47 protein-coding genes and 2 pseudogenes (1 of these 49 running past the window's edge) are annotated in these 57,671 nt (G+C 58.8%); 26 read left to right on the top strand and 23 right to left on the bottom strand.

Annotated features, from left to right (window positions below):
* The 3 genes from J3361_RS18435 to J3361_RS18425 all read right to left on the bottom strand — a co-directional run.
* Positions 1-121, bottom strand: partial view of a hypothetical protein gene (locus J3361_RS18435; protein WP_207965779.1) — the 5' portion only. 542 nt of this gene lie to the left of the window's left edge; 121 of the gene's 663 nt are visible here — the first part of the coding sequence; its start codon is at positions 119-121; its stop codon lies off the left edge, out of view.
* Between the two features lie 192 nt (positions 122-313).
* Entirely contained in the window at positions 314-760 is a 447-nt protein-coding gene (locus tag J3361_RS18430; RefSeq protein WP_207965778.1) for a GNAT family N-acetyltransferase, read from the bottom strand.
* Positions 761-1,105: 345 nt separating this feature from the next.
* Positions 1,106-2,965: an ABC transporter ATP-binding protein gene (locus tag J3361_RS18425; protein WP_207965777.1), complete on the bottom strand. Its 1,860-nt coding sequence runs from the start codon at positions 2,963-2,965 to the stop codon at positions 1,106-1,108.
* Between the two features lie 170 nt (positions 2,966-3,135).
* Between J3361_RS18425 and J3361_RS18420 the strand changes: the two genes are divergently transcribed.
* From J3361_RS18420 to J3361_RS18410, 3 genes are all read left to right on the top strand, one after another.
* Positions 3,136-3,438 (top strand): metalloregulator ArsR/SmtB family transcription factor, encoded by a 303-nt coding sequence (locus tag J3361_RS18420; RefSeq protein ID WP_122565734.1) that lies wholly within the window; start codon positions 3,136-3,138, stop codon positions 3,436-3,438.
* A 63-nt stretch (positions 3,439-3,501) separates the two neighbouring features.
* Positions 3,502-4,476: a zinc-dependent alcohol dehydrogenase family protein gene (locus tag J3361_RS18415; RefSeq protein ID WP_207965776.1), complete on the top strand. Its 975-nt coding sequence runs from the start codon at positions 3,502-3,504 to the stop codon at positions 4,474-4,476.
* 41 nt (positions 4,477-4,517) lie between these two features.
* A complete protein-coding gene (locus J3361_RS18410; RefSeq protein ID WP_207965775.1) occupies positions 4,518-4,844 on the top strand; it encodes an antibiotic biosynthesis monooxygenase in 327 nt (108 codons plus the stop codon).
* 6 nt (positions 4,845-4,850) lie between these two features.
* Here the strand turns inward: J3361_RS18410 and J3361_RS18405 are convergent, their stop codons facing one another.
* Both J3361_RS18405 and J3361_RS18400 read right to left on the bottom strand, forming a co-directional pair.
* Complete coding sequence (locus J3361_RS18405; protein ID WP_207965816.1) at positions 4,851-5,810, bottom strand: hypothetical protein; 960 nt, start codon at positions 5,808-5,810, stop codon at positions 4,851-4,853.
* Between the two features lie 115 nt (positions 5,811-5,925).
* Positions 5,926-6,810, bottom strand: a complete 885-nt coding sequence (locus tag J3361_RS18400; RefSeq protein WP_207965774.1) for a LysR family transcriptional regulator — start codon at positions 6,808-6,810, stop codon at positions 5,926-5,928.
* 114 nt (positions 6,811-6,924) lie between these two features.
* On the opposite strand from J3361_RS18400, the gene argC reads away from it, so the two are divergent.
* A complete protein-coding gene (argC, locus tag J3361_RS18395) occupies positions 6,925-7,854 on the top strand; it encodes an N-acetyl-gamma-glutamyl-phosphate reductase (protein ID WP_207965773.1) in 930 nt (309 codons plus the stop codon).
* An 18-nt stretch (positions 7,855-7,872) separates the two neighbouring features.
* On the opposite strand, the gene J3361_RS18390 is transcribed toward argC, so the two are convergent.
* A complete protein-coding gene (locus J3361_RS18390; RefSeq protein WP_207965772.1) occupies positions 7,873-8,664 on the bottom strand; it encodes a helix-turn-helix transcriptional regulator in 792 nt (263 codons plus the stop codon).
* Positions 8,665-8,801: 137 nt separating this feature from the next.
* Here J3361_RS18390 and J3361_RS18385 point away from each other — a divergent pair, with 137 nt between their 5' ends.
* Together J3361_RS18385 and tssI are read left to right on the top strand one after the other, a co-directional pair.
* The gene (locus tag J3361_RS18385; protein ID WP_207965771.1) at positions 8,802-9,905 is read left to right on the top strand and encodes a polyamine ABC transporter substrate-binding protein; all 1,104 of its coding nucleotides are present in this window, start codon (positions 8,802-8,804) and stop codon (positions 9,903-9,905) included.
* A gap of 87 nt (positions 9,906-9,992) precedes the next feature.
* Positions 9,993-11,303, top strand: coding sequence for a type VI secretion system tip protein TssI/VgrG (gene tssI, locus J3361_RS18380; protein ID WP_207965770.1), 1,311 nt, complete (start codon positions 9,993-9,995; stop codon positions 11,301-11,303).
* A gap of 77 nt (positions 11,304-11,380) precedes the next feature.
* On the opposite strand, the gene J3361_RS18375 is transcribed toward tssI, so the two are convergent.
* Positions 11,381-11,965, bottom strand: a complete 585-nt coding sequence (locus J3361_RS18375; protein ID WP_207965769.1) for a hypothetical protein — start codon at positions 11,963-11,965, stop codon at positions 11,381-11,383.
* A gap of 484 nt (positions 11,966-12,449) precedes the next feature.
* Here J3361_RS18375 and J3361_RS18370 point away from each other — a divergent pair, with 484 nt between their 5' ends.
* From J3361_RS18370 to J3361_RS18355, 5 genes and pseudogenes are all read left to right on the top strand, one after another.
* The gene (locus J3361_RS18370) at positions 12,450-12,965 is read left to right on the top strand and encodes a sigma-70 family RNA polymerase sigma factor (RefSeq protein WP_207965815.1); all 516 of its coding nucleotides are present in this window, start codon (positions 12,450-12,452) and stop codon (positions 12,963-12,965) included.
* Positions 12,952-13,932, top strand: coding sequence for a FecR domain-containing protein (locus J3361_RS18365; protein ID WP_207965768.1), 981 nt, complete (start codon positions 12,952-12,954; stop codon positions 13,930-13,932). Before J3361_RS18370 ends, J3361_RS18365 begins: the two co-directional genes overlap by 14 nt.
* Positions 13,933-14,050: 118 nt before the next feature.
* A complete protein-coding gene (locus tag J3361_RS18360; RefSeq protein WP_207965767.1) occupies positions 14,051-16,441 on the top strand; it encodes a TonB-dependent siderophore receptor in 2,391 nt (796 codons plus the stop codon).
* Positions 16,442-16,696: 255 nt separating this feature from the next.
* Positions 16,697-16,867 (top strand): annotated as a pseudogene (locus tag J3361_RS29545) (dihydrofolate reductase); the annotation flags it as partial.
* Between the two features lie 73 nt (positions 16,868-16,940).
* Positions 16,941-17,654, top strand: a complete 714-nt coding sequence (locus J3361_RS18355; RefSeq protein ID WP_207965766.1) for a class I SAM-dependent methyltransferase — start codon at positions 16,941-16,943, stop codon at positions 17,652-17,654.
* A gap of 15 nt (positions 17,655-17,669) precedes the next feature.
* Here the strand turns inward: J3361_RS18355 and J3361_RS18350 are convergent, their stop codons facing one another.
* On the bottom strand, positions 17,670-19,436 hold the full coding sequence (locus J3361_RS18350) for a S8/S53 family peptidase (protein ID WP_207965765.1): 1,767 nt from the start codon (positions 19,434-19,436) through the stop codon (positions 17,670-17,672).
* Between the two features lie 177 nt (positions 19,437-19,613).
* Between J3361_RS18350 and J3361_RS29810 the strand changes: the two are divergent.
* Positions 19,614-19,691 (top strand): annotated as a pseudogene (locus J3361_RS29810) (NIPSNAP family protein); the annotation flags it as partial.
* Between the two features lie 35 nt (positions 19,692-19,726).
* A complete protein-coding gene (locus tag J3361_RS18345) occupies positions 19,727-20,374 on the top strand; it encodes a DUF998 domain-containing protein (protein WP_207965764.1) in 648 nt (215 codons plus the stop codon).
* A gap of 18 nt (positions 20,375-20,392) precedes the next feature.
* Here the strand turns inward: J3361_RS18345 and J3361_RS18340 are convergent, their stop codons facing one another.
* From J3361_RS18340 to J3361_RS18315, 6 genes are all read right to left on the bottom strand, one after another.
* The gene (locus J3361_RS18340; protein ID WP_207965763.1) at positions 20,393-21,208 is read right to left on the bottom strand and encodes a hypothetical protein; all 816 of its coding nucleotides are present in this window, start codon (positions 21,206-21,208) and stop codon (positions 20,393-20,395) included.
* 76 nt (positions 21,209-21,284) lie between these two features.
* On the bottom strand, positions 21,285-21,446 hold the full coding sequence (locus J3361_RS18335; RefSeq protein WP_186704800.1) for a DUF2986 domain-containing protein: 162 nt from the start codon (positions 21,444-21,446) through the stop codon (positions 21,285-21,287).
* A 170-nt stretch (positions 21,447-21,616) separates the two neighbouring features.
* Positions 21,617-22,252 carry a YopT-type cysteine protease domain-containing protein gene (locus tag J3361_RS18330; protein WP_186704801.1) on the bottom strand — a complete coding sequence of 212 codons (636 nt, stop codon included), beginning with the start codon at positions 22,250-22,252 and terminating at the stop codon, positions 21,617-21,619.
* Between the two features lie 226 nt (positions 22,253-22,478).
* Positions 22,479-22,646: a hypothetical protein gene (locus J3361_RS18325; RefSeq protein ID WP_225917589.1), complete on the bottom strand. Its 168-nt coding sequence runs from the start codon at positions 22,644-22,646 to the stop codon at positions 22,479-22,481.
* A 23-nt stretch (positions 22,647-22,669) separates the two neighbouring features.
* The gene (locus tag J3361_RS18320) at positions 22,670-23,698 is read right to left on the bottom strand and encodes an alpha/beta hydrolase (protein WP_207965762.1); all 1,029 of its coding nucleotides are present in this window, start codon (positions 23,696-23,698) and stop codon (positions 22,670-22,672) included.
* Positions 23,699-23,723: 25 nt separating this feature from the next.
* The gene (locus J3361_RS18315) at positions 23,724-24,170 is read right to left on the bottom strand and encodes a cyclophilin-like fold protein (RefSeq protein WP_207965761.1); all 447 of its coding nucleotides are present in this window, start codon (positions 24,168-24,170) and stop codon (positions 23,724-23,726) included.
* 125 nt (positions 24,171-24,295) lie between these two features.
* Between J3361_RS18315 and J3361_RS18310 the strand changes: the two genes are divergently transcribed.
* The 5 genes from J3361_RS18310 (at position 24,296) to J3361_RS18290 (ending at position 30,624) form a co-directional block, all read left to right on the top strand.
* Complete coding sequence (locus J3361_RS18310) at positions 24,296-25,189, top strand: LysR family transcriptional regulator (protein WP_207965760.1); 894 nt, start codon at positions 24,296-24,298, stop codon at positions 25,187-25,189.
* Between the two features lie 308 nt (positions 25,190-25,497).
* Complete coding sequence (locus J3361_RS18305) at positions 25,498-25,980, top strand: formate dehydrogenase subunit gamma (protein WP_207965759.1); 483 nt, start codon at positions 25,498-25,500, stop codon at positions 25,978-25,980.
* Entirely contained in the window at positions 25,974-27,533 is a 1,560-nt protein-coding gene (locus J3361_RS18300; protein WP_207965758.1) for an NADH-quinone oxidoreductase subunit NuoF, read from the top strand. Before J3361_RS18305 ends, J3361_RS18300 begins: the two co-directional genes overlap by 7 nt.
* Entirely contained in the window at positions 27,530-30,406 is a 2,877-nt protein-coding gene (gene fdhF / locus J3361_RS18295) for a formate dehydrogenase subunit alpha (RefSeq protein WP_207965757.1), read from the top strand. The genes J3361_RS18300 and fdhF overlap by 4 nt, the downstream gene beginning before the upstream one ends.
* Complete coding sequence (locus tag J3361_RS18290; RefSeq protein WP_207965756.1) at positions 30,403-30,624, top strand: formate dehydrogenase subunit delta; 222 nt, start codon at positions 30,403-30,405, stop codon at positions 30,622-30,624. The genes fdhF and J3361_RS18290 overlap by 4 nt, the downstream gene beginning before the upstream one ends.
* A gap of 87 nt (positions 30,625-30,711) precedes the next feature.
* Here J3361_RS18290 and J3361_RS18285 read toward each other — a convergent pair whose 3' ends face one another.
* Positions 30,712-31,242 (bottom strand): AidA/PixA family protein, encoded by a 531-nt coding sequence (locus tag J3361_RS18285; protein ID WP_207965755.1) that lies wholly within the window; start codon positions 31,240-31,242, stop codon positions 30,712-30,714.
* A gap of 517 nt (positions 31,243-31,759) precedes the next feature.
* Here J3361_RS18285 and J3361_RS18280 point away from each other — a divergent pair.
* The 5 genes from J3361_RS18280 to J3361_RS18260 all read left to right on the top strand — a co-directional run bounded on the left by J3361_RS18280 (position 31,760) and on the right by J3361_RS18260 (position 42,594).
* On the top strand, positions 31,760-32,074 hold the full coding sequence (locus J3361_RS18280) for a metalloregulator ArsR/SmtB family transcription factor (RefSeq protein ID WP_207965754.1): 315 nt from the start codon (positions 31,760-31,762) through the stop codon (positions 32,072-32,074).
* Positions 32,075-32,095: 21 nt separating this feature from the next.
* Positions 32,096-32,956 (top strand): EamA family transporter, encoded by an 861-nt coding sequence (locus J3361_RS18275; protein WP_207965753.1) that lies wholly within the window; start codon positions 32,096-32,098, stop codon positions 32,954-32,956.
* Between the two features lie 142 nt (positions 32,957-33,098).
* Entirely contained in the window at positions 33,099-36,134 is a 3,036-nt protein-coding gene (locus tag J3361_RS18270; RefSeq protein ID WP_207965752.1) for an AMP-binding protein, read from the top strand.
* A 42-nt stretch (positions 36,135-36,176) separates the two neighbouring features.
* Positions 36,177-41,552, top strand: a complete 5,376-nt coding sequence (locus J3361_RS18265; protein WP_207965751.1) for a type I polyketide synthase — start codon at positions 36,177-36,179, stop codon at positions 41,550-41,552.
* A 10-nt stretch (positions 41,553-41,562) separates the two neighbouring features.
* Complete coding sequence (locus tag J3361_RS18260) at positions 41,563-42,594, top strand: glycine betaine ABC transporter substrate-binding protein (RefSeq protein ID WP_207965750.1); 1,032 nt, start codon at positions 41,563-41,565, stop codon at positions 42,592-42,594.
* Between the two features lie 111 nt (positions 42,595-42,705).
* Here the strand turns inward: J3361_RS18260 and J3361_RS18255 are convergent, their stop codons facing one another.
* Both J3361_RS18255 and J3361_RS18250 read right to left on the bottom strand, forming a co-directional pair.
* Positions 42,706-43,026, bottom strand: a complete 321-nt coding sequence (locus tag J3361_RS18255; RefSeq protein WP_207965749.1) for an isochorismate lyase — start codon at positions 43,024-43,026, stop codon at positions 42,706-42,708.
* 61 nt (positions 43,027-43,087) lie between these two features.
* Complete coding sequence (locus J3361_RS18250) at positions 43,088-43,606, bottom strand: cysteine hydrolase family protein (RefSeq protein WP_207965748.1); 519 nt, start codon at positions 43,604-43,606, stop codon at positions 43,088-43,090.
* Positions 43,607-44,001: 395 nt separating this feature from the next.
* On the opposite strand from J3361_RS18250, the gene treA reads away from it, so the two are divergent.
* Positions 44,002-45,630 (top strand): alpha,alpha-trehalase TreA, encoded by a 1,629-nt coding sequence (gene treA / locus J3361_RS18245; protein ID WP_207965747.1) that lies wholly within the window; start codon positions 44,002-44,004, stop codon positions 45,628-45,630.
* A gap of 345 nt (positions 45,631-45,975) precedes the next feature.
* Here treA and J3361_RS18240 read toward each other — a convergent pair whose 3' ends face one another.
* Both J3361_RS18240 and J3361_RS18235 read right to left on the bottom strand, forming a co-directional pair.
* The gene (locus tag J3361_RS18240; RefSeq protein WP_207965746.1) at positions 45,976-46,929 is read right to left on the bottom strand and encodes a sensor domain-containing diguanylate cyclase; all 954 of its coding nucleotides are present in this window, start codon (positions 46,927-46,929) and stop codon (positions 45,976-45,978) included.
* Between the two features lie 3 nt (positions 46,930-46,932).
* Positions 46,933-47,943, bottom strand: a complete 1,011-nt coding sequence (locus tag J3361_RS18235) for a response regulator (RefSeq protein WP_207965745.1) — start codon at positions 47,941-47,943, stop codon at positions 46,933-46,935.
* A gap of 299 nt (positions 47,944-48,242) precedes the next feature.
* Between J3361_RS18235 and J3361_RS18230 the strand changes: the two genes are divergently transcribed.
* Positions 48,243-50,615, top strand: coding sequence for an EAL domain-containing protein (locus tag J3361_RS18230; protein ID WP_207965744.1), 2,373 nt, complete (start codon positions 48,243-48,245; stop codon positions 50,613-50,615).
* A 182-nt stretch (positions 50,616-50,797) separates the two neighbouring features.
* Here the strand turns inward: J3361_RS18230 and J3361_RS18225 are convergent, their stop codons facing one another.
* The 4 genes from J3361_RS18225 to J3361_RS18210 all read right to left on the bottom strand — a co-directional run bounded on the left by J3361_RS18225 (position 50,798) and on the right by J3361_RS18210 (position 56,555).
* Positions 50,798-51,247, bottom strand: coding sequence for a phosphate ABC transporter substrate-binding protein (locus tag J3361_RS18225; protein WP_243458929.1), 450 nt, complete (start codon positions 51,245-51,247; stop codon positions 50,798-50,800).
* Positions 51,247-52,479: a porin gene (locus J3361_RS18220; RefSeq protein WP_207965743.1), complete on the bottom strand. Its 1,233-nt coding sequence runs from the start codon at positions 52,477-52,479 to the stop codon at positions 51,247-51,249. The genes J3361_RS18225 and J3361_RS18220 overlap by 1 nt, the downstream gene beginning before the upstream one ends.
* 83 nt (positions 52,480-52,562) lie before the next feature.
* Complete coding sequence (locus J3361_RS18215; RefSeq protein ID WP_207965742.1) at positions 52,563-54,425, bottom strand: ATP-binding protein; 1,863 nt, start codon at positions 54,423-54,425, stop codon at positions 52,563-52,565.
* A gap of 426 nt (positions 54,426-54,851) precedes the next feature.
* Positions 54,852-56,555 (bottom strand): ABC transporter ATP-binding protein/permease, encoded by a 1,704-nt coding sequence (locus tag J3361_RS18210; RefSeq protein ID WP_207965741.1) that lies wholly within the window; start codon positions 56,553-56,555, stop codon positions 54,852-54,854.
* A 200-nt stretch (positions 56,556-56,755) separates the two neighbouring features.
* Between J3361_RS18210 and fhuF the strand changes: the two genes are divergently transcribed.
* On the top strand, positions 56,756-57,439 hold the full coding sequence (gene fhuF, locus J3361_RS18205) for a siderophore-iron reductase FhuF (RefSeq protein WP_207965740.1): 684 nt from the start codon (positions 56,756-56,758) through the stop codon (positions 57,437-57,439).
* Positions 57,440-57,671 lie beyond the last annotated feature (232 nt).

Here is a 57,671-nt window from a genome sequence, read left to right as displayed (position 1 = left end):
TTGAAGGGGGTGCATGCGCTATTCCCATGAGTGCTGCGAGGCGTTCTGGAAATTCAATGTCAATTCTGTGTGCAAGATCTTGAAAGGCTTCGACGACTGCAACAGCTTGTCCATAATTCAAAGTAGGAGAATCTCCATATCTGATAGCAGCGCAATCGAAGTCTGGATTTTAAAGCAACGCCCTCGATTTCCAGCCTTGACCTGCTGTTCATGTGAACCGCTATTGTCGGGCGCTCACAGGATCCTACAAAGCTACAACTAGGGGCGCAAGCACCTTAAATCCACTGACCGCTTTTGGCCGAAAGCTCCCGGATCAGGGGTTGACCAGCTCCATGACGTGGGTGGCATGGGCGTCTTCTGTTCGCATGAAGCCGCAGCGCAGGTAAAACGCATCGCCTGCAGAAGTATCGGTAGAAAGACGCACCTTCTGAAAGTGAAGAGCGGCGTGTGCAACCAACGCCTTTACCAGCCCGTGACCGACATGTTGATTTCTTGCCGCAGGCGCCACGTACACTCGCCGTAGCCTTGCGGTATTGGTCTGATTAAAAGGATCAACTGATAGCCCTCCGATTCCTATCAATTGCTGGTTCGAATACGCTGCCATGAGACATTCACCGGGCGCGTTGAAGCGATTCTTTCCTGAATGCCATTCCGAAATCAGGCGCGTCAGAAATCTGAACCCTTCCGCAATTGCCTCTTTCTCCAAAGTAAGAACTTCCGCCGGCAGATGAGTGATGTGTTGAATTTCGATTGGTTTCATTCATCGTCCCTGATTAGGTGTGAATCCTTTTTGGCTGATCGAGGGCGCGTTGGGCGCGTGCTGTGAGCGATGCGAGTGGCAGATACAGACCGATTCTGGTGAAAAAGTCGGGTTGCCCAAAACGCTCGAATATTGATGGGGGAAAACACCTCTTTTGCACGCTGCTACGTGAAATCCGAGTCCTGAACCTTCTGCGCAAAACACAGATTTCAATCTCAGGCGCGTACTTTTCCGCCGAAAAACTGAAGCCGACTTTTTCAGCAGAATCGGCCGAAAGCTGCCCGTTGTGAAGGACAGCTGACGACCCAAAGCACCCACTTGCAGATCACCCCAGGCCATTCACCCTCATACCTGATCCATCGCCTCGCTCACCCACCGATCCTCACCCAGAAACCCACCACTCTGATGGTGCCACAGCCGCGCATAAATACCGTTCTTGGCGAGCAATTCAGCGTGGGTGCCCTGTTCGATGATGCGCCCATCATCCATGACAATCAGTCGATCCATCGCCGCAATCGTCGACAGCCGATGAGCAATGGCGATGACCGTTTTACCCTGCATCATTTCATCGAGGCTTTCCTGGATGGCCACTTCGACTTCCGAATCCAGCGCGCTGGTCGCCTCGTCAAGGAGCAGGATCGGCGCGTTCTTGAGCATCACTCGGGCAATCGCGATGCGCTGGCGCTGGCCGCCCGACAGCTTGATGCCGCGCTCGCCCACCAAGGTGTCGTAGCCGGAGTGACCTTGGCGGTCGCTCAGTTGGCTGATGAACTCATCGGCCTGGGCATTGGCCGCGGCACGGCGGATTTGTGCGTCAGTTGCATCGGGTCGGCCGTAGGCGATGTTGTCGCGAATGGAGCGGTGCAGCAGGGAGGTATCCTGAGTGACCATGCCGATGGCGCTGCGTAGGCTGTCTTGCGTCACGCGGGATATGTCTTGCCCGTCGATACGGATCTGCCCGCTGTCGACATCATAAAAGCGCAGCAGCAAGTTGATGAGCGTGGATTTGCCGGCGCCGGAGCGGCCCACCAGGCCGATTTTCTCGCCCGGGCGGATGTCCAGGCTCAGGCCATCGAGCACCTGGCGTTCACCGTTGTAGTTGAAGCTCACGTTGTCGAAGGTGACCGCGCCGCCGGAGGTCACCAGTACCCCCGCGTCCGGCGCGTCCTGCACCTTGGGGCCGCGGGTCAGGGTTGCCATGCCATCCTGCACGGTGCCGATGCTCTCGAACAGCGAGGTCATTTGCCACATGATCCAGTGCGACATGCCATTGATGCGCAATGCCATGGCGGTGATCGCCGCCACCGCACCGGCGCCGACGTCGCCCTGGTGCCACAGCCAAAGCGCATAGCCGCCTGCGGCCATGATCAAGCCCACCACCAATGCTTGGTTGACGATTTCGAACTGGCTGACCAGGCGCATCTGGCGAAAGCCGGTCTGTTTGAAATCCTCCATGGCCGCGCGCGCAAAATGCGCTTCGCGATTGGAATGGGAGAACAGTTTCACGGTGGTGATGTTGGTGTAGGCGTCCGAGATCCGTCCGGTCATCGACGAGCGGGCATTGGCCTGTTCCTGTCCGACTTTGCCCAGGCGGGGCACGAAGTAGAGCATGGCCAGCCCGAACAGCACGATCCAGGCCACGAAGGGCAGCATCAGTTTCAGGGCGAAGCCGCCGGCCAAGGCGATAATCGCGATGAAATATACGCCGATTCCCGGGGCGATTTCGATCAGGGTGAACAGCACGTCGCGCACGGCCAGGGCCGTTTGCATCACCTTGGTGGTGACCCGGCCGGAAAACTCATCGGAAAAAAACGAAAGGCTTTGCCGCAGCATCAGGCGGTGGAAGTCCCAACGCAGCCGCAACGGCAGATTGATCGCCAATATCTGGTGCTGCACCATCGTACGCAGCGCCACCAGCCCGACGCTGGCCACCATGACGATACCCATGCCCCACAGCACGCGACTTTCCTGTGCCGCCGCGTCACCCCCGGCTTGCCAGGTCGAGAGCAGGTCCACGACTTGGCCGAGGAACGAAAACAGCCAGGCTTCGTAGATCGACACGCCGGCGCTGAGCAGCGCAAACGCCAGGATGTAACCGCGGGCGCCCCGGGTGCAGGCCCAAAGGAACCGAGCCAGGCCGTTGGGCGGCGGGGGGACTTCGTCGGGCGGGAAGGGGTCGAGTCTTTGTTCAAATACGCGAAGCATGGTGGTCTCCGAAACGATCAATGACGGAGATTCTGCCATTTAAAGACTGCTTTGAGGGTTATGTGAAGTGGTGGGTATGGCTCTATTGGCGTGTCGCCCAGGATGTTGGGGGCAGGGAGGGGGCTAAACAGCGTATTGACATATCGGAAAATCTCGATATTCTCGGGGGCATGGAATTGATCGAAATATTCAAAGCGCTCTCGAACCCTACACGCCTGGAAATCTTGAAAGGCTTGAAGGATCCCGCAAAGAACTTCCCTCCGCAGGATGAAGGTGATGTTCTCACGGTGGGCGTCTGCGTCAGCAGTATTCAAGAAGGTATCGGACTGTCGCAGTCAACGGTGTCTGGTTACCTTGCAACGCTGCAACGAGTGGGCTTGGTCGAAGTCCGGCGTATCGGTCAGTGGACCTACTACAAGCGCAATGAAGCAACCATCAGCGCGCTTGCCGAGGTCATAGGGAAAGAATTGTAGTTTTTTTTACCGTAACATATCGAGATATCTCGATATTCCTTTTTATAGATGTGAGGAATTACGATGAAAGCAATGGTACTTAAATCATTCGGCGGCTCGGGATCGTTCGAACTGCGCGAGGTGCCCAAGCCTGTACCGCACGCCGGACAAGTCTTGGTCCGAGTGCACGCAACCTCCATCAATCCGTTGGATTACCAGGTTCGTCGCGGCGACTATCCCGACTTGGTGCAACTGCCGGCCATTACCGGACACGATGTATCGGGCGTTGTCGAAGAGGTTGGGCCGGGTGTGACAACCTTCGCTCCAGGCGACGAAGTCTGGTACACCCCGCAAATATTTGACGGGCCGGGCAGTTATGCCGAGTACCACGTTGCCGCCGAAAGCATCATCGGGAAGAAACCACCCTCGCTGAGCCATCTTGAGGCGGCAAGCCTGAGTCTGGTTGGCGGGACGGTGTGGGAAGCATTGATCGTGCGTGCGGCGCTCAGGGTGGGGGAAAGCATTCTGATCCACGGCGGCGCGGGGGGTGTCGGGCATGTGGCGATCCAGGTGGCAAAAGCCATGGGGGCAAGGGTGTTCACGACCGTGCGTGAGGCAAACGCCGGGTTCGTGCGAAGCCTGGGAGCCGATGTGGTCATCGACTATGAAAAGGAGGAATACGTCGACGCCATCATGGGGCAAACGGGTGGTCGCGGAGTGGATGTGGTGTTCGACACCATCGGCGGCAATACCTTGTCGCGCAGCCCCGACGCGCTGGCACAGCTTGGCCGCGTTGTCTCGATCGTGGACATTGCGCAGCCACAAAATCTTGTCCAGGCCTGGGGCAAGAATGCGAGTTACCACTTCGTGTTCACCAGGCAGAACCGCGGCAAGCTCGATGACTTGAGCGCATTGGTCGCGCGAGGTCAGCTGCGGCCACACGTTGGCGCCGTCTATTCGCTTGCCGACATTGGGCTGGCCCATGCACGGCTGGAGAGCCCCAACAACGGTGTTCAAGGAAAAATCGCGATAGCGGTCGAGCCTTCGCTGATCCCGTAATTGCGTACGTTTAACCGTTCAAGCCATTTTCGAGGAATACCATGATTTATGAGATCGCTCTGCTCCCTGTTCACAAAGAACGTATTGAAACGTTCAGGCGTGCATTTGCCGAGGTCGCTCCTTTGCTCACCCGGGCAAAGGGTTACGGCGGTCACTTGCTGGCGCAAGGGATCGAGACCCCCGAGCAATTCAACCTGATCGTGCGATGGCAGTCACTTGAGGATCACACGCCGGGTTTCGAAGCGAGTGAAGACCATCGGATGTTCATGATGGGCTTAGAGGAATATCTTTCGGAGGAGCCGAGGGTCTACCACATCGAGGGGGCCGCTTCCTGTTCACCGTTTCTGACCGGGCAGTGGCCGAATTGACCACCCTCAGGGATTGGAACTCATCCGGCCCTGGATCGCCGTGCGCAGACAACCCCAGGCGATGAATCCGAGGATCAACACCTCGGCCATGCCCACCAGCATGTGGAATGAAAAGGTCAGCGGTTGTTCGGCCCAGTAGAAGGTTGTCATGCCCGTTCGACCGCCGCCGACGCGCAGCCGCCCGCTAAATAGCGCAGGGACCAAGGTGATGACGTGATTCAGCTCCAGGACTGCCAGGAAAACACCCATTAGCAGTAGCAGGGCGCGTGCGGGTGTGCCGAGTTTTTCAATGGGCTCATGGGACGGCGTGAGTTCCTTGGTTCTGCGCTGCCTGGCTTCCCTCACTGCCTTGCCGCTGGTTGGGGCTGGAGCAGGTCTGTAGGCTGGCTTCACAGCCGCCGTCGAACCCACGATCACTTCAGTAGGCACTGCCACGTTCAGATAGTCGGCCAGCTCACGCAGCCACACATCGGTGGGGTTGGTGCCCGGCACTACCGGAACGTTATCGGTAGTCAGGCGGTGCTCGGTACCATCGCGCATCACCAGCCACAATTGGGTGTAGGCGGGCTCGGCCTCTTGGCGGCGGCGAAGTTCGAGGCATTTTGGGGTGTCGATTCTAAAGACCGAATGCACGCGCTCGCGGCGTCCAAAGAAGTTTCGGGTGCGGCGCTTGCCTTCACCCTCGCGTCGCGATAGCAGCAAGGTCTCGCGAATGCCGGTGTACACCATCAAGAGGAGGCCGAGGGCAGGGATCAGCAGCAGTCCCAGCACAATCAGCAGCGAGAACAGTGGGTCGACGTCGGTCAGATGGGGCCCTCCGTCAGCGATCACGAACACGGCGAACGCCACCGGTGCAATGAAGGCAAGCGCGCCTGCCAGCAGCACGAAGGCACTCTGTATGAGGTTATGGGAGTGGATATGCAGATCATCCTGGGTGGTGCGCTCGAACCGATGTCCAAACAATATGCAGACCTCCTGGTGCGCCGCCTTTAGCTCGATCAAGTGGGCGTGACAAGCGATGGCACGCAGCAGGCCTGGATCGTGTTTTACGCTGCGCAGGATACCTCATGCCCAGACATAATCACTCCGCGCTCAATTCCCACAACACATCGAGCACATGTTGTGTAGGCCGTTCGATGTCCTGACTGCGATGGGCAATCCCCAGTTGACGCCACAATAAGGGCTTCAATGGCCGCATGACGATCCGGGTATCGGGCAATGGCGTGGAGGCTTCATGGGGCAACAACGTCGCACCATATCCTGCCGCCACCAGGCTCTTGATCGCATCGTTGTAGTTCAGTTGAATGCGCGGCGCAGGCTGCCGTCCATCACTGGCGAACCACTCCGACGTCAAGCGCGACAGGCGAGTGGTGGTGTCGTTCAAGATCAACGGTTGCGCGGACAGCCAGTCGGGAGTCACAACCTCCGGGCATTCCCAGCGAGCCGGCAAGAAGGCCATGACCGGGTCCCGTCGCCACGGCTCGATCCGCAAGCCCTTCACGGGTGGCTGCGGCAGCGCGACCAGACCAATCTCCAAGGAGCCCTCGGCAAGCCTCTTCAAGGTTTCCTGGGAAGTGAGCACTGCCACCTGCACGTCGATCGCGGGGTGACGTTGGCTCAACGTCTCCAAAGCGTTCGGCAGCAACTGTGCGATGGCCCCGGTGGAGGCCCCTAGCCGCACACGCCCGGCCAATCCCTGTACCTGACGCTCCACGTCCTCAAGCGCTTGTTCGGCATCCGCCAACAGGCGGCGTGCGCGTTCCACCAGGGTGTTCCCTATCGCCGATGGCTGAACGCGCCCCCGGGTGCGCGACAACAGCTTGCCGCCCACCCGCGCCTCAAGGTCGGCGATATGCAGGCTGACAGTGGGGGGCGCCAAGTGCAGCGCACGGGCCGCTTCGGCGAACGACCCCAGGTCGGCAATCGCCACCAGCGTGCGCAGGCGGTCCAGGCTGATTTCTCGCATAAGAGGCATCCTTGTTCAGAAAAGCTGAATTTCATCGTTTATAAATTCAACTTTTCCTATCTTAGCGCCTGGCTGAACATTGGAGCTCCTGATTTCAATGTTCGAGAGCATGCCATGGCAAGTCCCCTTGTATTCATTGACGGCGACCAAGGCACCACCGGGTTGCAGATCCATCAACGTCTGCGTGACCGGAGCGATCTGCGGCTGCTCACGCTGAGCGCCGAGCATCGCAAGGATCCGCAACGTCGCGCCGAGGCCATCAACCACTGCGACATCGCGATTCTGTGCTTGCCCGACCCAGCCGCGCGCGACGCTGTAGCGTCCATCGAAAATTCCGCTGTTCGGGTGATCGATGCAAGTTCGGCGCACCGTACCCATCCAGACTGGACCTATGGTTTCGCGGAAATGAGCCGGCAGCAGGCCCAACGCATCACCGCCGCCCGGCGGGTCAGTAATCCCGGCTGCTATCCAACGGGAGCAATCGGGTTGCTGCTGCCGTTGCTGCAGGCTGGATTGATACCCAGGGATTACCCGATGAACATTCATGCCGTGTCGGGTTATTCCGGAAAAGGACGGGCCGGCGTGGAGGAGCATGAGGGCGCGGACGCAGCCCAGGCATCGGCGTTTCAGGTCTATGGGCTGGGGCTGGCACACAAGCATATTCCAGAGATTCAGCAGCAAAGCGGTCTGACGGAACGGCCGATGTTCGTGCCGGCTTATGGCGCTTTTCGGCAGGGAATCGTGCTGACCATCCCTGTGCAAACCCGGTTGTTGGCGCCAGGCGTGAGCGCGGTGCAGTTGCATGCGTGCCTGATGCAGCACTACGCCGATGCGCGCCATGTGCATGTGATGTCGATGCAGCAAGCCAAAGCGCTGACGACCCTTGATCCGCAGGCGCTTAACGGGACCGATGATGTACGGCTGTCGGTGTTCGAAAATGATGAAACCGGACAGGTTTTGCTGGCTGCGGTGTTCGACAACCTGGGGAAGGGCGCCGCTGGCGCGGCGGTGCAGAATCTGGATTTGATGCTTGCCGGCGCATGATCAGCGTGACGCCTAACTTCAATGCGTAGCAGGAACGTTCTGTCTGGGCATGAAAAATCGAGCAAACAGCTCGGATTGGGACTTGATGTTCAGTTTTGCGTAGATGTTGCGGCGGTGAACCTTAATGGTTTCCGCCGAGAGCGAGAGCTTTCCGGCTATTTCTTTGTTGGAGAAGCCGCTGAGTAATAAACGGAGGACATCACTTTCGCGTGCTGTTATTTGCGTGCCCAGCTGGTTGACCGTTTCTGGCCACAGGGGCGGCTCAGCCAGGGTTTTCTCTACGTCAATTTCAAACCCCATGCGCTGATGCATCAGTGCAGTCACCCACGGTTTGATAATGTCGAGCAGGGTTATTTGTTCTTGGCTGAAACGGGCTTTGCTGCCAATAGAAATACACAGTGTTCTTTCGGGGTCGAGCTGGACATTGTACTGTGCTTCGTCCATGGAAATGTATTGGGCAAAATACTTGTGGTAATACTCGGTTTCAAGAAAGTATTCCGGTGCAATATCCAATAAGTGGAAGAACCCGCTCTGTGGGTTTTCCCGATTGGCTATATAAAATGGATCCAGCAAATAAAGGCCTTTCACGTAGCGATGAATGAATGCGTCAACTTCTTCCGCATCGGCCACTTCGGGAAGACTGACGACCTGGACCTGTTGGTTACTGAAAATCAACACAACCCAATTATCGATCTGCACGTATTCATTTAATGTGCGAACCAGTGAACTCCAGAACTCTGGACGGTTCAGCTGCATGATCAGCTTCCCGATCGATCGATGCCAGGCCAGGCTGTGAAGGTCAAACGGCATTTTCTACCCCTTTAGGGTTAGGCAGTCGCAGGTCAAAGGTAAGTATTCGTAGGTATTTACTATTCGGTGACAGCCGGTATATTCGCTGCCAGGTTTACGATAGCCATGACGGCATGTCGTCTTGACAAGGATGTTGCATGAGAAAGTCACATTTGCGAACCCTTTTTTCGGCCTCGCTTCTCTGTGTCGGGATAAGCACATCCGTGGCGGCTGTAGAGCCCGGGATGTATCTCTATAACTGGTTCGGGTTGCTGGCGCCGGAGACGCCAAAGGAGTTTGAACAGGAAACCGGCACGCGAATGCACATGGATGCGTTCGACAGCGCTGAAATCATGCAGAGCAAGGTCATGGCCGGCCGCACCGGGTATGACGTGGTGGTGGCGACCTCCAATGTGTTGCCAAGCCTGATCCAGGCGGGCGTCCTTCAGCCTTTGGATCGTAGCCAGCTGAGTAACTTCTCACATATCGATCCAGACATCCTCTCCCAACTCGCAGTCAATGATCCAGGTAACCGCTACGCCGTGCCTTATTTGTGGGGCACTACCGGCATTGGTTATGACGTGGACAAAGTCAAAGCGGCATTGGGTGATAACGCTCCGGTGGATAGCTGGGATCTGATCTTCAAAGAAGAAAACATCAGTAAGCTCCAATCGTGTGGTGTGGCAATGCTTGATTCTCCCAGTGAGATCATCTCGATTGCCTTGAATTACCTTGGACTCCCTAGCAACAGCAAGAACCCGGATGATTACCAGAAAGCCCAAGCCTTGCTGTTGAAAATCCGCCCCTACGTCCTTTATTTCGATTCGTCCAGAATCGACGCCGACCTGGCAGACGGCAATATCTGTGCTGTTGTGGGGTGGGCCAATGGTGCCCTGGCGGCACAGGCCATCAACGAAAAGGCCAACACCGGACGCAAGATTTCCTACAGTCTTCCTCGCGAAGGCGCGCTGTCCTGGTCGGAGAATCTGGTGCTGCTGAAAGATGCGCCCCATCCCAAGGAAGGCATGGCGTTCATCAATTATATGTTGCGACCAGAAATTATCGCCAAGACCTCAAATCACACGCTGTACCCTAACGCAAACAAAGATGCCGCTGAGTTCGTCGAGCAGAAGTTGCGAGACAATCCTTGGATCTATCCCGACAAAAAGACGGTCGCGACACTTATCCCTCTTGAACCACTGCCATTGAAACTGGAGCGAATCCGCACGCGGATATGGACCAAAGTGAAGAGTGGTGTGTGACCTGACTTGATTGTCGCCTGTTGCTCGTTGCATGCCTTGTTTATAGCGGGCGTGGGATGAGCAGCGGGTTTAAAAAGAGAACAGCGGATGTTCAATCGAGCCATTCAAACGCACTTCAGTTTGACCATCGACGGTTTTGCCCACGACTTTCAAGTGCTCGCCTTCACGGGAGAAGAGGCGATCAGCAGGCCTTACCTGTTCAGTGTGGATTTTGTTAGCGAGCGGTCTGATCTGGCGCTTGAAAGCCTCTTCGATCGAGAGGCTTTCCTGACCTTGGACGCGAAGGGCAACGGTATTCATGGACGGGTCTATCACATCGTTCAAAGCGCTCATGGTCAGCACTTGATGCGCTACAGCCTGGCCCTCGTCCCGCAGTTGTCCTACTTGCGTCACCGCATCAACCGAAGGATCTATCAACAGTTCTCGGTACCGAAAATCGTGGCCTTGATATTGGAAGAACACGGTGTCGTGGGCGACGCTTTTCGGTTTCATCTGGGGGCGACCTACCCAGAGCGTGAATACTGTACTCAGTACAACGAAACGGACTTGCACTTTGTTCAGCGCTTGTGTGAAGAAGAGGGTATTCACTTTCACTTCCAACACAGTGCTCAAGGCCATGTGCTGGTCTTTGGTGACGATCAGGCGGTTTTCCCCAGGATTGGACAGCCCACTGCTTATGGGCAAGCGCGCGACAGGGTGGCCAACGAGCCACTGATCAAGCGCATCAACCTGCGCCTGGGACAGCTTACCCGTCGGATCTCGCAGCAACCGCTGGACATTGAAACAGAGGACGGGTTGGAGCGTTTTACCGGTCATGAGCACGGCAAGCAAATACGTCTTCGGACCATGGAACGCCGCCACGCGGCTTATCGACAAGCCGAAGGGCAGAGTGACCAGACTCGGTTAGTCAGCGGTCAAGTACTGGACATCTCAGGCCATCCGCGCCAGGAGTGGAACACCCCATGGCTAGTGACCCAGGTCGTCCACGAAGGGCGGCAACCGCAGGTCATGAGTGAGCACGTCGCCAGTGGCGACACGGGGAGCGAAGATGACTTCCATCAGGGGTACCGCAACCGCTTTATCGTGCTGCCATGGAATGTGTCCTATCGTCCGCCGTTGGCGCACAAGAAACCGCAGGTACTACGCAGCCAGACCGCTGTAGTCATCGCCCTGGAGGACGAAGAAATCCAGGGTGACCGGCGCTTCGCAAGGATCAAGGTCGAGTTCCCCTGGGATCGTGAAGATCGATTTGACGACAAGAGTCGGTGTTGGCTGAAGAGGGTGTCCGATTGGCGTTGTGAGATGGGGCCGCCCCGGACGGGCATGGAAGTCGTGGTTACCTTTCTTGAAAACGATCCTGATCAGCCGGTGATCAGTGGTTGTTTGTGTTGTCGTTAAGTGCGTCCGGTGGGCTACGGGTTACTCAATCCGACAGGCTTGGTGTCAGCTTTCGACCCTTAGCGCCAGCCCCATCCTTAGAAGTTCTCAAGACTGACCTGGATTCCAGCTCGTCCAGCCAACTCAGTAATCGCTCCCAGCCGATCAGCGTCAACAATGACACCGTCGTAATTCTCACCTCCGGAGTCCAGGTGAAGATAACGTTTACCGAACCGAGCCAGCCATTGATCGAAGTTGTGAAGCACCTCTGGTATTGAGGAAGCGCCTTCCCGCACATACACGTAGGGTTCTTTCAAGCCACTGGCGCTGACCAGGTAGGGCGCTTGATATTCAAATACGTCGTAACCCTTCCAATCCAGGCTAAGGAGAACGAGGTGTTCAAGCTTTTGTCCCTTTGAGTCATTCAGGAATCCCTCCGTGAGGGCACTGGGTGCGTCGTCCCCCATTGCGTATCTACGCATGACACGCCTGACCAGTCTGGCGCCTTCTTTTTCCGGGGTGAACGCTACCAGTGCCTGGGCGAAGGCCTCTAGTGCTTTTTTTTGACCGGGATCGCTTCGCTCGGGGCGCAGCTCCTTCATGATTGCTGAAGCGCTAAGGTTGGTCTCCTCGGGTGGTGGCATGGTAAAGCGTCCACCAAAAAGCCGATCTAAAATGCCCATGTCAGTCCCTGTATGACGGTGAGGAAAACCATCTGATTTAGATAGCCTCGAGTGGAGCGAGGTATCGGTTAAGTCCGGTGCAACCGAATGCAGGCAATCAAAGCCTTATTGGGAAAGCGGGTCAACCATGGAAACAACACAGGCGGCATTTTTTTAGTACGAAGCGCCGCCGCGTGCCTGAATGGTTGCATGACTACCGCAGTGGCAAACACTCTCAGCAGCGAAACGAGCTTCACATCAGGTCAGGGATGATACGAAACGATTTGAGATTCAACAGATTGCATACCTTCCAAGCGCATTTTATGCCCGCTGTGGTTTCACGCGCACAGATGATGCCCACGCGACCCATGTGATGCTGCCTAGGGGTGCTTGAGTCAGGCAGTTATCGGCCCAAAAGCGGACACTCAGCGCCACGTATTTGCCTAAGGCCTATCGTCTGAGTAGAATGCGATTAATTATCAATCATGTACTTGCCGGGATTCCGATGAGCAGCGATGAAACACTAGGTACTGCCGATCTAGGGCTGCTCTATCGAACCCATCACTCGTGGTTACAAGGCTGGCTAATCCGACGCATTGGGTGTCGCGATAACGCCGCAGATTTGGCGCAGGACACCTTCGTACGTCTGCTCAAGTCCCGCCAGTCCAGCCCCTTGCGCGAACCGCGCGCCTATTTGAGCAGTATCGCCCGCGGACTGATGATTGATCAGTATCGTCGTCGCGAACTCGAACGTGCCTACTTGGAAAGTGTCGCGTTGCTGCCACAACACGAGGTTCCCTCGGAAGAAAGCCGGCTGATGATTCTTGATGCGCTCGAGCGCATAGACCGCATGCTCGGTATGCTTAAACCGAGAGTTCGCCAGGCATTTTTATTTGCCCGACTCGACGGTCTAACGTGCGCGCAAATAGCCGAAAAGCAGGGTGTTTCCCGCGCGACGGTGGAACGCGACCTGGCCACGGCCCTGCAACACTGCTATCGCTTGCGTTATGTCGAGTCGTGAGCCGCAGACGCTGGATCCGGCCATTGTCGAGCAGGCGATCCAATGGCTGGTGCGCCTTCGCTTCAATCAAGCCGATGAACAAACACAGCGCACTTTTGAGCACTGGCTCCAGCAGCGCCCGGAGCATGTGTTGGCGTGGCAGCGTGTGGAAACGCTTGGGGATGAATTCGCAGGCGTGCCTGCTCAACTGGCGCGACACACCCTTAATGGCACCCATCATGGAATGCGGCGGCGCGAAAGCCTGAAGCTACTGGGCCTATTGGCGACTGTCAGCACGGCAGCCTGGCTCGGCCGGGACTACACACCCGTACCCGCCATGCTTGCGCAACAACGCAGCAGCACCGGCGAGCAACGACGCTTCCAACTTGATGATGGCAGCCTTATTCAGCTCAATAGCGATAGCGCCGTCGACAGCGATTTCGACGCCCAGCGACGCCTGATCATCCTGCGACGGGGTGAAATCATCGTGAATGTCGGTGCGGATCAACACTCGCCTCGAGCGCGACCGTTCTGGGTGCAATCCCGTGACGGGATCATGCGCGCCCAGAGCTCCCGTTTTCTGGCACGCGAGCTGGATGACGGCACTCTGGTCGCGGCTCAGGAAGGATCAGTCACGGTTTTCCCCGGCGCCAGTCAAACGCCTGCGAGCCGTAGCGTCCAGGCAGGCAATCAGCTGCTGTTCACATCAAGTGGCGTCCGAACGTTCAAAGGCAATGGCCTTGATCTATGGAGCTGGGGGGACGGGGTGATCAGTGCGCGCAATATGCGCCTCAATGATTTCATCGTGGAGTTGTCGCGTTATCGCCCCGGGGTACTGCGCTGCGCCGAAGAAGTCGCTGATCGTCGCGTTTCCGGCACCTTCCAGCTCGCCGACAACGATCAGGTCCTGGCATTGATCGCGCAGTCACTGCGCTTGCACATTGATTACCGGACCCGTTATTGGGTGACCGTGACCGCGGCCACCTGAGCCCATCGGAACTTTGTGCTGCGCGAAAAAGAATGAGGTGGTTTCTCATTCTCGTTCGACCTCTAAGGAAGGCCGGAATACAGGCCAGTCTGCCGATGTCCTTTCTTGGAGCGAGAAAATGAGTTCGTCCCCGGTTTCACAGCGCCATCCATTAAATCGTGCCTTGCACGGTGCGATTTTGGGTTTGATCGTAAGCAGCTACGCATTGCCATCGCTGGCGCAAACCTCGAGCGCTGACCACAGCAATCAAGTCAAGCAGTGGAACATCGCTGCCGGCCCACTGGCGCCGGCGCTTGACCGTTTTGCGCGGGAGGCTGGCATCAGTCTTTCCTTCGACGCATCGAGTGTAGTGAACCGCACCACTGCTGGCGTGAATGGCACGCTCGATACATCGACAGCGCTGTCATCGTTGCTGCAGGGGAGCGAATTGCAAATCGAACAGCAAGGCCCGAATGCCTACCTGCTGGTCCCTCAAGCAAAGCCCGCCGGCCCGCTGGAGCTCGGCGCAACGGACGTCGAGGACTTCCGCCTTGCACCCCTCATCATCAATGCCAAGGTCAGGGTCAGTGCCGACGACGACGCCAACTCGGTGGTCGCCCAGGAGCTCTGGGTTGGCGGCAAGGTGGCAACCAGCATTCTTAATACACCGGCATCGGTGTCGGTGGTTACCAACAAGGAAATGGAGCAGCGCAGCGTCAGCACCACGGAAGAGGCGCTGCAATACACGCCGGGGGTGGTCAGTGACTTCTATGGTACGGATGACCGCAACGACTATTTTCAGATCCGGGGCTTCCAGGCCACCACCTACCGTGACGGCTTGACCCTGAGTTCGATGCGCGGCGTACGCGAAGATCCATTCGCTTATGAGCGCATCGAGATTCTGCGTGGCGCCAACTCCACGCTGTTTGGCCCAGCGGACCCGGGCGGTTCGGTGAATTTCGTGACCAAACAGCCGCGCTTCGAGCAGTTTGGCCAAGGCTATGTGACCTACGGTTCGTTTGACCATGTCGAGACAGGCATCGATGTGGGGGATGCGCTGAACGACGAGAAAACCTTGGCTGGCCGCTTTACTGCCAAAGGCCAAAACAGCGACCGCGAGTACGATCACTCACAAGACGACAACCGGTTGGTGATGGGTGGCCTCACTTGGGCGCCCACGGACTACACGTCAGCCACCATGATTCTGGACTATCTGAAAACTGACAGTTCGCCCAACAGTGGCGGCTATCCGCTGGACAAGGAATACGACCGCAGCAAGTTTTATGGTGAGCCCAGTTACAACTTTCACGATGTCGAGCGCACCAGCCTCAGCGGTAACGTCACCCATGACTTCGACAATGGTTTTGTACTGCGCAGCAATCTGCGTTACAGCAAATTGACCGATGATTTTGGCTACGTTTACCTCAGCGACAGCGCCACCCGTGTCGGTACTACCGTAGACCGCTATCTGTTTGGAACGGACACCGAGGCCGACCAGTTCAACGGCAATCTGATGCTGCAATACGATGCCCGCTTCGAGAACATCGACAGCAGCAGCCTGGTGGGCGTGGAGTACCTCGATTCGACCACCAAGGAAAGCTCGGTCTACGCCCTGACCACTCCGATTGACATTGCAAATCCCGTGTTTACTGGCGTTCCACGCTCAATCACGCCGTATGCCGTCAACAAGCGAGACGCGACCACCAAGGCCGTGTTCCTTCAGCAGAACCTATCGTTCTACGAGCGTTTCATCGTCACCGCGGGTATGCGCAACGACTCGATGGACCTTACCAGCAAAGGCTTGATATCCACGGAGAAAGACAACTTCTCCGAAACCTCCTACCGAGGTGCGTTGACCTATATCGTCAACGATGAGGTGTCCACCTATGTGAGCATGGTGGAATCCGTCTCGCCGCCTCAGGTTGGCGTAACACCGCAGACGGGCACGCAGTACGAAGTGGGCGTGAAGTATGCGCCGATGGGGATGGACGCACTGTTCTCCGCAGCCGTTTATGACCTGACCCAGGAAAACGTCACCATCGCCGTGGTGCTGCCGAGCGGCATCATTGAGCAACAGACGGTGGGTGAATCGCGGGCCCGTGGCCTCGACCTGGAGGCCAAGGCGCAGGTGACGCAGAACCTCAGCCTGATTGGTGGCTACTCCTATATGGAGTCCGAGGTACTGCGCGGTTCGTTGTACGACGGCAGCTCCCTGAAGGGTAATGAGTTCTCCACGGCGCCCCAGCATTCCGCTTCGCTCTGGAGTTATTACGACGTGCCCGGCACTGATGTCAGCGTTGGCTTGGGGGCGCGCTACGTCGGCTCTTATTACTTCGATGCAGCCAACTCCGGCAAAAGCGATGGCACCACGCTGTTCGACGCTGCCTTCAACTACGAGATCGCCAAGGGCACCGACCTTGCGGTGAACGTCAGCAACCTGCTGGATGAGCAGCATGTGGTCGGTTCCGGTACAGCGAACTTCTACAATCCGGGTCGCGAGATTACCGCCAAAGTGAGTTACAGCTGGTAAGCAGGCGTGCAAGCCCAATGCTGTTCACTTAAGGCAATCGCCACAGGGGCATCATTTTTCTTGAGTGAACGGCATGGGGTGTAAGCCTTTTTTACATAGTCGTGCGCTGTCCAGCGTCGTTTCTGGCCGAAAGCTGCCTATTGCGGCACAGTCCATGGCCAGGTATCTAGATGTTCACAGCAACCTAGATGGGATGCACCTCCCCAGCACTCCGAAATCCGCCCACCGCCAAGCTTTGCTTTCATCAGTCCTTCCCGCGACGGTTTGGTCACCGATATGGTGATCACCACCATCCCTGTGTTGATCGGTTCGGGACGGCCGTTATTTGGCGGGCTTGAGCGGGATGTGGATTTGAAACTCGTCTCCAGCCGCAGCTTTCCTTCGGGGTTGGTGCAATCGACCTACCGAACAACCGGTATGGCTTGACAGCCCTGTGATACTGGAAGCGTCGCCGCATCATCGCGGCACATCTCATCACGACGAAAAGGAAGATGCCCCCATGCGCAATGAAGAACTCAAGGCTTTATTCGACCAGCAGGCCGCCAGCTACGATAAGCAATGGGCGGGGATGGCGCCCATTCGTGACGCCCTCTATATCTTGCTCGACGCTCGCTTCGCTGAGTTACCGGAAGATGCCCGGATACTCTGTGTCGGCGTGGGCACTGGAGCGGAACTGGCCCACCTGGCCAAGCGCTGCCCCGGTTGGCATTTCACTGCCGTCGACCCCTCGGGCACCATGCTCGATATTTGCCGGCAGAAAGCGGTACAAGGAGGCTTCCTTTCGCGTTGCAGCTTTCACCAAGGTTACCTCGACGCGCTGCCTGCCGAGCCTGACCACGACGGCGCTACCTGCTTTCTGGTGTCTCAGTTTTTGCTCGAGCCACAAGCCCGCATCGCTTTTTTCCGCGAGATCGCCCGTCGGCTTAAGCCGGGCGGAGTACTGGCATCCGTCGATCTCGCCGCTGAGATCGAATCACCGGCCTATGAGGTGCTGCTGCGCAACTGGATGACATTGATGTCCTCGGCAGGTGTGGATCCGCAAATGCTGGAACGAGCCCGTGCCGCCTACGCCCGAGACGTGGCTGTCTTGCCGACGCAGCAGGTCGCAGCCCTCATCGAGACGGCCGGGTTCGAGGCTCCGGTGCAGTTCTTCCAGGCGGGACTGATGCATGGGTGGTTTTGCCCACGCAAGGCAGACGTCGTCTTGAGCTAGACGTAACCCTGACTTTCAACGCACACGATCACGGCTTTGCGCCGCCAAATCCAGGGCCTTTTGCATGTCCAGCCGTGCCGAGCGGCCGACGTCCTTGTCGTGGAGTTGGTAGCGGCGTTCCGACGGCAGGATGGGCGCGGTGAGGTCTTCGCCGTCCATCTGTTCGAAGTCGTGGTTGTCGCCGATGGTCATGGCGCTGCGGCGTAGCAGCATGCGCAATTGCTCGGGTTGCAGTTGCGGGTTGATGGACAGCATCGCCGCCAGCAGGCCCGCGACCATGGGCGTGGCGTAGGACGTGCCGCAATGCACGGCGCTGGCCTGGCCGGCGCTGGTCGTCGAGGCGTGGGCGCAAGCGGCGGCGGTGATGTCGACGCGCATGTCGATGTTCGAGGAGCTGCGCTTGACCGCATAGGCCGGGTCGTCGACGGCGACGCCGCTTTGCTCGCTACGCTGGTGTCCGCCGACCACCAGCAGTTGCTCGGTGATGAAAGAGGAGGGCAGGCGGTATTCGTCGCTGCCCGAGAATGAAGAACCATTGCCGGCAGAGTTGACTACGATCACGTCGGGATGCGCCTTGCGCAGCCAAAGGAAAAACTCTTCCAGCAGTTCTTCGTAGCCGCCCATGGCGAGGCCCGAGCGTAGCAGCGAGTCGACGTCATCGCCTTTGACGTCTTTGGCGCCGACGCGGTGGATGCCCCAGCTCCAATTGAGCACGCGCACGCCGTCTTCCACGAGGTTGACCGAGGCGGCGATGTTGGCGGTGATGCCGGCATCGGAGTTACGTTCGACGATGACCTCGAAGCCACCGCTGGCCTTGTCCAGGCCACGGAGGAAACCGGTGTTGCCGCTGTCGTCCCAACGTGCGGCGAGGATGCCGGCGACGGTCGTGCCATGGTTGTCCGGTTTTTCTGCATCGCGGGCGTAGACGCAAGTGCGCGGCGGCGAGCAGGCGCCGAGGTCGTCGGCGAAATCCGTCGTGTCGAAGTCCACATCGCGCTCGATCAGGCCAATGCGCACCGGCTGTGGCTGGATGGGCGGCTGACGCCCGGGGATGCGCCGTTGGTAATAGTTCACTGCGTCGAGAAAGCGATTCGCGGCCCATTCGTCGGAGTCCAGGGCGGGTTTTTTCGGTTCTTCAGGATGGGCTGGGGCCTGCTCGGTTTCTTCGGCCGAGGACTCCTCGATCACCACGGCATCCACGCTGGTCTCGCTGCCCAGGCGTAGCACCAGTGCATCGCGCTGCACCAGGTCCTTGGCGGGCAAGCGAAGTTGGTAAAGGTTCAGCGGCGCGATGCTGCCGACCACCTTCGCGCCGTATTTTTGCGCCAGGCGCTCGGCTTCCTGGCGGCCATCACGGTCTTCTTCGATCAGCACGCTGACCAGGTCGACGTAGGTGGTCAGGCTGTCCATGTTCTTTGCGACTTCGTCCGGCCCGGCGGCCAGCACGTGACTGTTGCGTAAGGTCAGCCAGGCGGCATTACTGGTGCGTGAGCCGTCTTGCAGCCAGAGCGGGCCGCTCTGGTAGTCGGCGGCGTCCAGGCGCACGCGCAGGTTGTTCCCTTCGCGTTGGAGAGTGTCTGCGGGTATTGCCTTTGCCGCCAGTTGCAGTTGCGGCGTTGCATCACCCAGCCCGCGCGCTGTCAGGCACCAGTCCTGGTGTTGGCCTTCCAACAGATCACCGCAGCGTTTCAGGCTTTCCAGGCGCAGCGGTTCCGGTGCCGCGGCCGCTGTGCCGGTAGCCAAGGTGAACAGCGTAGCGAGGGCAGAAAGTCGTAGGAGCATGGGCCAGGTTTCTTTGTCGAGGGTCTTGTTGCTCCGACTGTTACCTGGCTCGCTTCGTTCAGCGGGATGTCATCGTAGGGCGGCCCCAGCCAACCGTTACGCACGATCAATATGTTTGATGATTGATTGCGTATCCTGTGTAGAATCCGTTTTTTCAGAATTCAAAGGATTGAGCCTGTGATCACCTGCCATGTCCGGTACGTTATCGACCCCTATCAGATCCCCGCTTTCGAAAGCTACTCGCGCCAGTGGATTGAAGCGGACATCACAACGACAGGGAGTGTCACACCATGAAAACCATCGACCGTGCTTTGCTAGGCTTCGGAATATTGATTCCATTCTGGCTGCTTTTGGGGGTCGCACTGACTGCCCGGGCCTACCCAGGCTATAGCCATCTGGATCAAGCCATGAGCCAACTAGGCGCCATTGGATCGCCAACCCACAGCTTCTCTGCCTGGGTGAACAACTTTCCCCTGGGTGTGATGTTCGTGCTTTTCGCTCTAGGCGTGGCGAGACGGTTCAAGGCATCGCGGATGGCCTTGCTTAGCGCCGCACTGATTTTCGTCCACGGTTTGGCAAGTTTCGTGGCCGGCTATTTTTCCTGTGACCAAGGTTGTGCGCCGGTTCAGCCGTCGGTTTCGCAACAGAACCACAACCTTGCGGGGTTGGTGATGTTTATCTCGCTTACCCTGGCGGGGGCGTTGTGGGCGTTCCTTGGCAAGTCGCTGCTTTCGTCGTCCAGGTTCGCCATGTTCTCGGCGATCTGCGTAGTGCTGGCCATCGTGACCGTTGTGCTGATGGCGACGGCATTGGCCGATGGGCACTTGTTTGGCCTGTACCAGCGGCTCAACTATGGGGTTTCGGTGGTCTGGGTTGCGTCGTTGGCCGCCGTTGCCCTGAAGGGTGATGCCGATATGAAGGTCGTGTACGCCCGTTAAAGGCAGCAAAGAAATCTCCTAGTGCTGGCCTACGTGATTTTTCCACGGCAGATAATCCACCCGGACCACGCGCTTCGCAGTGCCGTCAGCTTTCACTTGAAAGTCAGGCATCTTTGCGACGTTCAACTCTAGGCATTGCTGGGTGAGTGTCTGCTGTAACTCAGGATTGGGTTGAAAGTATTCCGGGCGCAGGCTGTGTTTTTCAAGTTCTACGTCGCACCGAATGACCTCACCCTTCGCGTTCGCCGTGAAGTCGAAGCGGGCGGTGCCGAAAGCGCTCAGGGACTGCTTTGCAACGACGTTGTCCCAAAAGAAACGACTTTCAACGGCATCCCGTTGGCGTAGACGTTCGTGATCAGCCATTGACGGCGTCTCCCCTGATGCGATCAAGGGCGCGATGATTTCGAGGCCGCCGTCCTTTGGACTCTGGAGATTTTCCGGGAGGGGGCCCCAGGCTCTACTCCAGCAAACGTCGGCCATGAGGTTCACCAAACGGGAGGGGGTGCCGGCTTCAGCGGACTTAGCCTCGCAAAGTCGCACATCTCCCTGGCGATCCAGCTTCATCGTTAACTTGACACTTCCCCGCAGACCTTCGGGATTGGCGTAGAACGCGTCGCGAACCAAGGTGGCACGCAGAACCCTGATGTAACGTCTTTCTTCCAGCCGTTTGATTTCTTCCGAAGTAAGGAATGTCGGCATGGACTTCCCGCCGCTGTCGACCCAGGCGTCCATTTTCTGTTCATAGGTCGCCTGATGGCAGCCAGGAAGAACGGCCAAGGCTGCCGCCCCTATCAGGATGGGGATTGTGCGACGGCGGTAGGTAAGGGGGCTCATTCATGCGCTCCTTGCGGTTCAAGGGGCGTATCTTGCCTTGAATGAGCAGCGCTTCAAAGAAGCGGCGCGACGTGGCTCAGCTTTCCGGGGACGTAATGGGCGCGTCATTGGCTTCAGCTGCCAATTTCAGGCGGTCGGCTTTGCTGATGTATTGATTCTTGTTTTTGGGCGCCAGCTTGGCACTGGCTTTCTTGGCGTTAGCCTTCAATAACTGGTTTATTTTCTTGCGGCGATTCATGTTGTTCTGCTCAGCGTGTCAATGTCCGGATGGTATCAGTTTTCCGTTTTCTCAGGATTGTTCCTGACGTTGGCAACAGGCCTTGTGGGAAATGACCGTTGCTCAATAAATAACTGACGATGCACGTGCCGCCAATCAGTCATCCGATTCGACGTCGACACGAGGCTGCCTCAGGTCACGCTGACCGCGATCCAATTCGTTATAAAGCCATAGCTGTCGCAGCCTTTCTTGACATCGGCGTAGTACTGCATCAGCTCCCATGGCGCGTAATTATCGACTGAATACTGACCATAAATGGGATCAAAAAATACCAGCTCCCTACCTTTATTCGACGCCGCTACAGCGTGCGCTCCTCCACCGGAGAAGATAAAGGCTATTACATAATGCCCTTCTGACTTGGTGACCAAGTCGAGCCAGCCGTTGTGGTCGCTCAAAATAGATCCAACATCTTTGCCAACCTCCGCTGCGCTAACGCAGAATGCAGCCGCCATCGCTTGGTAATAGGCCTCGCCCAACATGCCCTCTGCTCCGTAGGCGCCCTTTTTGTTCTGCCGCACCTGCTGCGACTGCATCGCTTGCGCTGCGACCATGAGTGGCATGTGCGTGATTAGTTCATTCTTGCTCTGAAGCTTGCGGTTCAACTTTATGCTTTGACGGCACCAGAGCATCGAGTAAGCGAAGCAGTTGCCGTTTTTCTTTTGATCCTTCAGTGCTTTTTGAAGAAAAGGATTGGCGCTGGCGCCAAACTTGGTTCCAAAAGAGTGTTCTACGTTATTCAAGCCCAACGCTGGCCAGTCTAGGTTCATGCTTACTCTCCTTGTAACGCTATGAATTTTTGAAGGTTAACGTTGAAACATACCTTTCCTGCCTATCGACAGGGATGCACTGACTGGCTGTTGGTTTACGCCAGAAACGATTCCAACCTCGAAGAGGGTATGCGTTGAGAAATGGTAGCCAAGCAAGCAGCATTCTGCCATCAACGCCAGGCGAACATTTTCCATCTGCCATGAGCGCTGGCGAGGCACGATCACGCTACCCGTATTCTTGCAACGCGTAGGTGCTGTTTCGGGTAGCAATCGGTCCGAGGGAGGCGACGTCCCTGCTGGCCTCGTAATTGCGGCGTACCACCGGGTGGCCGAGGTAGCGCAATGGATCGACCACATCCTTGCGAATCAACGGGCCGCCGGGGAGTCTGGCCACGCCCACATCGACTGGGCCAGATATTACTTCAGATTGCTCTGGAAGAAGGTTGTCAGCTTATCGAACGGAATGAGGTCGACCCGATCATAAAGGTCGACATGGCCAGCCCCAGGAATGATGACAAGCTCCTTGGGTTGACCGGCGAGCTTGTAAGCCTCCTCGCTGAACTCCCTGGAGTGCGCATCGGCGCCTGCAATGAACAACATCGGATGCGGTGAAATGGTCTCGATGTCATTGAGCGGGTAGAAGTTCATGAACTTGACGTTGCTGGTCAGCGTCGGGTGGGTGGTCAGGTCTTTGGACGAGCTCGATGGCGTGAACTCACCGCGCGGGGTGCGGTAAAAGTCATAGAATTCACGTTGGATAGGATGGGTGTTGTCGTCCAACTGGTGCACCGTACCGCTGGTGTAGAGCGTTTCACCGCCGGCGAACTCGACGTTACGCTGCTGGGTGGCTTGGGCAATGATCGACCGGCGCTGTTCGAGCGTTTGGGAATGCTTCAACCCGTTGCGATTGACGCCGCCCATGTCGTACATGCTCACCGTAGCAATGGCTTTCATGCGTGGGTCGATCTTGGCTGCGCTGATCACGAAGCTGCCACTGCCACAGATGCCGATCGCGCCAATCCGCTCCTTGTCGACGAAAGGCTGGGCGCTGAGAAAATCCACCGCGGCGCTGAAGTCCTCGGCATAGATATCTGGCGAGACGGCATTGCGCGGCCGCCCCTCGCTTTCGCCCCAGAACGACAAGTCCAGGGAAAGGGTCACGAAGCCTTTTTCCGCCATTTTCGTGGCATAGAGGTTGGCGCTCTGCTCCTTGACCGCGCCCATCGGGTGGCCGACGACAATCGCCGGACTCCTGGTCTTGCCATTGAGTTTTTTCGGAATGAACAGGTTACCTGCCACGTTCATTTGATATTGGTTCTTGAAATTGACCTTCTGTACGGTCACGTCATCGCTGGTATAAAAGTTATCTGCGCCGTTGGACATATCGGCTCCTATGGCTGTGAGCGAAGTGACAAGAAGGGTGAGTAAAACGAAGATCTTTTTCATTGGGGATCCTGTCGATGGGGCGTCATCAGTGTTGGGAAAACGTCACTTGCACATCTCGTCGGCCCAGCGCTTGAGCCAACTTCGCGGCGTCGTCCACTTGCCCAAGGCGGGTGTAGGCGTAGGTCGAGTTGAAGTTCGAATAAAAGATGACCAGGGTGTCCGTGCCGTACGCCATCAAGTCGCCGTTGCGGATCGTTCCCGGCTTGCTGGCTTCGGCAGGTAGCGCTCGGGGTAGGGTGGCGTATTTCTCGTTACGGTTGAGATCGCTCATTGGCAACCTCAGTGGCAACAACGTGACAAACACGCGGGTGGCCGCGTTGTCGGCCAAGGTGATGGCGAAGCGGTGTTCGCCGACGGTCATCCACATCACCCTGTTCTCCGTTTTCGAGGACGCCGACGCGGCACCACTCATCGTTGCGTAGCCGCCAAACACGAGCATTACCGCCAGCAAACCACGCCGGGCCGATCGCATCGCAGTTGTGCATGGGTTTCTGTTCATAGGGTTCATGGTGACTTGGGAACAGTGATGCGACTAGCTAATGAATGCTTAACAAGGCTATAAGCATGGCTAATCAATCTGCTTGAAGTGCTGCTGCCATGGTCAAAAGAAACCTCAACGATCTGCTGTCTTTCGTCACGGTGGCGCGCGAAGGCAGCTTCACGCGAGCTGCCGGGGCGCTGGGCGTCACCCAATCGGCGCTGAGCCAGGCAATCAGTGGGTTGGAAACACGCTTGCAGATCCGCTTGCTGACGCGGACCACCCGCAGCGTTTCGCCGACCCTTGCTGGCGAGCGGCTGTTGCACGCCATCGGCAATCGCTTCGATGAGATAGAAGCCGAACTGGATAGGCTCACGGAAATGCGCGACAAGCCCGCGGGCACCGTGCGCATCACCTGCGGCGATCATGTCCTGCGCACGACCTTGCTGCCCAAACTGACCGGTCTGCTGCACGATTACCCGGATATCAATGTCGAGTTCGACGTCTGCTACGGATTTCGGGACATCGTGGCGGATCGTTTCGATGCGGGCGTGCGCCTGGGCGACACCATCGACAAGGACATGATCGCGGTCCCGATCGGCCCTGCGTTGCGGATGGCTGCCGTGGCGTCGCCTGCGTACTTTGCCAATCGCGCCGTTCCCGGGCATCCGCGCGACCTGGTGAACCATCATTGTATCAACCAGCGTATGCCGACATCGGGTGGGCTTTATGTCTGGGATTTCGAGCGACGGGGCAAGCAGGTGAACGTGCGAGTGGACGGCCAGCTCATTTTCAATACGTCGACTCATATCGTGCAGGCGGCAGTCGCTGGGCTGGGCATTGCCTATCTGCCAGAAGAGGAGTTTGAACCCCATCTTCAAGAGGGGCGGCTGGTGCGGGTGCTGGAAGATTGGTGTCCGCCGTTTTCAGGCTACTATTTGTACTACCCCAGCCGGCGGCAACCTTCGCCTGCGTTTACATTGGTTGCCAATGCGTTGCGTCAATCCGATTAAGGGCGAGCGATGGTTCACATAACCACAGTGGGCGCATGTCGATTTCGTTCAGGCGGCGCGGATTAACGGGCAGGGCTTTCAAGAAGTCGCTTTCAGAACACGTTTCGTCGTCCATGTGCAATCGCCAACCCCCGGGAGTGGCAAGCTGTGAGGATGCCCCGGACCAGGTGCGCCAAAGACACCTGGCCGGAGAGCGAGAATGGCGATCGGATGTGCCACGCTACCGTGACGTGGGCCGGTCGCCGCAGCCAAGACTCCGGACGGCTGCCGCTATGCGGCGGTGGCGTTCGAGATGCCGAGGTACGTTTATGCCCGATGAGACGCTTCACCTGCCTTTGATCCATAGCGTGCTTGCGCGCGAAAAGGACACCCCCGGTGCCTTGCTGCCTATTCTCCATGCCATCCAGGCAGGCTGCGGGTATGTCCCCGACAGCGCCGTCCCGGAGATCGCCCACGCCCTGAACCTCAGCCTGGCTGAAGTGCGCGGGGTCATCAGCTTCTACCACGACTTCCGTACCACGCCGCCGGCGCGCCATACCCTGCGCCTGTGCCGGGCCGAGTCCTGCAAGAGCATGGGTGCCGAAGCCCTGGCTGCGCAGTTGCGCGAGCAACTGGCGCTGGATGATCACGGCACCAGCGCCGACGGCAGTATCAGCCTGCGGCCGGTCTATTGCCTGGGCGCCTGCGTCTGCTCGCCGGCCCTGGAACTGGACGGGGAGTTGCATGCGCGGATCACGCCGGAGCGTCTACGTCAGTTGGTGAATGAGTGCAGGGAGGAGGGCGCATGCTGACGCTCTGTATCCCCCGCGATTCGGTGGCCCGTGCCGTGGGCGCGGACAAAGTCGCGGCTGCGTTGACCGTTGAGGCTGAACGTCGACAGTTGCCGTTGCAGGTGTTGCGGACCAGTTCCCGTGGCCTCTATTGGCTCGAGCCGCTGGTTGAGTTGGAGACGCCTGAAGGGCGCTTGGGTTTTGGCCCGGTCACGGCCCAAGACGTGCCGGCCCTGCTCGATGCGCTGGCCCATGATCCGGGCAGCCATCCTGCTGCCCTGGGGCTGGTGGAGAACATTCCTTATCTGAAAAGCCAGCAGCGCCTGTTGTTTGCCCGTGCTGGCATCACCCGGCCCTTGTCCCTCGATGACTATCGTGCCCAAGGCGGATTCCTCGGCCTGGCTCGGGCGATCCAGATGGATGGCGCGGATGTCGTTGCCAGCGTGCTGGATTCCGGCCTGCGCGGCCGTGGTGGCGCGGCGTTCCCGGCGGGCATCAAGTGGCGCACTGTGCGTGACGCGCAGGGGCCGCAGAAGTACGTGGTCTGCAATGCCGACGAAGGCGACTCCGGTACGTTCGCCGACCGCATGCTGATGGAAGGCGACCCTTTCCTGCTGATCGAAGGCATGATCATCGCCGGCATCGCCGTCGGCGCGACCATGGGCTACATCTACGTGCGTTCGGAATACCCGGACGCCGTCAGTACGCTGAACGACGCGCTGCACATCGCTCGCGAGGCCGGTTACCTGGGCTCGAACGTGAGCGGCAGCGGTCGCGCCTTCGAGCTGGAAGTGCGGGTCGGCGCCGGTGCCTATATCTGTGGCGAGGAAACCGCGTTGCTGGAATCCCTCGAGGGCAAGCGCGGCACTGTGCGCGCCAAACCTCCGCTGCCGGCGCTGCAAGGCCTGTTCGGCTTGCCGACACTGGTGCATAACGTGCTGACCCTGACCTCGGTGCCGATCATCCTGGAGAAAGGCGCGCAGTTCTACCGCGACTTCGGCATGGGCCGCTCCCTCGGCACGATGCCGTTCCAACTGGCCGGCAACGTCCGTCATGGCGGCCTGGTGGAGCGCGCCTTCGGCTTGAGCCTGCGGGAGTTGGTGGAAGGTTACGGGGGCGGTACCGCCAGCGGTCGTCCGCTGAAGGCTGCGCAAGTGGGCGGGCCGTTGGGCGCCTGGGTGCCGCCCTCGCAATTCGATACGCCGCTGGACTACGAAGCATTCGCCGCCATGGGCGCGATGCTTGGCCACGGTGGTGTGGTGGTCGCCGATGACAGCCTGGACATGGCCCAGATGGCCCGGTTCGCCTTGCAGTTCTGCGCCGAGGAGTCCTGCGGCAAGTGCACGCCGTGCCGGATCGGCTCTACCCGTGGGGTGGAAGTGGTGGACCGCTTGATCGCCAGCACCGAAGTCGGTGACCGCCAGGAACAGGCCCTGCTGTTGCAGGACCTGTGCGACACGCTGCAATACGGTTCGCTCTGTGCCCTCGGTGGGATGACGTCCTACCCTGTCGCCAGCGCCCTCAAGCATTTCCCCGCCGACTTCGGTCTGGCGACCACGGAGGCTGACCAATGATCACCATCTTCGATCCCAGCACCGATATCGACCTGGGCACCCCGGCGCGTGACAGCGACGTGCAGGTCAGCCTGACCATCGACGGGCGTGAAATCAGCGTCGCCGCCGGCACCTCGGTCATGCGTGCCGCGGCCATGCTCGGCACCACCATTCCCAAGCTCTGCGCCACCGACAGCCTCGAGGCCTTCGGCTCCTGCCGCATGTGCCTGGTTGAAATCGACGGCATGCGCGGCTACCCCGCGTCCTGCACCACGCCGGTAACCGAAGGCATGGTGGTGCGCACGCAGACGTCCAAGCTCGCCACGCTGCGACGCAATGTGATGGAGCTGTACATTTCCGACCACCCGCTGGACTGCCTGACCTGCCCGGCCAACGGCAACTGCGAATTGCAGACCGTAGCGGGGCAGGTGGGGCTGCGCGAAGTGCGCTATGGCTACGAAGGCGCCAACCACTTGGCCGAGGCCAAGGACGTCTCCAACCCGTATTTCGACTACGACCCGAGCAAGTGCATCGTCTGCAGTCGCTGCGTGCGTGCCTGTGAGGAAATCCAGGGCACCTTTGCCTTGACCATCAGTGGGCGCGGTTTCGATTCCCGGGTGGAAGCGGCCGGCGGCGACAATTTCCTCGATTCCGAATGCGTATCCTGCGGGGCCTGCGTGCAGGCGTGTCCGACGGCGACCCTGATCGACAAGAGCGTCGTCGAGATCGGCCAGCCGGAGCGCAGCGTCATTACCACCTGCGCCTATTGTGGCGTGGGCTGTTCGTTCCGCGCCGAGATGAAGGGCGAACAACTGGTGCGCATGGTCCCGGACAAGAATGGCCAGGCCAACCACGGCCACTCCTGCGTCAAGGGCCGCTTCGCCTGGGGCTACGCGACCCACCCGGATCGCATCACCAAACCGATGATCCGCAAGCACATCAATGACCCGTGGCAGGAAGTCAGCTGGGACGAAGCGGTCACTTATGCCGCCAGCGAACTGCGCCGGATCCAGCTCAAGTACGGGCGCGACTCCATCGGTGGCATCACCTCCAGCCGCTGCACCAACGAAGAAACCTACCTGGTGCAGAAACTGGTGCGCACCGCGTTCGGCAATAACAACGTCGACACCTGTGCCCGTGTCTGCCATTCGCCTACCGGTTACGGCCTCAAGCAGACCCTGGGCGAGTCCGCCGGCACGCAGAATTTCGACTCGGTGATGAAGGCCGACGTGATCCTGGTGATGGGCGCCAACCCCACCGACGCGCACCCGGTGTTCGGCTCCCAGCTCAAGCGCCGCTTGCGTCAGGGCGCGCGACTGATTGTCATCGACCCACGGCGCATCGATCTGGTGGATTCGCCCCACGCCCGCGCCGAGCTGCACTTGCAACTGCGTCCAGGCACCAACGTGGCGATGCTCAACGCGCTGGCCCATGTGATCGCCACCGAAGGCTTGATTGACCAGCCTTTTGTCGAGGCCCGCTGCGAGGCGACGGACTTTGCCCGCTGGCGCGATTTCGTCAGCCTGCCGGAAAATTCCCCTGAGGTCCTGGGCCCAGTGTGTGGTGTGCCTGCCGAGCAGATCCGCGCCGCCGCACGGCTCTACGCCACCGGCGGCAACGCGGCCATCTACTACGGCCTCGGCGTCACCGAGCACAGCCAGGGCAGCACCTCGGTGATGGGCATTGCCAACCTGGCCATGGCCACCGGCAACATCGGTCGCGAAGGTGTCGGGGTGAACCCGCTGCGTGGGCAGAACAACGTCCAGGGCTCCTGCGACATGGGCTCGTTCCCCCACGAACTGCCCGGCTATCGGCACATCTCCAACGAAGCGGTGCGCGCCGAGTTCGAGCAAGCCTGGAACGTGACCTTGCAACCCGACCCGGGCCTGCGTATCCCGAACATGTTCGAGGCGGCGCTGGACGGCACCTTCAAGGCGCTTTATTGCCAAGGTGAAGACATCGCCCAGAGCGACCCCAACACCCAGCATGTGACGGCCGCGTTGTCCGCATTGGAATGCGTGATCGTCCAGGACATCTTTCTCAACGAAACGGCCAAGTTCGCCCACGTGTTCCTGCCGGGCAGCTCGTTCCTCGAGAAGGATGGCACCTTTACCAACGCCGAACGCCGCATCTCCCGCGTTCGCAAGGTGATGGACCCGTTGGCCGGCAAGGCCGATTGGGAAGCCACCATCGCCCTGGCCGACGCCCTGGGCTACAAGATGCATTACAACCATCCTTCGGAAATCATGGATGAAATCGCCCGCCTGACGCCGACGTTCTCCCGCGTCAGCTACGCCGAACTGGAGCGCCACGGCAGCCTGCAATGGCCGTGCAACGATGCCGCGCCGGACGGCACGCCAACCATGCACATCGAGCAGTTCGTGCGCGGCAAGGGCCGCTTCATGCTCACCGGCTACGTGCCCACCGAGGAGAAGGTCAACAACCGTTATCCGCTGCTGCTGACCACCGGCCGCATCCTCAGCCAATACAACGTCGGCGCCCAGACCCGGCGCACCGAAAACGTCGCCTGGCACGAGGAGGACCGTCTGGAAATCCATCCAACCGATGCCGAGAACCGCGGGATCGTCGACGAAGACTGGGTCGGCATCGGCAGTCGTGCCGGGCAGACGGTGCTGCGCGCGAGGGTGACCGAGCGAGTGGCTCCGGGCGTGGTCTACACCACGTTCCACTTCCCGGAATCGGGCGCCAACGTGATCACCACCGACAACTCCGACTGGGCCACCAACTGCCCCGAATACAAGGTCACGGCGGTGGAGATCGTGCGGGTCAGCCAGCCTTCGGAATGGCAGAAGCGTTACCAGGCCTTCAGTGATGAACAAGGTCGCCTGCTGAGGGAGCGTCGCCATGCCGAGAAAGCCGAGGTGCGTCGATGAGCTCTGAAAGCCTGATCAAGATGGCCAACCAGATCGGTCAGTATTTTGCCAGTGAGCCGGACCACGCGGTGGCGGTGCGTGGTGTATACCAGCACATCAAGAGCTTCTGGACACCGACCATGTGTCGCGACTTGATGGCCTGGCAAACGAAGCATCCCGACGCTGTCTTGCACCCGTTGGTGTTGGCGGCATTGATGGAGTTTGAAAAAGCGGCTTAGGAAGGAAGTGCTGTAGAACTTGCACACGGCCCCGGCCGGCGCCCTCGTCAACGACGAAGGGAACCGACCGGGGCTGTGGCATTTCAGTTATTGATTATTGACGGTGATGTAGGGATCCCAGGTGTTGTTCGGGCCGATCTGGTTCAGGTTACGGTCCAGCAGAACGAAGACGATTTGGTACCAGAGCTTTCCCGGGCTCAGCGCAGTGGACTGCCAGACGGTATAGGTCACATCGGTCTTGGCGATGCCTCCTGGGGCGCCATTTTCCAGATAGGGCACAGGAACGCCGGTGATATTGAAAGTTTGCGGGGTCGAGATGGTGCCCTTGTAATCACCGCCCTGATGAGGGTCGCCGATCACGACGTTTTTGATCAATGCGATGCGGTCGAAGTTGCGCGACAGCGTGGTGGCGCGCCAGCGAATGATGTCGCCGGGCTTTACGTCGAACCACAACTCGTTACCGCCTTCGCCTTCGCCGCTGGTGATGTTGGCATGGCTGTCGATGGCGCTGCGGGTCACCAGCATGGCAATCGCACCGCCAACGTCATTGGGGTGGGCGAGCAGGTAGTCGGCATCAATATTGACAAGCACATCAATGGTTTGGGTCGCTCCAGACATTTTGTTGCTCCTTGAGGTAGTGACAGTGACGACCGCGCCTGCAAAGGCGTCCGGGCCACCCGGTCCCTGGGTGCGGTCTCGGGAGGAACGATAGGTGATGGCGTTGTAGTGTCAAATTTCGAATTCTTGACGCTGGCCAAGCAGAGCGAAGCGCAGCACGACCAAGGCTTTGATTTACCTGTGACGTAGTCGATGACTCAAGGGGGGATGGGTGGTTTTCTGGTGGCATCAGTAGCCGAAGGCGTACTGACGTTGTCGGCGATTGCCCGCCATGCCGCCAGCGTTGCTGATGAATAGCCCCGATCTTCCTCATTCATTTCTGTATGCCTTTTGAAACACTCGAAAAAGCGACACACTGTCCCGGTGTGCAGAATGTGAGGCAAGTCATCACGGGCTGGACGATATAACAGCGGCCGTAGGTGATAGCGAAAAATCTCGGATTAAAGTTATAAGATAATCGCGAACGATTCACATCAATCCAAAAAAACGCATTGACATTTAGCTATATGAGGATAGGATGAATCCACACGATAAATACGTAGAACAATCCAAAGCGTTTGCGGGCGAACCTCGAATCCTAATCCTTCAATGGCTTAAGGAGCCCCGTGCGCACTTTTCTCATCAAGTTACGGGTGACCCCGCGTTGATCGGCGTGTGCGTAACGTTGATTACTGAAAAACTCGGCATGAGTCAGCCAACGGTGAGCAGGCACTTGGATCTATTAAGGCAAGCAGGTTTCTTGCGCGTGAACAAAATTGGCAAATGGGCATTTTACTCAAGAGATGAAACTGTAATCGATGAATACAAAGCTTGGCTGACGCAGCAAGTTTGATGGATAGGGAGCTTGTTCAGTATGGATAGCGGCGTTTTTGGTGGAGTCATGGTCATGTTGTGCTGGGGGGTGTCAGACTTTATTCAAAGCCTGATGATTCGCCAGTTGGGTACCGCAAAAACAATGCTGGTTCGCAATATATTTACCTTCATGGTGGCCTCCCTCTTGGGGGCCTATTTGATCATTTCAGATCAGCTCAGGTTCGACACCAACGCCGTGTTGATCATCACCTGCAGCTCTGCCGCCTACGTATCAGGGTATTATTTCTACATGCGCGGGTGTGAAGTCGGAAACCTGTCCTTGGTTTCTCCGATTGCTTCTACCTACAGCTTGGTCACTATCCTTTTTTCTATCGTTTTCCTCCAGGAAAGGTTGGCCCCGGCTGCCTGGGTTGCCGTAGCTATTATTTTTATTGGTATTGTCATGACCTCCGGCAATATCTTCCGATCACTGCGTGGCGGCTCGCAAGGCTTCCTCCAGGCTATCTTGGCCATGGCCGGTTTTGGCGTGGCCTTTTTTATACTTGGCTTTTCCGCAAAAACACTTGATGTCACGAATGCTTTCTTTTACTCGGCATTAACTCAGGCTGTTCTTTTTAGTTCATTGGCATTGCTCAGGAACGGCAAGCTGGAGAAAGGGGACGTGACGCCGCGTCGCGGCTGGATTTTCTTTGCGCACTCTTTGCTGGTTAATGCGGGTTGGGTGTTTTATATATTCGCCTCCAAAATGGGTGACCTCTCGTTAGTAACACCTATCAGTTCGGTATACTCCGGCGTGACGGTATTGTTGGCTATCGCGATCTACAGAGAGATAACGACGGTGGTACAGAAAGTTGGAATAGGTACGGTTCTTGTTGGGGTCTTTTTGCTAAGTTACAAATAACCGTCACTCTTTATCCAGTGGGCAACCCTCGCTTTAAAAGACATTTTATATTGTTGTGCTGAATGCATCGGTTGGTCATTTAGTACTGCATGCATACCCATTTAAGTTCTGTGTACCGATCACGGTAGAAGGAGTTCTTGGAATGATGCAGCCGCCAATATGCCCCATCACTTACTCGCCCGTTTCACTTGACCTCGTCGCTAGAATCGATACATGGGCGAATCAGTACCCCGAGAAAATAGCGATAATGTCTCGCGGGCAGCCGATGACTTACGCTGAACTTTCAAACCGAAGAAAGGCGCTCGCCAAGCACCTCATCCGCCAAGGCTTTGGATTGGGGAGCAAGATTGGGATCTACATGCCCCGGGAACCTGACCTGATCGTCGCGCTGACGGCGGTCCTGTCGATAGGGGCCCTCTTTGTTCCTCTCCCTCCTGACTCGCCATTACAGCGTAATGAGCTTATCGCCACGCTCGCCAACCTCGATGCCGTGATCAAACCCCAATCCGTCGATCTTTCACGATGGCCGGTGGGCGCCTTTTTAAATATCGAAGACGTCGATTGGAGCGATTCGCTACTGCCCTTTGAACCCGTTATCGATGATGTTTCGCTTGCCTATATGTTATTCACTTCAGGCTCGACGGGTCTTCCCAAGGGCGTGATGGTCCGTCGGCAAAATCTTGCCTATTTTTTATCTGCGATTAATGAGGTGATCAATTTTTCGGCATGGGGCGCGCTGGTTTCCACGACGACCTACGGCTTTGATATTTCCATCCTGGAATTTTTCCTGCCCTTGGCTCAAGGTGGAACGCTGTACCTGGCCAGCGAGCAAGAGGCCAGGGACGGACAGGCGATCGCGACATTACTCGATCAATGTGACCGTGCGCTGCTTCAAGCCACCCCAGCCACCTGGAGACTGCTGATAGCAGCAGGGTGGCCCCGCTCCTGCGCCGTCGGAGCGCTGTGTGGCGGTGAAATATTGCCCGTCGAGCTGGGTAAGGAAATCTATCAATCGGCGCGGGCGGCATGGAACCTTTATGGGCCGACAGAAACAACGATTTGGTCTTTCTGTCACAGATTACGGGCTGACGACTTTATCGGTTCTGCCACAAGTGTCCCCATAGGCCAGCCATTGCCTGGCACTCACTTTCGATTGTGTCCGTCAGATGATCCCTTAGCGTTCGAGCTGGTGATTGAGGGACCTGGGGTCAGTGCCGGTTATTTCAATCGGGACGATCTGACGCTGGAAAAATTTCAGACAACTGAAGCAACGGGCAGCACTTCAGCGGCTTACCACACCGGCGATCGGGTTCGACGGCAGCCGGATAGCTCCTTGGTTTTCATCGGACGTAAAGACCGACAACTGAAGTTGAACGGTTACCGCATCGAGCCGGGCGAGGTCGAATCCGCCCTCCATCAGTCCGGCCTCGTCAGTCAAGCGGTCGTCACGCTTGTGGAACACGCTCACGATGACCACCGGCTGGCCGCCTATGTCGTGCTGGATAACAAAGCGTTGGGGCAGCAGCGCGATGCGGATGCCGGGCTCTGGCTCGACGTGTGGGAGGCGGCTTATCTGTCGGCGCAGAAAAACGAGGTCGCCAGTGCCGAAAGTGGCTACACCTCAAGTTTCTCCGGCGAGTTGATTCCGGACAGCGATCTGCGTGAATGGGTACAGGCGACAGCTTCTCGAGTCCTGGCTTTCTCAGCCCATTCGGTTCTGGATGTAGGTTGTGGTATCGGGATGACTGGCGCCGCGCTGCTGGAAAGAGGCGTCCGGCGTTATGTGGGCTGCGATGCTTCTGAAGCGGCGGTTGAGTCCGCGCGAAGACGGCTGGAGGCAGTCGGTAGCCATACAGCCTCATTTGCGCTGGTAAAAATGGCGGCCCATGAGCTTGATGCGCTGGGTGAGGCACCTTTCGACGTCGTACTTCTGAACTCCGTCATTCAATACTTCCCAGGCATTGATTACCTTGTCGATGTGCTTCAAAAAGCATCCGCATTGTGCAAAGCAGGCGGCGTGATTGTGATCGGCGATGTTCCCTACGCGGCTCTGAAACCTGTCTTGTCCGCTGCCGCGAGTCGCACCCGCAAAAAGTTTCAGCGTGCACTTCCCGCGATCGGAGAAGGGGAGTTGTGGCTCGATCCTTTGCAGATCAAACAAGTGGCCTACACGCTTGAGCGAATCGTCAACGTAGAGACCGAGTTGCGAGCAGGGCAAGGCAGCGATGAAATGACGCGTTATCGTTACGACGTCGTCATAAGGCTCGACACGGATGACCGAGCGATCTTGAAACCCGTTCCACGCTACTCCTATCAACAGGAGCGTCTATACGAGCAAGACCTGAGTCAATGGTTGGCATCCGCTCCTCCGGCGTTTGTGCTGACCGGTGTTCCGAACGCCAGGATCAGCCTGGACCTGCAGCTTTCCAGAAACGCCCCCTCAATCATTCCAGACGAAGCTTACGACCCCGAATACATTCGCCGTTGGGCCTCCAGCCGCCATCGTCAAGCCAGGGTGCGCTGGAACGAGAGTCTCCCGGCGGGGATGATGGACGTATTCGTCGGGCCGCATGACAGCCTGGATCCCACTTTTGAGCCTCGTCCTCCCGTGGGTCGCGCGCCGGTTGAGCCCGTCGTTGCCAGGGAAGTCGACGACCTCGCTATCCGGCAAGACGTCATCGAGAAACTCAAGGATTCCCTGCGAACCCGTGTTCCTTCGTACATGATTCCCGCCCATTTTGTTTTCCTGGAGCGTTTCCCGCTCACGTACAACGGAAAGCTGGACGTCGCAGCGCTCGAGCAGCTAGCACCTCACGTTCAACCCAAGCCATCGCCAGCAGAAGACGATCAACCGTTGTCGGTAAAACAGCGCCTGACGCGAATATGGTCCGACCTCCTGATGACCCCTTCGGTACATCCCATGCGGAGTTTTTTTGCCCAGGGAGGCTCCTCTCTGCTCATCGTGAACCTGACCCGGACATTGAACGATGCCTTTGGCTTGAGCCTTCAAGTCACTGAGCTTTTTGAAGAAAACAGCATCGACGCGCAAACGCGCTTGATTCGCAGAAAGCTGGGATTGGATGACGCCTCGCCCTCGAAGTTGATGACTCCTCCCAGTATGAGCCGCCGGAGCGCGGCCATTGAATCAGCGGCTCGTAAACGCCAGAAGCAGTTATAGGTGCCGCGTGACCAAGTCACCCTCAATTTCGGAGAGAACAGGATGAGCGACATCAATTATCACGGAAATGAGATTGCCGTTATTTCCATGGCTTGCCGATTCCCGGGCGCCGATTCCATCGAGCAGTTCTGGGAAAACCTGACATCGGGTCATGAGTCCATTGAGCCTGTTTCTCTGGGCGCCTTGCTAGAAGCGGGTGTTCCGGCTGAACGGGTTAATCGGGAAGACTACGTACCCATGGCGGCTCGCCTGAACAATGTCGACGGGTTCGACGCGGGTTTTTTCGAAATGTCAGCACGCGAGGCAGCGATTACCGACCCCCAGCATCGACTGTTACTCGAGTGTGCCTGGGAGGCGTTGGATGCCGCCGGATTCAGCAAGGACCGTGAGGCCTTGAACATCGGCGTGTTCGCTGGTGCAGGTAACAACAATTACCTTCACACCAATGTCATGGGGGAGGAGGACATCAACGAAACCGGCTTTTTGGACAGCAGCGCCGGTTTCATGAATTTGCTGGGCAACGATAAGGATTATCTGTCGACGCGGATCGCTTATAAATTGGGGTTGCGTGGCCCCGGCCTGAACATCCAGACGGCGTGTTCGACTTCGTTGGTCTCGATTCATATGGCGTGCCAGAGCCTGCTCCTGGGCGAGTGCGACGTTGCATTGGCCGGGGGCGTGACCGTCCTGGTGCCCCATGCCCAGGGGTATGTCTACCAAGAGGGGATGATCCAATCGCCAGATGGGCACTGTCGGGCATTCGATGCCGCCGCGCGGGGCACGGTCTTTGGCAGTGGCGCCGCGCTGGTCACGCTCAAGCGGCTTAGCGATGCACTGGAGGCGGGTGATTCCATTCAGGCTGTCATCAAGGGATCGGCCATCAATAACGACGGTTCCAATAAAGTCAGCTTTGCCGCCCCCAGTTCCCAAGGGCAAGCCCAAGTCATTGAACGGGCACTAGAGAATGCGGAGGTGAGCGCCGCAACGCTCGGCTTTGTAGAGACCCATGGGACAGGCACCCCACTAGGCGATCCGATAGAGTTCAAAGCGCTGATGGATGTGTTTACACAGCACGGCGCCCAGGCAAACACCTGTGCATTGGGCTCGGTGAAAACCAACATCGGCCACCTCATCGCGTCGGCTGGCGTGGCGGGCTTTATCAAGACGGTGTTGGCGCTCAAGCATCGGACAATTCCCGCCACGCTGCATTTCAAGAGCGCCAACAAAGACATCCATCTGGACGGCAGTCCATTCTTCATCAGCGCCAAAACCCTGCCTTGGCCGACCACCGATTCACCCCGCCGCGCAGGCGTCAGCTCCTTTGGGGTGGGCGGTACGAATGCCCATGTCATTCTCGAGGAGGCTCCCCTGACATCGGCGCCTTCGCTGAATGAGTCCGGCGGTCCCTACCTGCTGGCGCTGTGCGCGAAGGATCGAGGCGCCCTGGCAGACCTCATCAACCAGTACCGCGAATTGCTCGAACGCCCGGCTGCGCCAGCGCTGCGCGATATCTGTTACAGCGCCCGTGTCGGGCGTGCTGAATTCCCTTTTCGATACACCGTGTCGGCCCGCCAACCGGAAACCCTCCTGGCAAAACTCCAACAAGCAGACAAAGATATTCACTGGGTCGACCCTGCCAAGGAGACCGGGCTGGTTTTCGTGTTCACAGGTCAAGGTGCCCAGTTTCCAGACATGGGCAAAGATCTCTACCAGCATAACGAGGTGTTTCGCGCGTCTATCGACCGTTGCGATGCTATTGCGCAAACCTGCATGGGAATGTCCCTGCGCACGATCCTTTTTCCGGCGCCAGGCGATGAGGCCGGGCTTATAGATCAGACGCGCTATGCGCAACCTGCCTTGTTTGCGCTGGAGTATTCCCTTGCACAGGTTTGGCTGAGCGTTGGCGTTGTCCCCGATATTTTGCTCGGGCACAGTCTCGGTGAGTTTTCGGCCGCTTGTGTGGCGGGGGTGTTCAGTCTTGAAGACGGTATGACCCTGGTCGCCGAGCGGGGGCGCCTCATGCAGGCGCTCCCGCTGGATGGCGGCATGTCAGCGGTCTCGCTGAACCACGACGAGGTGCGCGAGTTGCTGGCCCGGCACGCCATTGATCTGAGCATCGCAGCCGTCAACGCCCCGGGCAACGTGGTGGTTTCCGGCGCCCTGAGCGAGTTGAGCAGGCTCTTCCCGGTGCTCGACACCCTGGAGGTCAAGTACACACGCCTGAATGTCTCCCATGCGTTTCACTCCGAACTGATGGAACCGATGCTCGAGCCATTCGCCTGCGTTCTGGGGCGCATCAAAATGTCGGCACCGCGCTATCCACTGATCAGCAACCTCAGCGGGGAGATAGCCAAAGAGCGCCTAATGACGTCGGAGCATTGGCTTGACCATGTTCGCCAGCCCGTACGCTTCATGGACTGTATCCGGGGCGCATTCAAACATGGTGGTCGGACGTTCCTGGAGATCGGTCCAAAGGCGGTGTTGTCGACGATTGGAGCCGCATGCCTGCAAGCTGATGACGCCGACCAGACCACCTGGGTAACGAGCCTGAGCAGCAAGGTCGCAGATCGCGAACAGATGCTCGAAAGCGCGGGGCGCTTGTTCGAGGCTGGGATTGAACTTGACTGGGAGATCCTTTTAGAGGGCTCGACGGCGACACGCATAGACACACCCAACTACCCGTTCCAGCGGATGCCTCATTGGATAGGCCCTCGCGTTGCGGCACAGCCTCAGTGGATGACAGCCGTGGACTGGGTGCAGCGCCCCATCGAAGCGCAAGTCACCGATGTCGATCAGAGCGCCCCAGGAATCTGGCTGTTGATTGGAGGGACGAGCGAACTCGTCCAGGGCATCCGGAACGGCCTGTCAATTCGTGACGAGCACTGCATTCGCGCGATATTTGCCACTGATTGCCGTCGGGTCAGCGCCACTACCTGGCACATCAGGTCGGACTCCCCCTCGGATATCGACGAGGTGTTTCGAACACTGCCCATTTCAGCGCAGAACCCGCTCAGAGGCGTTGTTCACCTCGGTGGGACCGTGCCTTTGTCCGCAGAAAATCATCCTTTAGACAACGCAGATCTGGGTGCCCTGAATGCCGGTCTCTACAGCGTGTTGGCCACGTTGCAAGCGCTGACGAGCAGCTCCAGAACCGAGACCGCCAGGCTTTGGGTCGTGACGCGCGCAGCGGTAAACGTGCGTTCCGCTGCTTCGTCGATCAACGTTTCGCAAGCCACTCTTTGGGGGCTGTCCAAAGTGATCGCGCAGGAGGAGCCGGCTGTTTGGGGCGGGTTCATCGACTTGCCTGCGAGCATCGAGGATGTCGATGCCGATTTGCTCCTGGCAGCGCAATTGATGCTTGCAAACGGGCAGGAAGATCAATTCGCTATTCGTCATTCCAGCGTTCATGTGCCCCGACTCGTAGCGGTGTCGCCCGCTAAATCGAGGCCTGTGGCGCTCAGTCCGGAGGCGACCTATCTGGTCGTCGGTGGGCTGGGTGGGCTAGGGCGCGAGGTCCTTGCAGGGTTAGTGGAAAAGGGGGCCCGTCATTTGGCGGTGGTCGGACGCAAATCGCTGGAAGCGACTGGCTCGACCGTGCTGGAAATGTTTAGGCGCCAGGGTGTGGATATCGACTACCTCACTCTGGATATCGCATCCCATGAGGCTGTTGAGCCGCTGATGTCGTACGTAGGTGCCCTGCAATGGCCGTTGCGCGGTGTGCTGCAGTTGGCGGGGACGGTTGAGGATGCTGTCCTCTCGACATTGAGCACATCCTCCCTCAGGCGTGTCTTGTCGCCGAAGCTGCAGGGCACCCTGGTGCTGGACCATGTTACCCGCGGCCAGTCGCTGGACTTTTTCGTAGGCTTCTCGTCAATCAGCGCGTTGCTGGGGTTCAAGGGCCAGGCGAACTACGTGGCGGCCAACAGTGCGATGGACGCCATCATGGAAAACCGCGTCAGTTCGGGATTACCGGGTTTAAGCATCGCGTGGGGACCTTGGTCATCCGAGGGCATGGCCAGTCGGGTCGACAAGGTATTCAAGAAGCGCCTGTCGACGTTAGGCATCAATTACATTCCTGCGAAAGTCGGCCTGCAAAAATTGTGGGACAACTTGAGCGTACAAGACGTCGTCGGTATGGCACCGATCGACTGGGCGCCTTACAAGGCGCATTTACAATCCAGCGACTGGCCGTACCTATCGCTCATTGATGCGCAACACGCGGCGGCCAAAACCATCGTGGAGCACGACACCGTTCCCTTTCTCGAGGCGGTGTCGTTGCTGGATGACGAGCAACGTCAGGCATTCATCCGGGGCAAGTTGATGTCCGTTGCGGCCCGGGTTGCAGGCAATCTCGATGCCGACGCAAGTCCAGTGGACAAGTCGCTCACAATGATGGGTTTCGATTCGTTGATGACCGTCGAATTTCGCAACAGTCTAAAAAAACTCGGCATTAACTTCCCCCTGGACAGGCTTATCGTCGGTGCCACCCTCAGCGATATCAACGACTTCGTACTTGAACACCTTGGAGCGGTCCGCCGAGGCAACGCAACCGAGCGAGCCGACAGCCGTCCTCCTGAGCCGCAAGAAGTGCAGACATCGGACTGCGTGGTTATTCCCAAACCTAGACCGGAAGCAACGCTTCGCTTGTTCTGTTTTCCCTATGCAGGTGGTGGGCCCGCGGTATTCAAAGGGTGGGCGGACCGGTTGCCCGATCATATCGAGCTTTGCTTACTGCAATTGCCTGGTCGTAATGCACGACTGAGGGAAAAGTCGTACACCCGCATGGAAGAGTTGGTCACAAAACTGACCCCTGACCTGATTCCCTATCTGGACCGGCCGTTCGCATTCTTTGGCCTGTGCTTGGGCGGTGTACAGGCATTCGAGGTGGCTCAACGCCTGGTCCATGTTCATAACCTGCACCCGACCCATTTGATTTTCGCAGGGAGTCGAGCACCGCACTTTTACAACGAGCATCAATTCGCTTCCGATGTACTGCAGTTCAATTACGAGTCTGACCATGAACCCGCGGCGAGCGATGACGGCGAGCTCATTGCAATGCTCAAGGAAATGAATTTTGCCAACAATCAAGCGCTGTTCGATGACGCTGAAATGCGTGCCTTGATGCTTCCGATCATCAAGGCTGACTATGAAATCAATAACACCTATCTGTACGAGCCCAGCCCCCGTCTCGAAGTCCCCATTACCTCGATTGGAGGGCGCATCGACCCATACGCCACGGGCGTGCACATCACCGGCTGGCGTGAGCATACGACCCATGCGTTCAAGTCGGTGTTCTGTGCGGGGGACCATTACTTCGTGGAAGGGCAGCGCGACCTGATCGCCAGTCTCGTGGTGGACACCCTCGCCAGTTCCGCCCCTTCAAACATCAGCCGCTCAGCAGAAACCGTCCATCAATAGGAGAGTTCAAATGCCTTCATTTTTCGTACGTACTGCGCTGTGCTTGGTTCTAAGCCTGACCGCTCACTTGGCTTTCGCGTCATCCGACGCTCGCTCGATCCGGTTCTACGATGGCGGCTGGGAGAATATCCAGATCGACAATCATATCGCCATGTACATCCTCAAGCATGGATACGGTATGAACGTAGAGTCGGTAAGTCTTGATATCGCGCAAATGCAAAAAGCGATGGAAACGGGCGACATCGATATCAATATGGAAATGTTCACATCGCTGATGCCTCAGTGGGTCGAGGACCAGCGGGCAAAGAAAGCCATCCTCGATTTCGGTCCCACTTATGAGCGTCTCTCGCAGGCATTCTACGTGCCCACCTACATGATCAAGGGCGATGCCAAGCGCGGAATCAAACCCACGACCCCTGATCTGAAACGTGTCGAAGACCTTCCCAAGTATGCCGAGGTCTTCAAGGGCGCATCGGAATCAGGCAAGGCCACCTGGTTAAACTGCATCAGCAGTTGGGCGTGCCGGGAAATCAACCTGATTAAAATGGCCACTTACGGTGTGGATCGCTCTTTTACGCCAGTGGAACTCAAGTCTGAGTCAGCGCTCAACGCCGCGATTATTTCAGCTTACGAGAAGGGCCAGCCCTTCATGACCTATTACTGGGACCCAAGTCCGCTGATGGGGGAACTGGCCCTGACACGCCTTGAAGAACCCGCCTACAGCGAAGCCTGCTGGGACGCCATCAAGGATAGCCTTGCCCAGTTCAAGGAGGGTGTCGGAAGTCAACAAGCCTGCGCCTATGCCGATATCTCCCTCAATAAATATACGTCGGCTAGATTCGCCAAAGAGCATCAGCCCGTCATCCCTTTCCTGAAGTCGATGTTCGTTGGAACCGATACCATCCGGACGCTGGCGACACGAATGGTCACCAACAAGGAAACCCCCGAGCAAACGGCGCGTTATTACTTGCGTAACCATACGGCTGATTGGAAGGGGTGGGTGCCTGAAGAGGTGTTCAAGAAGGTTTCCGAGACGCTGTAGGCGTTGATATACGGCCTACGCGGTAAGGCTGTAAAAGCAGCGCATGAGGTGTGTCTGGCGAAGCGGGGTGGTTGGTTTGGGGCCGCTTCTCGACCCCACGGGAAGTGACGATCAGGTCTCGGATTGCTGGGCCGCCCAGTGTTTCATTTCTTCGGCAATGAAGTGGTTCACCAGGTCGCTGTACATCTTCTCGATGGCATCCGGACTCAAGCCCTCGGCCTCAGCCCATTCCCGCCGTGTCGCCAGCATCGCCTTGAAACGCTCCGGCGCGCGTACCGACGTGGCTGAGGTCTTGAACTTCGAGGCGGCGAGTACGTATTGAAAACGCGCGCGCAGCAGTTTGATGATCGCCTGATCGAGGGCGTCGATTTCGCCTCGGATGTCCTCCATGTTGACGCACTCCGAAGGTTGCAGCCGATTGCAGACTTCCATGTAGATCACTCCATTGGTTTGAGCAGGATCGGCCCAGCCTGGGCCGATGTGTTGATGGGGCTTAAAAATGCCAATCCTCGGCGCGAACGACCCGGCAAAAAGGCCCGGCCAGCGTGGCGTTGTGATGGGCGATGATCACTGGCGCCTTCACGTCCGGCGTGTCGGCGCAGGTATGACCATCGGCGATCAGTACCGCATCGAAGCCCAGGTCCCGGGCAGCGCGGCAGGTGCTGTCGACACAATACTGGGTTTTCATCCCGGTGATAACCACGCCCTCGGCGCCACAGGTCTTCAATTGCTCGACCAGATCCGTCCTGGCAAAGGCATTGGGGCGGGTTTTTTCGAAGATAACCTCGTTGCCCGCCAGCCGCAATTGCGGCAGCAGTTGCGTCAATGGGCTTCCCGGTTCGATAGGCGAGCCGGGCGGGCCGACATGGCGAGCCAGGAAGATAGGGGCCCCGGCGCTGCGGGCCTTGGTCAACAGGGCATTCAACCTATCCAGCAGCGCGTCACCAGCCCAGGGTTTATCCGGGCCGTGAAACAACCCGACTTGCATATCGAGGATTAACAGTGCGTGCATGGTGCTTTCCTTGCGTGTGGGCCAGCGACGCAAGGGCAAAAGAAAAGGCCCTTACCATCGCTGGCGGGCCTTTGAGATTCGTGTATTAACCGCTCACGACACCTCACGACCCGCCTGGGCGGTCGTGGTCGTGGTGGTCGAGGTGAGCTTTGGGAAATTCATGGTGCTGACAATATCGGCAGGCCATCGGGTTTGGCAAGCCTGCTCCCAAGGAATGTCGTGGATCTCTGTGGCGAGGGGATTTATCCCCGCTCGGCTGCGCAGCAGTCGCAAAATCGGTGCCTGCGCTGTATCGCAAACGTTTCGACCTCGACGTTGACTCAAGATCATTGAACCCAGGTCCGCAGCGACAGGTCCCTCGTTTGTCAGGAACGAAAAACAGGATGGACCCTACGATGCGATCTATTGACCTCGTCAGCCTCTCGTTTGCCACGCTGCTGTGCGTGGCCTGTTCAAGCCAACCGCCCGCCACATGGAGCTACGCCGACGCTCAAGGACGGGCCAATCTCCCGCCCGACCAGGCCTACCCCGAGCTCTTCGAGGCGGTGCAGCGCGGTCAGGTGTTCACCGACCAGAAGCATTTCGTGGACGCACTGCCCAACCGTGACCCGGCCCGGATCCGTGCCGATTACCTCGCCCAGCGTGGTCGCGATGGCTTCGATATCAAGGCTTTCGTGAAAGACAACTTCATCGAGTCCGGCGCAGCCGAAAGCCCGGCCCCCAGGCCCGGCGCTCCGATCAAAGAGCACATTGACAACCTCTGGCCGGTGCTGAGCCGCTCCTACAGCCAGGTGCCGGCCTACAGCAGTTTGTTGCCATTGCCGCAACCGTATGTGGTGCCCGGCGGACGCTTTCGCGAGATGTACTACTGGGACTCGTATTTCACCATGTTGGGGCTTGAGCAAAGCGGCGATCAGGCCCAGGTCCGCCAGATGACCGATAACTTTGCCTACATGATCGACACCTACGGCCACATTCCCAACGGCAATCGCACCTACTACCTGAGCCGGTCACAGCCGCCATTCTTTGCCTACATGGTGGAGTTGCAGGCGCGTATCGAAGGTGACCAGGCCTATGGGCGATACCTGCCGCAGTTGCAGAAGGAATATGCCTATTGGATGGAGGGCTCCCAGGCACTCAAGCCCGGCGAGGCGGCTCGACATGTGGTGAAACTCGCCGACGGCAGCGTGCTCAACCGCTACTGGGACGCCAGCCCGACGCCTCGCCAGGAATCCTGGTTGCAAGATGTCAGCACCGCCGAACAGGCGCCGCAGCGGCCCAAGGAGGAGGTCTGGCGTGACCTGCGCGCCGGCGCCGAAAGCGGCTGGGACTTCAGCTCGCGCTGGTTGGACGACGGCCAGAACCTGGCGAGTATCCGCACCACGGCCATTGTGCCCGTGGACCTCAATAGCCTGATCTATCATCTCGAGCACACCATCGCCAAAGCTTGTGAGACGGTGCAAAACAAATCCTGTGTCCAGACGTATGGCCGGCGCGCCGAACTGCGCCAGCGGGCCATCGAGACACATCTGTGGAATGCCGACAAAGGCTTCTACGTGGACTACGACTGGCAACGCAACCAGCAACGTCAACAGCTCACGGCCGCGACGCTGTTCCCGCTGTACACGGGCCTGGCCTCCGCCGAGCATGCCAATCGCACCGCCGATGCGGTGCGTGACGGCCTGTTGCGTGCCGGGGGCATCGCCACCACCCAGGTCAGCAACGGCCAGCAATGGGACGAACCCAATGGCTGGGCACCGCTGCAATGGGTCGCGGTGCAAGGATTGGAGCGCTACCGGCACACCGCGCTGGCGCAACAGATCGGCAGTCGTTTCTTGCAGCAAGTCGAGAACCTCTACGGCAAGGAAAACAAGCTGGTAGAGAAATACGACCTGTCCGGACGCGGGGATGGCGGGGGAGGTGGTGAGTATGAATTGCAGGATGGCTTTGGCTGGACCAACGGCGTGACGCTCAAGTTGCTGGGTAAGTATGGCGAGCCTGCCCCGGTGGCTGGGCAAGACTGAATTGTGGGAGCGAGCCTGCTCGCGAAGGCGGCGTACCAGCCGCACTCAATGCTGCTGAACCACCGCTTTCGCGAGCAGGCTCGCTCCCACAGGAGATATGGGGTGTACATCAAATATCACTGTCACCCGAATTGAGACTCACTTTTTTGGGAAGGACAGATAGCTTTTGTGGCGAGGGAGCTTGCTCCCGCTCGGCTGCGCAGCAGTCGCAAAAACGCTGTCTGCGGTGTGCCTGGCGAAACGGTGTGGGTGGTTTGGGGTTGCTTCGCAACCCAGCGGGAGCAAGCTCCCTCGCCACAGGGGCTGGGGCTTGGTGTGATCGGGAACCAAGCCGTTGCAGGCTCGCTACTCATGCACCGTCACTCGGTTGCGCCCGGTCTTCTTCGACGTATAGAGCGCCTGGTCGGCCCTGGCGATCAGCTCGGCATGGTCGTTCGAGGGCTGGCTCAGGTCGGCCACGCCCAGGCTGATGGTGAAGCGGATGGTCTGGTCGTTGAACTCCACTTCCAACGCTTCGACGGCCTGGCGCATACGCTCGGCGAAAATCCGTGCGCCGGCCTTGTCGGTGTCTGAAAGCACCACGCCGAACTCTTCACCGCCATAACGCCCGGCCACATCGGACTCACGCACGTGCTTGCGCAGCAGGCTGGCGACTTGCTCGATGACCTTGTCGCCCGCTTGATGACCATAGGTGTCGTTGACCCGCTTGAAATGATCGATATCGAGCATCACCAGGCTCAACGCACTGCCATAGCGCTGGTGGCGGGCGTGGGCGGCTTTCAGGTTGCTCTCCCAATGACCGCGGTTGTACAGCCCCGTCAGCCGATCGGTGCTGGAGAGTAGTTGCAACTGTGCGTTGGCGGCTTGGAGCTGATGCCGATTGGTGGCGACGTCGGTGACGTCATAGATCACCAGGCAGATGTGCTTGATGGTGTTGTCCGGCGAGCGCAGCGGCAACAGGGTGGTGTTCTGGTACATGAACGCTTCCTGGCCGGTGATCGGTTGATAGCTCTTGAAGCGCATCAGGTACGGACGCTGCTCCCAGACCGTGAACGCCGGCGTGCCCAGGGTCGCGACGCTTTCCACCTTGCGGCTGAACCATTGGCGATCGATTTCAGGGAACAGGCTGAAAAAATGCTGGTTGTGAGCGTCCTTGGGTTGCACCCCGGAGCGGTTCTCCATGAAGGTGTTCCAGACTTGCACGCGGTATTCGCGGTCGAGCACCACCACCCCGACGTCGATGCTCTGAACGATCGCCAGCAACCAGTGGAATTCATTCAGATCGATGGATTCGCTCATGGCTCAGTTCATCAGGTAGGCGAGTTTGTGGGTTAACCGTTCGATGGAGTCCTCCGTGAACAGCAGCAACAGGTCAAAACGAATATCGTGCCCTTCCAGGCTGTAGCTGATTTCCACCGCCAGGGTCTTTTTCCAGTGCTTGCTGTTGTCCCGGATCAATTCCTCGATGGCCGCGTGCTGGCCGAGAATCTGCGGGTGGCCCTGGGAAAACACCACGTCGATCTGTTCGGCAATGCTGCTCAGGCATGCGCCGATCAAGACGCTGGAAAGGTCCAGGAGCATTTCCAGGTCCGAATAGTCGGCGCTCTGGCGCTGCATCAATTGCGCGATGTCGGCGATTTCCGAATCGTGGAAGATAAGCAGGGCTTCGCCGGCAATGCCGCTGCCGATAAACCCCTGGCAAATGGCGGTGAGTTGCTGGGAGCTGCCGACGTCGTTCAAGGCCATGTGCAACTCCCCGACCTCGAGGAGGTTGACGTTCGGCACTGGCAACTGCACGAAGACCCCCAGCACCTTGGCGATCAGCGCTGCTGCCCGGCCGATGGCCACGTTGACGGTCTCGCGAAATGCATCGTGAAAACCGATGGCCACGTTCGTGGCCGAACGATTCTGCGGCGGCACCTGGCCGGGTTGGGCCAGTAACCCTAGTCGCGCCAGCGTCTGGCGCAGGTCGTTTTCGTCGAACGGTTTTTTCAGGAACGCCAGGGCGCCCAACTCCAGCACGCGGCGCACCGCCTCATCCTGGACGTCACCGGAAATCACGATCACCTGCGCCTTCAAGCCCTCGTCGCGCAAGGCGCTCAACACTTGGTAGCCGTCCATCTCCGGCATGGTCAGGTCGAGCAACACCACGTGGCCCAGGCCTTGGCGTATGGCGTCCATGGCCTGGCGCCCGTTGATCGCCTCGGTGACCGAAACCGGCCAGTCTGCGGGCAGTGCACGCAACACCTGTTTGCGCGCCATGTTGGAGTCGTCACACACCACCAGAGGGATCAACGACACAAGGACATCCATCGAATTTCAATGGCAGGAGAGGAGGTGTTGCGTACGTCATTCATAGGCTTGCAAAGACCCTTTTGATTAACGAATCGGGTTTATCAAGCGTGGTGTCCAGCACCAGACACTGCTGGACACGGTTGTATTGAAACTGGACCAATAAGTCAGGGACGTCAACTGCACTTCGTCATCGAATCCTAGGCAAAGCCACGGTCGGCGCGCGATTGGGCGTGGCAGGCGGGGTTTGTGGTCTATAGTTTTCAGCAGGCGGTCGGTGACCCGCAGTCCGTCAGTGGGAACAACGCAGGGAGCACACCATGGCGATCCAACGGGCGAGTGTCATGACGTCGGCCCCGAGTGTCGTCCATCGAGAAAACGCCCAGGCCGATGCGACGAACACGCTGTTTCGGCGCGGCTTCGACCAGGCCAGGGAAGCCTATATCCTGTTCCCATCGCTGGCCGTCCTGCTGCTGTTGCTCATGTGGGCCGGCACCCAGTACCTCATCAAGGTCGAACACGCTCGTGCGCAGCAGGGAATCGCCGAAGCGAGCCTGGAAATCGGCGCCACCTACGAAGCGCAGACCCTGCGGGCGGTGCGTGAAATCGACCAGACCCTCAAGTTGGTCAAGTACACCTACGAGTCCGAGCGCGAGCCCAACCCATTGCCCAAGCTCAAGGCGCGCGGCTTGCTGCCTTCTGCCTACTTGTTTGACGTCAGCGTCGTCGATGCCAGCGGCCGGGTCGTGGCCAGTACCCAGCCGAGCGAGGCCGGCAGCAGGATGGCCAAGGATGCGCTGCAAACCCTAGGGCCAGAGACGGCGCTGTCGATTAGCCGCCCATGGAAAAGCCCAGCGACGGGGGAATGGAAATTGCGTTTCAGCCGGCGGCTCGATCGAGGGGATGGCGGGTTCGCCGGGATCGCCATGATCGAGGTGGACGCGGCCTATTTCGTCAGCAGCTACGACCCCTCGAAGCTCGGCGCTCACGGCTTGCTCGGCCTGCTGGGCATCGACGGTATCTTTCGGGCACGGCGCAGCGGGGAAGCGATCTCGGCCGGTGACCCGATCGATTACGCCAGCATGGTGCCGGATACGGAAAACACGGAGGCCGTACGCGCGATCAACCCATGGGACGGCGTGCGGCGCTATACCAGCGCCCGCCAGCTCTACGATTTTCCGCTGGCGGTGATCGTCGGGTTGTCCGAGGAAGAACAACTGGCTGCGGTGACCCGGCAAGCGCAGCGCTATCTCTGGCGCACGGCGGGCGCCAGCCTGCTGCTGGTGTTGTTGGCGGGGCTGCTCGCGCGGATGAGCTGGCAACTGGCGCAAAGCCGCTTGCGCGCGGGCGAAGCGAAAATTGCCTACGCGGAAAGTGTCGAGTACCTGGCCTATCACGACGGCCTCACGGCGTTGCCCAATCGCAGCCTGTTCAGCAAGTTGTTGAGCCAAAGCATCCGTGAGGCCAGCCGTTACGATCGGCAATTGGCCGTGCTGTTCCTCGACCTCGACCGTTTCAAGCAAGTCAACGATACGCTGGGGCACGATGCCGGCGATCAACTGCTCATAGAGGTGGCGCAGCGCCTCGAGGCGTGTCTGCGCAGCAGCGATACGGTGGCCCGGTTGGGCGGCGACGAATTCGTGATCCTGTTGCCGGAGCTGTCGGAGGACAACGACGTGGCGACCGCCGCGCAGAAAATCCTCGGCGCGATTGCCCGGCCTTTCAACCTCCAGGGCCAGGAATTTCGGGTGACTGCCAGCGTCGGGATCAGCGTGTTTCCACAGGATGGCCTGGACGAGCAGACCCTCACGAAAAACGCCGATATCGCGATGTACCAGGCCAAGCAACGTGGCAAGAACAACTTCCAGTTCTACTCCGCGAAACTGAACGCCGATTCCCTGGAACGGCTGACCCTGGAGTTGAGCCTGCGTCACGCGCTGGAGCGCCAGGAGTTCCAACTGCATTACCAGGCCAAGCGGGACATTCGCAGTGGCCAGATCACCGGCATGGAAGCGTTGCTGCGCTGGAATCACCCCGACCTGGGGATCGTGGCGCCCATGCAGTTCATCCCCATTGCGGAAGAGACCGGTTTGATCGTGCCGATCGGCAAGTGGGTGCTCAAGACCGCCTGCCAGCAAAACGTCGCCTGGCAACGACAAGGCCTGCCGCACCTGGGCGTCGCCGTAAACCTCACGGCACGGCAGTTTGCCGATGAGGACCTGCTGACGGATTTGGCCGAGATATTGGCCGAAACCGGTATGGATGCGCGCCTGCTGGAACTGGAAATCGCCGAGCGCCTGCTCATGCAGGACGTCAAGAGGGCGCTGAGTGTGTTGACCGGGCTCAAGCGCCTGCAGGTGCGTATCGCCATCGATGATTTCGGGATCGGTTATTCGTCGCTCTCTGCCCTCGAACAGTTCCCATTGGATGTCATCAAGATCGACCGCTCGTGTATCTGCGACACCAGCAGCGTGTCGGAAGACAAAGCCCTGACCGAGGCCATCATCGCGATGGGCCGCACCCTCAGCCTGACCGTGGTCGCCCAGGGCGTGGAAACCAAGGAACAGGCCGATTTCCTGCGGGACAATGCGTGCGATGAGTTCCAGGGTTTCTATTTCAACAAACCGATTCCCGCCGACCAGTTCAAGTTATTGCTACAGGCCCAGGCAACTGGTCCAAACCTCGATACGTAAGGGCTCATACTCATTGTGGCGAGGGGATTTATCCCCGCTGGGCTGCGAAGCAGCCCCAACACTGACGACTCAATCCACCAGGTAAACTGGAGTTTCAGATTTTAGGGCCGCTGCGCAGCCCAGCGGGGATAAATCCCCTCGCCACAGATTCATCTGCTGCCTTAAGTGAGTGGGTTACCTAGTCATTGCGCGTCAAGCGGCAGTGCCCGGACGCTGTCATCCAGCTCCCGCGCGTCGATATAGCCGATGGTGTCGGGGTTCTCGGCAATACGTTTCTTGACCTCCGCGCCGCTTGGAACCGCCTGCGGCGGCTGGCCCCTGCCAGTGAAGATGATTTTTGACCAATGTGCCTTGAGCTGGGCTGCGGACTTGCCGGTGAACGTTGTATAGAACTCATCGCGGGTCGGAGAGTCTTCTGTCTGGTCAATGGGAATCGCCTGGCCGCCGCCGGGAAAACGGCTGGCCTTGCCCAGGAAAATATCCGCCACCTGATTGCGCGCGAGTGTCTTCACCGGGCTGGACGTGGCGACGACCACCACGACGTCGGCCTTGACGGCAGCGCTGGCGGCGCCCAGGGCGAGCCCCGCCACAGCGAATCCGATGAGCCTCACAACCCGCATGGCCTGCTCCATCAGAAGACAAAATCCACAGCCAGGCTGATGACGTTGAGCGAGCCCCCGGACGTGAAGTCCGGTTGGGTATTGATCAACGGACCGACCGAGTTACCCTTGAAACGCGTGTGATCGAATTGCACTTTGGCATCCATGTTCTTGGTGAAATCCCAGCGCACGCCCAGGGAAAGGGTCTGCTGGCCTTCGTTCGAACCCAAGACCGAATTGAGCGCCCCGTTGAGCTCGGCGGCCGTGCCCGCCAAGGCGGGTGGCAAGGCCGCTATCGTCAGGCCCGGGCTGGAGACTTCGGTTTCGGTCCGGGAGCGTGCGTAGGTGACGTAGGGCGTGAACGCTTCGATGCGGTACCCGCCGCTGATGTACCAGGCACTGGTGCGGCCCAGGCCGGAGCGGCTATCGAGACGCCCCCATTCGCTCATGACGAACCAGTCGCCCGGATCGTAGCTGGCGCCCACACCGAGAAATTCGACGGGCGTGTCGTCGGAGTCGTAGCGATCGGCGATGGCGATGCCTTCTGCGCCGAACGCTCTGAACGTATCGAAGAGGGAGTTGAACTGCTCCAGGGTCAGGTCGGCTTTCATGTAGGTGATACGCGTGGTGAGCACGTCGAACTCGGTGGTATTGGTGATTCCCCAGAAGTTTCTCGTCAGTGCCTTGCCGGCCCCGTCGGGCTGCCGGCTGTCGGTCTGGCCGTAGTGAGCCTGCACGGTATTGATGATTGCATCGACATGAAACCGGTAGCTGCCATCGATGCCGTCGCTGCTGGAGATCGGCATCAGGCTGTAGACCTCCATGGGCGCGCGCACCCAGGGCAGGGTGTAGCCCACTTTGCGGGTATCGGACACCAGGAACGTCGGCAACACGGTACGGCCAATGCGTGCGTTGAAATCCGGCGTGAACTGGTACTTGACGTTGGCCCACTCGACGAAGGGCCGGTAACTGTTGTCGTAGCGCTGCTCGGAAATGACCTGCACCACGGCCGAAAGCTGCGGGGTGAAGGTGGCGGTCAGTTGGGCGCCGATCAGGCTGTCGACGTCAGCGCTCCAGTTGCGTGAATGCCCGGCGCCATTGGGCTTGAAGATACTGGAAGTGAAGTCGGCTTTTTTCTCGCTGGAATGGACGATCCCCACCGTGCCGAAGCTGCTCAGCGAGAATATCTCGGCGACGTCGGCACTGGCGCCGCCGGTGTACAGCGTCACGACGACCAAGGCCAAGGTATTGGGTTTTTTCACCATGGGCTCAAGGTGACCTCGTTGCGTGGATCGCCATTCGTCTGCTCCTTGTACGGTCGGCTGAAACTGCGCGCCATTACCTTAGTCTAGATCGCCAATTTGAGCGTAAAGGTCGCACCCGTTCCCGGGCCGTCGCTGTGGGCCTCCAGCGAACCGCCCATTTCCATGGCCGCCAGGACGCAGCTGTGCAGGCCAAACCCATGGCCATCCTTGCGTGTGGTAAAGCCGTGGGCAAAGATCCGCGTCAGGTTCTCCGGCGCGATGCCCTCGCCGTTGTCGATGACCTTGATGACCAAGGTGTCGTCTTGGGGCATCTCGCTCTGAAGGATGATTTGGGGAGCCGGCTCCGACCGGTCGCCCATCGCCCGGCTGGCGTTTTTTATCAGGTTGATCAGGATCAGCAGCAGCCGGTGCTTGTCCAGTTGCAGCAGGGGCGTTTCGGCCAGGTTTCGCACAACGGTGATCCGATGTGCCGCGATGATGCCGGCGTTCATGCGCAGGGCATCCTCGATCAGTTCTTTGATTTGTACGGTTTCGGCAAGGCTGGATGGACCTGCATAGGATTGCTGGGCGGCGACGATTTCCTTGATGTGATCGACGCTTTTGCTCAGTTGGCCGAGCTCTTCGGTCATGCTCTGTTGCTCGATCGCCAGTGCGTCCACCAGTTGGTTCAGGTAGCCGGGCAAAAGCTTGCCTTTCTCGTCGTGGGAGATGAAGTCGCCAAGGTCATCGGCGTGCTCGTTCATCATGTGTACTGCCTTGCCAAGGCCCAAGGCCTTGCTGGTGCGCAGCTTGCGGGTGACCAGGTCGGCAGAAATATTCACGCTGTTAAGCACGTTGCCGACGTTGTGCAGCACATTGGTGGCGATTTCGGCCATGCCAGCCTGGCGGGCGGCGGCGGCCAACTGGGTCTGCGCTTCGGCGGCGCGCAAGCGGCTTTGCGCCAGCTGCCAGCTCATCCGGGCGAGCAGGCCCACCAGCAATACCAGCACCAGGCTGCCGCCCGCCGCGCGCCAGAGGTAGGTACGCGCTTGTTGGTTCACCGCGGCCAGTTGTTCTTCCTCGGACAACCCGACGATCACCGCCAGCGGAAAATCGTAGAGCTGGCGGGCACTGGTGTAGCGCCGCACGCCGTCCCAACCGTTGATCGAGAGCTTCGCCTCGGTGTTTTCAGCGTCCGGCACCACCGCCGTGTAATTGACCGCATCGCCGGCCGATAGCGTTTCCCCGGTGCGCCGTACGCGAAAGATGCCGTCCGTACCCAGCAGCCCGAGCGCACCCTGGTCGCCGAGTTTCGAGGCGTCGTAGCTGCTGACGAAATAGGCCGCATCCACTTCGACCCTGGCGAACCCGGACAGCCTGCCATCTGCGGCATCGAGTCGCCGGCTGAAGCGCAAGCGCCATTCTCCAGTGATTGGGCTTTTCCATGGGTGGCTGATGGACAACGAATCGCTGTGTCGCAGCGTTTGCTGTTCATCCGGGTCAGCGATGTTTTCCCGGTCGTTGACCCGCGTGGTCGCCACGAGCCGGCCGTCCGGATTGACCACGCTGACGTCGAACACCAAGGCCGGCGGCAACAAGGCCCGCTCCTGTAGGCGGCGCAGGGGATTGGGCTCGTCCTCGGTCTCAAAGGTGTATTTGACCAGCTTGAGGGTCTGATCGATTTCATGGATGGCGCGCAACATTTGCGCTTCGTAGGTAGCACCCATCTCCAGGCTGGCCGTCGCGGCGCTCTGCTGCGCGCGAAGATGTTCAACCTTGATCAGGTAGAGAGTGGCGCTCCAGACAACCAGCAACAGCAGGGCGGCCAGCAGCGGGAACAGGATGTAGGCTTCCTTGGCCTGGTCGAAGAAGCGCCGAAGCGTGCTGGCTTCGGTACCGCCATCGGCTTCTGCACAATGAGCGGTGCCAGGGGCCAACCTCAGTGTCTCGGGCCGCTGGATCGGCATGGCTTGCTCCCTGCATTGTTCGACCGGAGGCTGGTGAGCATCCGACACGGTTACGGCTCGAGGGGGTGTTGCTCCTGAAGGCCCGAGCGAAAGAGCCTGGATCTGTCAGAACTATAGACCACAAACTCTGCATGCCAATTATGCGAAGAGGGATGGAGTGTCGCGCAGGTTCATTTGCACTTTTTCAGGGATCTGATTGCGCGGGAAGAGGGCACATTTTGAATTGAACCCTGTGGCCCAAGTGCATCCTGTGGCGAGGGAGCTTGCTCCCGCTGGGCTGCGCAGCGGCCCCAAATCAGCCACACCGTTTCGCCAGGCACACCGCGGACACCGCTTTTGCGACTGCTGCGCAGCCGAGCGGGAGCAAGCTCCCTCGCCACAGATCTATCTTTCCCATGCTCTATTTCGTAGGCACAGGATGCGGGTTCACACCGCTTGCTTGACCTTGCGATGCACCCACTGCGCCTCGTCCTGCAGTTCCAGGACCTGCCTATGGAAGTGCTCCAAGGAGGCGCTGTGGCCGACGCTGATCAGGATCGTGTCCGGCAGCGTCTGCCTGAGCAGTTGATAGCAACGCGCTTCGTTTGCCGCATCCAGCGCCGAGCTGCTTTCGTCGAGGAATAGCACTGTGGGCCGGGCCAGCAGGGCCCTGACGAATGCGCAGCGTTGCTGTTCGCCGACGCTGAGGGTCTGTGCCCAGTCCCGCTCCTCTTCCAACTGATCGGCCAGCCGTTGCAGGCCGACTTGCTCCATGACCTGGCGCAGCGCGGCATCCTCTTCGCGATGGGGTGGGTTGGGGTACCAGAGCGCTTCGCGCAGGCTGCCCAGCGGCAGGTAGGGTTTTTGCGACAGGGTCAGGGCGCGCTCGCGGTCATAGCTACTCGAGCCGCGAGCGTGATGCCACAGCCCGGTAATCGTGCGGATCAATGTCGATTTACCGTAGCCGGACGGCGCGCTGATCATCAGGCTGTCGCCGGGCTTCAGTGACAGATTGAAGCCTTTGAACAACGGCCGGCCATTGGGCAGCCAGATGTCCAGGTCCTTGATATCAAGGCCGCTGGCCTGCTGTTCGTGCCTGACCTGGGACTTGACCTCGACGTTATCCAGGCGCTCCTGGAAGCCGACCAGGCGGTCGATCACCGATTTCCATTCCGACAGTTCCGGGAACACGCTCACCAGGTAGGCGATGGCCGCATGCACTTCGCCGAAGGCCGCGCTTATCTGCGTCAGGCGACCGAGGGGAAAGGCCCCGGCGAAGAACTGTGGCGCCATGATGAACATCGGGATGACCGTCGCGCTGCGCAAATAGAAGGTCGAGTAGCCCATGATCAGCTTCTGTTTCTTCACCAGCGCCCAGAAGTTTTCCAGCGCCGCGTCCAGGCGACGGTTGAAGCGTTCGTTCTCCACGACTTCGCCGCGGTATTGCGCCACCGAGTCAGCGTTCTCCCGCAGGCGGATGAGCGAGAAACGAAAGTCCGCTTCACGCCGCTGTTGCATGAAATTGAGGCTGGGCAGCGCGCGTCCCAGCCAAAAGGCCAGGCCGGTGCCCAGGAACGCATACACCAGGGCGATCCACACCAGCAGTCCCGGAATGACGATCGACTGATCGTTAAATGGCACGCTGACGAGGCTGGAGGCTTGCCAGAGGATATGCAGGAAGGAAAACAGCGACACCACCGACGTCAACAGGCCCAGGCTCAACTTGAGCGACTTGACGATGAACAGGTCGATGTCTTCGGCGATCCGCTGATCGGGGTTGTCGACATCGGTTTCGGTCAGTTTCAGCTTCTGGTAGCGCTGGCTGTCCAGCCACTGGTCGAGCATGTTGCGGGTCGCCCAGCGCCGCCAGCGGATGGTCAGCTTTTGCTGAAAGTGAAACGCGCCCACGGTAAAGACCGCCGTGCCGATCTGCAGCAGGATGAATTGCAGGCTGCCGATCAGGAAGCCGTGGTAATCCAAGGCTTGCAAGGCGTTATAGAAATGCAGGTTCCAGAAGTTGGTAAGGATGTTGACGCCGACCAGGCACAGGGTCATCAGTACGGTGCCCAACAACAGCAAGAGGGCCGGGTACTTCTGCTCGGAGGCCCAGAAAGGCCGCGCGAGACGCCAGAAATTGCGGAGTGTGTGCATGGGGTTCTAGGTGAGCCTGGTCGCTAACGACATTGAGTTTGCAGGGGAGGGAGGATAGGATCAGCCAATGCTAATCGTTTGCATTAATTAGGGAAAGCCACGGGAGCCCTGTTATCGAATTTCCAGAATGGCTTAACCAGGCCTGGCCGCCGATACAGCGGGTCATCCGGCAGACACCTGGCGATCAGCCTTCCATCGCGTTGAGCCAGCTTGCCGATCCTGCCGTGCTGCAACCCTTGCTGAGCCGATTCGCCCTGCGTTACCCGGGGGTGAACCGCGCTGCCGTGGTGTCGCAGTGGTCGATGAACTACATGAGCATTGTCTTGCCGGCCACCCTGGCCTGTGTGCTGACGCGTCGTTGCGCCATCGAGTTCTGGGGCGAGGACGCGCGGCTGTTTCACGACGACGGCCAGCCGGCGGCGCTGGGCCTGGCTACCGGGTTGTCGGACTTGGATGCGGATGACCGGGCGGTTTACTGGTCGCGGTTGGTCCACGAGCACCTGGCGCCACTGTTCGGCACATTGGCCGCCGCCGGTGGCCTAGCGCCGAAAATATTGTGGGGCAACTTTGTCGCGATCTGGGACGGCGCCTTCGCCAGGATGGACCCGGACCTGTCCAGGGATGGTTTCGCCGAGGCGCACCAGTGGCTGGAGCCGGTCACGGTGAACAATGGCCGCTTGAAACTGCGCGGCCTGCAACGCATGGTCGAATCACCGGCACCGCAGATTTGCCCCAGCTTGCCCTTGCGCCGGCATTGCTGCCTGCATTACCAGCTGCACGAGCCGGTTGAAGGCCAACCGCCGGTGCTCTGTGAATCCTGCCCCAAGCTGCACCGCCTGCCGGTGGCGGAGCAGGTGAGTTACCTGCATTACATCTATGAGTAGGGCGTCGTTTTCTTTTGGGTTGGATTGGATTGGATTGGGTGCATATCCGTTGCTGCGGTAACGGCTGCTTAGGGTTCCGCCCTTACGGCGGGTCACTTTTGGAAGAGCGCCAAAAGTAACCAAAAACGCTTTGCCCCACCACTCGGTGCCTCGCTAGGGCTCGGCATGCCCTCACTCCGGCATTGCTCCGTGGGCCGCCGCGAAGGGCCATCCATGGCCCAGCGCGGCTATC

This window comes from Pseudomonas sp. OA65 (genome assembly GCF_017498305.1).
GTDB lineage: Bacteria > Pseudomonadota > Gammaproteobacteria > Pseudomonadales > Pseudomonadaceae > Aquipseudomonas > Aquipseudomonas zanjanensis.
Note: the sequence above shows the minus strand (reverse complement) of the source record. Positions and strands in the feature narration are given on the sequence as shown.

What these genes read in the sequence shown, in the direction of transcription:
- J3361_RS18430 (WP_207965778.1), bottom strand. Translation starts at nt 760, where the DNA reads ATGAAACCAATCGAAATTCAACACATCACTCATCTGCCGGCGGAAGTT.
- J3361_RS18425 (WP_207965777.1), bottom strand. Translation starts at nt 2,965, where the DNA reads ATGCTTCGCGTATTTGAACAAAGACTCGACCCCTTCCCGCCCGACGAA.
- J3361_RS18420 (WP_122565734.1), top strand. Translation starts at nt 3,136, where the DNA reads ATGGAATTGATCGAAATATTCAAAGCGCTCTCGAACCCTACACGCCTG.
- J3361_RS18415 (WP_207965776.1), top strand. Translation starts at nt 3,502, where the DNA reads ATGAAAGCAATGGTACTTAAATCATTCGGCGGCTCGGGATCGTTCGAA.
- J3361_RS18410 (WP_207965775.1), top strand. Translation starts at nt 4,518, where the DNA reads ATGATTTATGAGATCGCTCTGCTCCCTGTTCACAAAGAACGTATTGAA.
- J3361_RS18400 (WP_207965774.1), bottom strand. Translation starts at nt 6,810, where the DNA reads ATGCGAGAAATCAGCCTGGACCGCCTGCGCACGCTGGTGGCGATTGCC.
- argC (WP_207965773.1), top strand. Translation starts at nt 6,925, where the DNA reads ATGGCAAGTCCCCTTGTATTCATTGACGGCGACCAAGGCACCACCGGG.
- J3361_RS18390 (WP_207965772.1), bottom strand. Translation starts at nt 8,664, where the DNA reads ATGCCGTTTGACCTTCACAGCCTGGCCTGGCATCGATCGATCGGGAAG.
- J3361_RS18385 (WP_207965771.1), top strand. Translation starts at nt 8,802, where the DNA reads ATGAGAAAGTCACATTTGCGAACCCTTTTTTCGGCCTCGCTTCTCTGT.
- tssI (WP_207965770.1), top strand. Translation starts at nt 9,993, where the DNA reads ATGTTCAATCGAGCCATTCAAACGCACTTCAGTTTGACCATCGACGGT.
- J3361_RS18375 (WP_207965769.1), bottom strand. Translation starts at nt 11,965, where the DNA reads ATGGGCATTTTAGATCGGCTTTTTGGTGGACGCTTTACCATGCCACCA.
- J3361_RS18370 (WP_207965815.1), top strand. Translation starts at nt 12,450, where the DNA reads ATGAGCAGCGATGAAACACTAGGTACTGCCGATCTAGGGCTGCTCTAT.
- J3361_RS18365 (WP_207965768.1), top strand. Translation starts at nt 12,952, where the DNA reads ATGTCGAGTCGTGAGCCGCAGACGCTGGATCCGGCCATTGTCGAGCAG.
- J3361_RS18360 (WP_207965767.1), top strand. Translation starts at nt 14,051, where the DNA reads ATGAGTTCGTCCCCGGTTTCACAGCGCCATCCATTAAATCGTGCCTTG.
- J3361_RS18355 (WP_207965766.1), top strand. Translation starts at nt 16,941, where the DNA reads ATGCGCAATGAAGAACTCAAGGCTTTATTCGACCAGCAGGCCGCCAGC.
- J3361_RS18350 (WP_207965765.1), bottom strand. Translation starts at nt 19,436, where the DNA reads ATGCTCCTACGACTTTCTGCCCTCGCTACGCTGTTCACCTTGGCTACC.
- J3361_RS18345 (WP_207965764.1), top strand. Translation starts at nt 19,727, where the DNA reads ATGAAAACCATCGACCGTGCTTTGCTAGGCTTCGGAATATTGATTCCA.
- J3361_RS18340 (WP_207965763.1), bottom strand. Translation starts at nt 21,208, where the DNA reads ATGAGCCCCCTTACCTACCGCCGTCGCACAATCCCCATCCTGATAGGG.
- J3361_RS18335 (WP_186704800.1), bottom strand. Translation starts at nt 21,446, where the DNA reads ATGAATCGCCGCAAGAAAATAAACCAGTTATTGAAGGCTAACGCCAAG.
- J3361_RS18330 (WP_186704801.1), bottom strand. Translation starts at nt 22,252, where the DNA reads ATGAACCTAGACTGGCCAGCGTTGGGCTTGAATAACGTAGAACACTCT.
- J3361_RS18320 (WP_207965762.1), bottom strand. Translation starts at nt 23,698, where the DNA reads ATGAAAAAGATCTTCGTTTTACTCACCCTTCTTGTCACTTCGCTCACA.
- J3361_RS18315 (WP_207965761.1), bottom strand. Translation starts at nt 24,170, where the DNA reads ATGCGATCGGCCCGGCGTGGTTTGCTGGCGGTAATGCTCGTGTTTGGC.
- J3361_RS18310 (WP_207965760.1), top strand. Translation starts at nt 24,296, where the DNA reads ATGGTCAAAAGAAACCTCAACGATCTGCTGTCTTTCGTCACGGTGGCG.
- J3361_RS18305 (WP_207965759.1), top strand. Translation starts at nt 25,498, where the DNA reads ATGCCCGATGAGACGCTTCACCTGCCTTTGATCCATAGCGTGCTTGCG.
- J3361_RS18300 (WP_207965758.1), top strand. Translation starts at nt 25,974, where the DNA reads ATGCTGACGCTCTGTATCCCCCGCGATTCGGTGGCCCGTGCCGTGGGC.
- fdhF (WP_207965757.1), top strand. Translation starts at nt 27,530, where the DNA reads ATGATCACCATCTTCGATCCCAGCACCGATATCGACCTGGGCACCCCG.
- J3361_RS18290 (WP_207965756.1), top strand. Translation starts at nt 30,403, where the DNA reads ATGAGCTCTGAAAGCCTGATCAAGATGGCCAACCAGATCGGTCAGTAT.
- J3361_RS18285 (WP_207965755.1), bottom strand. Translation starts at nt 31,242, where the DNA reads ATGTCTGGAGCGACCCAAACCATTGATGTGCTTGTCAATATTGATGCC.
- J3361_RS18280 (WP_207965754.1), top strand. Translation starts at nt 31,760, where the DNA reads ATGAATCCACACGATAAATACGTAGAACAATCCAAAGCGTTTGCGGGC.
- J3361_RS18275 (WP_207965753.1), top strand. Translation starts at nt 32,096, where the DNA reads ATGGATAGCGGCGTTTTTGGTGGAGTCATGGTCATGTTGTGCTGGGGG.
- J3361_RS18270 (WP_207965752.1), top strand. Translation starts at nt 33,099, where the DNA reads ATGATGCAGCCGCCAATATGCCCCATCACTTACTCGCCCGTTTCACTT.
- J3361_RS18265 (WP_207965751.1), top strand. Translation starts at nt 36,177, where the DNA reads ATGAGCGACATCAATTATCACGGAAATGAGATTGCCGTTATTTCCATG.
- J3361_RS18260 (WP_207965750.1), top strand. Translation starts at nt 41,563, where the DNA reads ATGCCTTCATTTTTCGTACGTACTGCGCTGTGCTTGGTTCTAAGCCTG.
- J3361_RS18255 (WP_207965749.1), bottom strand. Translation starts at nt 43,026, where the DNA reads ATGGAAGTCTGCAATCGGCTGCAACCTTCGGAGTGCGTCAACATGGAG.
- J3361_RS18250 (WP_207965748.1), bottom strand. Translation starts at nt 43,606, where the DNA reads ATGCACGCACTGTTAATCCTCGATATGCAAGTCGGGTTGTTTCACGGC.
- treA (WP_207965747.1), top strand. Translation starts at nt 44,002, where the DNA reads ATGCGATCTATTGACCTCGTCAGCCTCTCGTTTGCCACGCTGCTGTGC.
- J3361_RS18240 (WP_207965746.1), bottom strand. Translation starts at nt 46,929, where the DNA reads ATGAGCGAATCCATCGATCTGAATGAATTCCACTGGTTGCTGGCGATC.
- J3361_RS18235 (WP_207965745.1), bottom strand. Translation starts at nt 47,943, where the DNA reads ATGGATGTCCTTGTGTCGTTGATCCCTCTGGTGGTGTGTGACGACTCC.
- J3361_RS18230 (WP_207965744.1), top strand. Translation starts at nt 48,243, where the DNA reads ATGGCGATCCAACGGGCGAGTGTCATGACGTCGGCCCCGAGTGTCGTC.
- J3361_RS18225 (WP_243458929.1), bottom strand. Translation starts at nt 51,247, where the DNA reads ATGGAGCAGGCCATGCGGGTTGTGAGGCTCATCGGATTCGCTGTGGCG.
- J3361_RS18220 (WP_207965743.1), bottom strand. Translation starts at nt 52,479, where the DNA reads ATGGTGAAAAAACCCAATACCTTGGCCTTGGTCGTCGTGACGCTGTAC.
- J3361_RS18215 (WP_207965742.1), bottom strand. Translation starts at nt 54,425, where the DNA reads ATGCCGATCCAGCGGCCCGAGACACTGAGGTTGGCCCCTGGCACCGCT.
- J3361_RS18210 (WP_207965741.1), bottom strand. Translation starts at nt 56,555, where the DNA reads ATGCACACACTCCGCAATTTCTGGCGTCTCGCGCGGCCTTTCTGGGCC.